39 protein-coding genes, 1 pseudogene and 1 riboswitch are annotated in these 49,198 nt (G+C 42.5%); of the genes and pseudogenes, 15 read left to right on the top strand and 25 right to left on the bottom strand.

Features of this window, described 5'->3' with window-relative positions; translation table 11 throughout:
• The first annotated feature begins 223 nt into the window (after nt 1–223).
• On the top strand, nt 224–706 hold the full coding sequence (locus WFH04_RS12275; protein WP_336824346.1) for a YusW family protein: 483 nt from the start codon (nt 224–226) through the stop codon (nt 704–706).
• A 63-nt stretch (nt 707–769) separates the two neighbouring features.
• Here the strand turns inward: WFH04_RS12275 and WFH04_RS12270 are convergent, their stop codons facing one another.
• The 3 genes from WFH04_RS12270 to WFH04_RS12260 form a co-directional block, all read right to left on the bottom strand.
• On the bottom strand, nt 770–2,599 hold the full coding sequence (locus WFH04_RS12270) for an ABC transporter ATP-binding protein (RefSeq protein ID WP_336824345.1): 1,830 nt from the start codon (nt 2,597–2,599) through the stop codon (nt 770–772).
• Nucleotides 2,580–4,322, bottom strand: a complete 1,743-nt coding sequence (locus tag WFH04_RS12265; RefSeq protein ID WP_336824344.1) for an ABC transporter ATP-binding protein — start codon at nt 4,320–4,322, stop codon at nt 2,580–2,582. The genes WFH04_RS12270 and WFH04_RS12265 overlap by 20 nt, the downstream gene beginning before the upstream one ends.
• Nucleotides 4,323–4,700: 378 nt before the next feature.
• Entirely contained in the window at nt 4,701–5,606 is a 906-nt protein-coding gene (locus tag WFH04_RS12260; protein WP_336824343.1) for a DMT family transporter, read from the bottom strand.
• A 131-nt stretch (nt 5,607–5,737) separates the two neighbouring features.
• Between WFH04_RS12260 and WFH04_RS12255 the strand changes: the two genes are divergently transcribed.
• Nucleotides 5,738–7,393, top strand: coding sequence for a sensor domain-containing protein (locus WFH04_RS12255; protein ID WP_336824342.1), 1,656 nt, complete (start codon nt 5,738–5,740; stop codon nt 7,391–7,393).
• Between the two features lie 89 nt (nt 7,394–7,482).
• Here the strand turns inward: WFH04_RS12255 and WFH04_RS12250 are convergent, their stop codons facing one another.
• From WFH04_RS12250 to WFH04_RS12235, 4 genes are all read right to left on the bottom strand, one after another.
• The gene (locus WFH04_RS12250) at nt 7,483–8,073 is read right to left on the bottom strand and encodes a hypothetical protein (RefSeq protein ID WP_336824341.1); all 591 of its coding nucleotides are present in this window, start codon (nt 8,071–8,073) and stop codon (nt 7,483–7,485) included.
• Between the two features lie 51 nt (nt 8,074–8,124).
• Nucleotides 8,125–8,571 carry a threonine/serine exporter family protein gene (locus WFH04_RS12245; protein WP_336824340.1) on the bottom strand — a complete coding sequence of 149 codons (447 nt, stop codon included), beginning with the start codon at nt 8,569–8,571 and terminating at the stop codon, nt 8,125–8,127.
• A 15-nt stretch (nt 8,572–8,586) separates the two neighbouring features.
• A complete protein-coding gene (locus WFH04_RS12240) occupies nt 8,587–9,333 on the bottom strand; it encodes a threonine/serine exporter family protein (protein ID WP_336824349.1) in 747 nt (248 codons plus the stop codon).
• A gap of 275 nt (nt 9,334–9,608) precedes the next feature.
• A complete protein-coding gene (locus WFH04_RS12235; RefSeq protein ID WP_336824339.1) occupies nt 9,609–11,741 on the bottom strand; it encodes a beta-propeller domain-containing protein in 2,133 nt (710 codons plus the stop codon).
• A 143-nt stretch (nt 11,742–11,884) separates the two neighbouring features.
• Between WFH04_RS12235 and WFH04_RS12230 the strand changes: the two genes are divergently transcribed.
• The 4 genes from WFH04_RS12230 (at nt 11,885) to WFH04_RS12215 (ending at nt 16,697) form a co-directional block, all read left to right on the top strand.
• On the top strand, nt 11,885–13,198 hold the full coding sequence (locus WFH04_RS12230) for a short-chain fatty acid transporter (protein ID WP_336824338.1): 1,314 nt from the start codon (nt 11,885–11,887) through the stop codon (nt 13,196–13,198).
• A 393-nt stretch (nt 13,199–13,591) separates the two neighbouring features.
• Entirely contained in the window at nt 13,592–13,933 is a 342-nt protein-coding gene (locus WFH04_RS12225; RefSeq protein WP_336824337.1) for a hypothetical protein, read from the top strand.
• Nucleotides 13,934–14,123: 190 nt separating this feature from the next.
• Nucleotides 14,124–15,608 carry a DASS family sodium-coupled anion symporter gene (locus tag WFH04_RS12220; protein WP_336824336.1) on the top strand — a complete coding sequence of 495 codons (1,485 nt, stop codon included), beginning with the start codon at nt 14,124–14,126 and terminating at the stop codon, nt 15,606–15,608.
• A gap of 189 nt (nt 15,609–15,797) precedes the next feature.
• Nucleotides 15,798–16,697, top strand: a complete 900-nt coding sequence (locus WFH04_RS12215; protein WP_381481448.1) for an SDR family oxidoreductase — start codon at nt 15,798–15,800, stop codon at nt 16,695–16,697.
• A 44-nt stretch (nt 16,698–16,741) separates the two neighbouring features.
• Here the strand turns inward: WFH04_RS12215 and WFH04_RS12210 are convergent, their stop codons facing one another.
• The 7 genes from WFH04_RS12210 to WFH04_RS12180 all read right to left on the bottom strand — a co-directional run bounded on the left by WFH04_RS12210 (nt 16,742) and on the right by WFH04_RS12180 (nt 25,933).
• On the bottom strand, nt 16,742–18,943 hold the full coding sequence (locus WFH04_RS12210) for a YhgE/Pip family protein (protein WP_336824334.1): 2,202 nt from the start codon (nt 18,941–18,943) through the stop codon (nt 16,742–16,744).
• A gap of 70 nt (nt 18,944–19,013) precedes the next feature.
• Nucleotides 19,014–19,583 carry a TetR/AcrR family transcriptional regulator gene (locus WFH04_RS12205; protein ID WP_336824348.1) on the bottom strand — a complete coding sequence of 190 codons (570 nt, stop codon included), beginning with the start codon at nt 19,581–19,583 and terminating at the stop codon, nt 19,014–19,016.
• Between the two features lie 949 nt (nt 19,584–20,532).
• Entirely contained in the window at nt 20,533–21,648 is a 1,116-nt protein-coding gene (gene dnaN / locus WFH04_RS12200) for a DNA polymerase III subunit beta (protein ID WP_336824333.1), read from the bottom strand.
• Between the two features lie 49 nt (nt 21,649–21,697).
• Nucleotides 21,698–23,347 (bottom strand): ribosomal protection-like ABC-F family protein, encoded by a 1,650-nt coding sequence (gene abc-f, locus WFH04_RS12195; RefSeq protein ID WP_336824332.1) that lies wholly within the window; start codon nt 23,345–23,347, stop codon nt 21,698–21,700.
• Nucleotides 23,348–23,756: 409 nt separating this feature from the next.
• Nucleotides 23,757–23,876 (bottom strand): RAxF-45 family protein, encoded by a 120-nt coding sequence (locus WFH04_RS12190; protein ID WP_336824331.1) that lies wholly within the window; start codon nt 23,874–23,876, stop codon nt 23,757–23,759.
• Between the two features lie 174 nt (nt 23,877–24,050).
• Complete coding sequence (locus tag WFH04_RS12185) at nt 24,051–25,295, bottom strand: serpin family protein (protein WP_336824330.1); 1,245 nt, start codon at nt 25,293–25,295, stop codon at nt 24,051–24,053.
• 74 nt (nt 25,296–25,369) lie between these two features.
• Entirely contained in the window at nt 25,370–25,933 is a 564-nt protein-coding gene (locus tag WFH04_RS12180; protein ID WP_336824329.1) for a lysophospholipid acyltransferase family protein, read from the bottom strand.
• 332 nt (nt 25,934–26,265) lie between these two features.
• Nucleotides 26,266–26,371, top strand: a riboswitch (SAM riboswitch).
• 107 nt (nt 26,372–26,478) lie between these two features.
• Here WFH04_RS12180 and WFH04_RS12175 point away from each other — a divergent pair.
• The 4 genes from WFH04_RS12175 (at nt 26,479) to WFH04_RS12160 (ending at nt 30,276) form a co-directional block, all read left to right on the top strand.
• Entirely contained in the window at nt 26,479–27,504 is a 1,026-nt protein-coding gene (locus WFH04_RS12175; RefSeq protein ID WP_336824328.1) for a methionine ABC transporter ATP-binding protein, read from the top strand.
• Entirely contained in the window at nt 27,494–28,156 is a 663-nt protein-coding gene (locus tag WFH04_RS12170; protein WP_336824327.1) for a methionine ABC transporter permease, read from the top strand. The genes WFH04_RS12175 and WFH04_RS12170 overlap by 11 nt, the downstream gene beginning before the upstream one ends.
• A gap of 61 nt (nt 28,157–28,217) precedes the next feature.
• Complete coding sequence (locus tag WFH04_RS12165; protein WP_336824326.1) at nt 28,218–29,078, top strand: MetQ/NlpA family ABC transporter substrate-binding protein; 861 nt, start codon at nt 28,218–28,220, stop codon at nt 29,076–29,078.
• 1 nt (nt 29,079) lies between these two features.
• Nucleotides 29,080–30,276 (top strand): M20 family metallopeptidase, encoded by a 1,197-nt coding sequence (locus tag WFH04_RS12160; protein ID WP_336824325.1) that lies wholly within the window; start codon nt 29,080–29,082, stop codon nt 30,274–30,276.
• Between the two features lie 91 nt (nt 30,277–30,367).
• Here the strand turns inward: WFH04_RS12160 and WFH04_RS12155 are convergent, their stop codons facing one another.
• The 4 genes from WFH04_RS12155 to WFH04_RS12140 form a co-directional block, all read right to left on the bottom strand.
• Nucleotides 30,368–31,558, bottom strand: a complete 1,191-nt coding sequence (locus WFH04_RS12155; RefSeq protein ID WP_336824324.1) for an acyl-CoA dehydrogenase family protein — start codon at nt 31,556–31,558, stop codon at nt 30,368–30,370.
• Between the two features lie 31 nt (nt 31,559–31,589).
• Nucleotides 31,590–32,756 (bottom strand): saccharopine dehydrogenase family protein, encoded by a 1,167-nt coding sequence (locus tag WFH04_RS12150; protein WP_336824323.1) that lies wholly within the window; start codon nt 32,754–32,756, stop codon nt 31,590–31,592.
• A gap of 65 nt (nt 32,757–32,821) precedes the next feature.
• A complete protein-coding gene (locus WFH04_RS12145) occupies nt 32,822–34,300 on the bottom strand; it encodes an aldehyde dehydrogenase family protein (RefSeq protein ID WP_336824322.1) in 1,479 nt (492 codons plus the stop codon).
• A gap of 166 nt (nt 34,301–34,466) precedes the next feature.
• Nucleotides 34,467–35,984 (bottom strand): DHA2 family efflux MFS transporter permease subunit, encoded by a 1,518-nt coding sequence (locus WFH04_RS12140; protein WP_336824347.1) that lies wholly within the window; start codon nt 35,982–35,984, stop codon nt 34,467–34,469.
• A 209-nt stretch (nt 35,985–36,193) separates the two neighbouring features.
• On the opposite strand from WFH04_RS12140, the gene WFH04_RS12135 reads away from it, so the two are divergent.
• Both WFH04_RS12135 and WFH04_RS12130 read left to right on the top strand, forming a co-directional pair.
• Entirely contained in the window at nt 36,194–37,081 is an 888-nt protein-coding gene (locus tag WFH04_RS12135) for a TetR/AcrR family transcriptional regulator (protein ID WP_336824321.1), read from the top strand.
• 66 nt (nt 37,082–37,147) lie between these two features.
• Nucleotides 37,148–37,942: a TIGR00266 family protein gene (locus WFH04_RS12130; RefSeq protein WP_336824320.1), complete on the top strand. Its 795-nt coding sequence runs from the start codon at nt 37,148–37,150 to the stop codon at nt 37,940–37,942.
• 337 nt (nt 37,943–38,279) lie between these two features.
• Here the strand turns inward: WFH04_RS12130 and WFH04_RS12125 are convergent, their stop codons facing one another.
• From WFH04_RS12125 to WFH04_RS12110, 4 genes are all read right to left on the bottom strand, one after another.
• On the bottom strand, nt 38,280–39,599 hold the full coding sequence (locus tag WFH04_RS12125; RefSeq protein WP_336824319.1) for a YjiH family protein: 1,320 nt from the start codon (nt 39,597–39,599) through the stop codon (nt 38,280–38,282).
• A 109-nt stretch (nt 39,600–39,708) separates the two neighbouring features.
• Complete coding sequence (hutI, locus tag WFH04_RS12120; RefSeq protein WP_336824318.1) at nt 39,709–40,962, bottom strand: imidazolonepropionase; 1,254 nt, start codon at nt 40,960–40,962, stop codon at nt 39,709–39,711.
• A complete protein-coding gene (hutU, locus tag WFH04_RS12115) occupies nt 40,959–42,632 on the bottom strand; it encodes a urocanate hydratase (protein ID WP_336824317.1) in 1,674 nt (557 codons plus the stop codon). The genes hutI and hutU overlap by 4 nt, the downstream gene beginning before the upstream one ends.
• 195 nt (nt 42,633–42,827) lie before the next feature.
• Complete coding sequence (locus WFH04_RS12110) at nt 42,828–44,270, bottom strand: helix-turn-helix domain-containing protein (protein WP_336824316.1); 1,443 nt, start codon at nt 44,268–44,270, stop codon at nt 42,828–42,830.
• Between the two features lie 83 nt (nt 44,271–44,353).
• On the opposite strand from WFH04_RS12110, the gene hutG reads away from it, so the two are divergent.
• Nucleotides 44,354–45,313 carry a formimidoylglutamase gene (hutG, locus tag WFH04_RS12105; RefSeq protein ID WP_336824315.1) on the top strand — a complete coding sequence of 320 codons (960 nt, stop codon included), beginning with the start codon at nt 44,354–44,356 and terminating at the stop codon, nt 45,311–45,313.
• 360 nt (nt 45,314–45,673) lie between these two features.
• Here the strand turns inward: hutG and WFH04_RS12100 are convergent, their stop codons facing one another.
• Both WFH04_RS12100 and WFH04_RS12095 read right to left on the bottom strand, forming a co-directional pair.
• The gene (locus WFH04_RS12100; RefSeq protein ID WP_336824314.1) at nt 45,674–46,351 is read right to left on the bottom strand and encodes an LrgB family protein; all 678 of its coding nucleotides are present in this window, start codon (nt 46,349–46,351) and stop codon (nt 45,674–45,676) included.
• Nucleotides 46,348–46,704 (bottom strand): CidA/LrgA family protein, encoded by a 357-nt coding sequence (locus tag WFH04_RS12095; RefSeq protein WP_336824313.1) that lies wholly within the window; start codon nt 46,702–46,704, stop codon nt 46,348–46,350. Before WFH04_RS12095 ends, WFH04_RS12100 begins: the two co-directional genes overlap by 4 nt.
• A gap of 355 nt (nt 46,705–47,059) precedes the next feature.
• Between WFH04_RS12095 and WFH04_RS12090 the strand changes: the two genes are divergently transcribed.
• Both WFH04_RS12090 and WFH04_RS12085 read left to right on the top strand, forming a co-directional pair.
• Nucleotides 47,060–47,443: a DUF485 domain-containing protein gene (locus WFH04_RS12090; protein WP_336824312.1), complete on the top strand. Its 384-nt coding sequence runs from the start codon at nt 47,060–47,062 to the stop codon at nt 47,441–47,443.
• Complete coding sequence (locus WFH04_RS12085) at nt 47,440–48,969, top strand: solute symporter family protein (protein WP_336824311.1); 1,530 nt, start codon at nt 47,440–47,442, stop codon at nt 48,967–48,969. Before WFH04_RS12090 ends, WFH04_RS12085 begins: the two co-directional genes overlap by 4 nt.
• 127 nt (nt 48,970–49,096) lie before the next feature.
• On the opposite strand, the pseudogene WFH04_RS18450 reads toward WFH04_RS12085, so the two are convergent.
• Nucleotides 49,097–49,198, bottom strand: a pseudogene (locus WFH04_RS18450) (transposase); the annotation flags it as partial.

The following is a 49,198-nucleotide window of genomic DNA, read 5'->3' as shown; positions in this document are numbered from 1 at the left end:
TACGAAAATTCACGGCCAACAGGAAAGGGGGACTTTAAAAAATGAAAAAAAGTGAAATTGAGCGAGCTCAATTTCACTTTTTTCTTATTTAAAGCTAGTTATGTCCCAGCCTCTTTTTCAAACATTTTCTTACTTCCTTTGACTCAAATTCAGATCTCTATGGTTTAAATTTTTCCTTTCGTGGAAAAATGAAAATAGAGAATATAGAGAGGTCGTGAATCTGTTGAAGAAATTCAGCCTGTTAGGAACTTTCCTATTGGCATCCATCCTAATGCTATCTGCATGCGGAAAATCTGACCAAAAGAATAACAACAACACTCAAGAAAATGATCAAAGTACGGATAGTGTTACAAATGTTTCCGATGAATCTGGCGGCACCATTAACCAAGGCGACGGGTATGGATTCGATAAGTTCGACTTGGAAATCGAAGTGGACGGCAAAGATGCGATTGACGTGGAATACGACGTAGATAAGGATGTAGATGCTTCGTATCAAGATCAATTGACGAATATCCATTTAAAAGACACGGAAGCGATCGATAAGTTAGATGAGTTTTTCATGAAGCTTAAATTGACGAAAGATACTTCCGGTGAAGATGCCCGAGATGCCATTTTGGAATGGTTCGGCTTGGATAACTACTCCAAATTTGAATTGGAAGTTGATTTTGATGATGGCAATGAATTGAATTTCCAAGAGACGAAATAACAAGAAGAGACATTCTGGGTTTTCCAGATCGTCTCTTCTTCTTCTTCTGCTTTCAACGATTGCTCACACTTTCGATTCCAAAAGCATGTTGTAATAAACTCCTTGCCGCTCAATCAATTCTTCCTGGCTGCCTGATTCAATGAGCTCTCCTTGCCCCATTACATATACTGTATCAGCCTTCCGTACAGTGTTCAGCCTATGGGCAATGACAAAACTCGTCCTTCCTTCCATAAGCCTATCGAGCGCTTCCTGAATCTCCAGCTCCGTCACCGTATCAATGCTGCTCGTCGCTTCATCCAACAATAGCAATACTGGATCGGCAACTAACGCCCTCGCAATTGACAGAAGCTGTTTCTGACCTTGTGAAATCTCTCCGCCATCGGCTGTCAGCACAGTGTCATATCCATTTTCCAATCGAGAAACGAAATTATGCGCATTTGCCTTTTTCGCAGCTTCTATTACTTCTTCATCCGTTGCATCCAAACGGCCATAACGAATATTTTCCATAACGGTCGCTTCAAAAAGGAATGGATCTTGCAAAACAAATGCCATTTGGTTGCGCAATGTCTTCCGAGGGAGCTCGCGAATTGAAATGCCATCGATGTAAATATCGCCTTTATCTACTTCATAGAAACGCGCCAACAATTGCATGATCGTCGTTTTCCCTGCTCCGGTTGCACCGACGAAGGCGGCTGTCTCGCCAGGCTTCACGTGGAATGAAACATTTTTGATCGTATAACCATCTGTATCGACAGAATATCCGAAAGAGACATCCTTGAACTTTACATCTCCCGTTAAAATTGTATCCTCGTGCTCTGTCGCATCATCTTCTTCAATTGGTTCATCCATAATTTTAAACACCCGCTCCGCGCCAGCAATCGCTGAAAGCACTGTATTGAACTGGTTGGAAAGATCATTCAGTGGCCTTGTGAATTGACGTGCATATTCTGAAAATATGACGATCGTTCCGATTGTAACGATGCCGTTCCCTTTTAAAGCTAACAGTCCCCCAACGCCCGCCACAATCGCAAAGCTTGCGTTGTTTAGCATGTTCATCACTTTTGGAATGAAACCTGCATACGTCAATGCCCAAAAACCTGTCCTGCGAAGATAGCTACTTTTTTCGGCAAATTCGTCCATCATTCGCTCTTCCTGCGAAAATGCTTTGACGATCCGCTGACCAGAAATCGTTTCTTCAATCATTCCGTTCAATTCACCAACCGCTCGTTGCTGTTCCTTATAAAGCAATCCTGTACGGCGTGTAATCCAGCGAACCGCGATAAACATGACGGGCACGATAACCATCGTCAGCAATGTCAAAATCGGGCTTAAATATAACATGACCGCCAACGTGCCGACTAACGTCAAGATACTTGAAAACACTTGCACGAAAGAAGAGTTTAATGTTTGGCTGACGTTTTCAATATCATTCGTCACCCGGCTCATCAATTCCCCATGCTGTCTTCGATCAAAAAATGACACCGGCAGCTTTTGCAAATGAGAAAACAAGTCTGTCCGCAGCCGTAATACTGTTTTTTGTGCAATACCTACCATCCAAAAACTTTGGAAATAAAGTGCGAATGAAAGACCAACATAGATAGCAATTAGCAATCCAATTTTTCCTGCCAAGCCATCGAACTGCATTGGAATAATATGTAGGTCAATGATTTTACCAATTAAGAAAGGTCCTAACAACGACAGGACGGAACTGACAAACACTAATGACAGAACCGTAATGAGCAGGGCTCGCTGTTCATCGACTAATTTCCAAATTCTCCAAAGCACCGATTTCCAATCGCTTGCCCGCTCTACTTTTTTGCGGGACGGACCTTTAATATCCTCTTTCCTTATGATCGGTTCGTATCCGAATGGTTTACGAATGGTTCGCAACATCGATCACCGCCTCCTCTTCTGATTGAGATTGTGCGATTTTACGGTAGAGCGCGGATTGCTCCATCAAATCGGCATGCGTACCGTAACCGACTACTTTCCCTTCATCCAACAGAAGGATATGATCTGCGCCTTTGGCAGTTTGGATTTTCTGGGTAACGACTAACATCGTTGCACGCTCCCCTTCCAAAGCATCCCACAATGCCGTTTCTGTTTTAACGTCCAGTGCGCTCGTACTGTCATCTAAAATAAGTATGGACGGCTTCCGGACAAGTGCTCTTGCAATGGAAAGACGCTGCTTTTGCCCGCCCGATAAGTTGACACCTTTTTGCCCTACGCGCGTTTCATACTTTTTAGGAAATAAATCAATCGACTCATGGATTTGCGCCTTTTTTGCTGCCTCTTCCAATTCGTCGACCGGAGCGTCTGTATCTCCCCAGGATAAATTCTCCATTATTGAACCTGTAAATAAAATCGATTGCTGCGGGACAAGACCAATGGCATCCCGAAGCTCCTTTAGTGGCCAGTCGCGAACTTCTTTGCCGCTAACATAGATCTCCCCGTCAGTCGGGTCAAAAATACGAGGTATTAAATTAAGCAAAGTCGACTTACCCGCTCCTGTCGATCCCATAATCGCCAATTTTTCTCCCGGTGACACATGGAAGGAAACTCGATCCAAAATAGGTTCTGCTTTACCCGGATAATAGAAGGACACGTCTTCAAAACGCAAATCCCCTTCCAAGTCGATCATTCCAGAGCTTTCCCCTTGATGGTCTTCTAAATCGTCATTCGCCAACAACACTTCTTCCATCCGCTCAGCTGAAGCTTTTGCACGGGATAGCGAAACGATAATGAAGGCGAACATTGAGAACGCTCCTGTCATTCGCAGTGCATAGTTAACAATCGCGACAAGTTCACCGACTTGGGCATCTCCGCTCTGGATTTCCCCCGCCCCAAACCAAAGCACGGCCATTAAGCTCGCATTCATAATGAACAGCAGCACTGGCAAAATAAGCTCCATCATCCGCATTGCAGTCACTGTATTTTTACGCAATAAATCCGCTACTTTCGAAAAACGGGTTGCTTCGTAAGCGCCGCGTAAATAGGCTTTAATAAGCCTAACAGCTTGTAAATTCTCTTGAATGACCCGATTGACCCGGTCCAGACGTTTCTGCACTTGGGCAAACAAACCGACTCCTTTACGTGCCATGACGATTAAAAAAATGAGCAGAACCGGTGCGCCAATCAATAAATAAAGCGCCAATTTCACATTGACGACAAATGCCATGACGAGGCTTCCTACGACTAACAATGGAGCTCGCAGCATAATGCGTAGCCCCATGAACAAGACGTTTTGCACCATCGTAATATCACTCGTCAATCTTGTAATTAAACCTGAAGTTGGAAACCTGAGAAATGTTGCCATCGTAAAAGACTGAACTTGGCGAAACAACGCCTGCCTCAAGTCAAATGCAAAGCTTTGTGAAGCATGAGCCGCAAAAAAGGAGTTGACTCCGCCTGCGAAGAAAGCGATAAATGATAAAGCCATCATGACACTTCCCCATGTCCAAATGACCTTTACATTTTCAGCTAAAATCCCATCATCAATTATTTTAGCAATCAGCAACGGCTGAATTAGTTCAACAGATAGCTCCATCAACATTAATAGTAGCGCGATTACAATTAGCCATTTGTAGGGCTTGGCGTAAGAAAATACGGTCTTCATGTTACAACCCCCAAAAATCTTTCGGTTTACGAATTATATTTGTCATCATTATGCCACAGTTTAGACAATCTGTATAGCGAATGAAAGAATTTTTATTCACTTACAACTGTTCCGATAATAAAAACAGAATTGCAAAAGGAAGAACACCATTATGCATCCTCCCTCAGACTGTAGACAAAGTATTATTTCACTTTGTCAATAATCTTTTGAAGGTTTTTGGTTTGGCTTGAAAACGCTTGCCACATGGAAGGCAGTCTAAGTGAGCGACTTCCGCAGCACTTTAATTTCCGCAAGTAACGCAGAAAAGCTGCAAATCGAACTCTTCATTGTTCAATTCGCAGTATGTGAACGTTTGTCAAGAAGCCGAGAAGGAAGCTGTTATGCATCCTCCTTCACTTTACTCCCTGCCACTGATAAACCTGTAACTCCAACGAGCATAATGAGAGCACCTATCATCTGGTATGCACCTAATACTTGACCGAACCATAAAACAGAAATCACCATTGCTGTTAACGGCTCGAAGCTCGATAGTATGCTCGTTTCAACTGGAGAAATATATTTCATACTGCCAAGGAACAATAAAAAGGCGGCTGTCCCAACTACAATAATAAGTAAAAGAACGGCTGAAATTTTACTATCCGTTAATACATTGAGCTCTTTTGGGAAATTCATCACATTGAAAATGAATAGCACTATACCTCCAACTAACATTCCCCACCCAACGACGATCAATACGCCCCATTCATCCATAAGTCGCACAGGGTAAAGTGTATAAAAAGCAAAAGCAAATCCGACTGCAACGCCCCACAAAAGTGCCTCACTGGAAAGTGCGATGCCCGAAAACGTCCCATTGGTCAATAAAAGAAAAAGACCTGTTAGCGTAACAGCCATCCCGATGATTTGCGCAATCGGCGGCTTCGATTTTTGACGCAATGAAACGAAAAGGATAATATATATTGGTGCTAAAAACTGAAATAACGTTGCAATGACAGCATTGCTTGACTCAATTGAACCTACAAAAGTGAGTTGCACACCTAACATGCCAAAAATACCAAAGATCATCAGTTGTCTTAACCATACTTTATGGCGCAATGGCTGCAAGATAGCAATTCCTTTGATTTTTAAGGCAAATAGAATTCCTGCCCCTGCTAAAATGAGACGAATAATTAACATAAAGGAGATGGACATATGGCTTGCTGCCAATAGCCATTCAATCATCGGGCCAGTTGCTCCCCAGAGCATAGCGCCAAAAATAATCATCATAATGCCTTTTACTCTTTTCATTAAAAACACCTGCCAATTTCACGATTTGTTTACAAATTACATAGGTATATAGTAATTTTCCATAGATAGGATGTTTAATTGGCAAACTTCCTATATAATAAATACCATAACATCCGAAAGGGGACAGATAGATGAATTCGGCAAATGAAAAAACCCCGACAGAATTGCCGCATATCATGAAAGGTCTCGAACAATTTTATATGGTAACCCGTACGGATGGTGAAGGCTTGATAACCTATTCTAATAACAACTTCTTAGCAACAAGCAAATGGACACCAAAACGTATAATGGGAAAGTCTTTTTGGCAGATGTTTCCCGATAATGAGGATAACCAATTGGAAGCGCACACGATTTGGAATCGAGTTCTAAACGGCAAAACATGGTTTGGATCCATCGAAAAAATGACACGCCATGGCGATCCATATTTCGTTAAAATGCTTGCTATTCCAATAATGAATTCCAATAAAAAATTAGAATCTGCCACCTTCATCGAATTGGATATAACCGATGATGTGAAGTTGAAGGAACAGCTTCAGCAAATTGCGTTCCTCGACTTTGAGACGGGACTTATGAGCCGCCATAAATTAGAGACGATGGTAAACGAATTTATTCGGGACGATCGACATTTTTCTTTTGTTTATATTACAATCGATCATTATTATACACTCAAAGATTTGCAATCATATGATTCTGAGTCGATTTTAATACAAGAGTTCACGAATCGGTTAAAAAGATTTTTCCAAGATGAGCCGATTGCGCGGGTCGGCGTAAGCCAATTCGTCGTATTGACGTCTTTCGGCGACTGGTTTGTACAAGGCTTTCTATCTTTCTTGAAAGAGCAGCCGATCTATATTGACAATAAAGCACTTCCGCTAACAGTGAGCGGTGGCATAGTCCGTTATCCAGAGGACCAGCAAACATTTACACATCTAATTAAAGCGGCTTTAACCGCAACGAAAAACATTACAGACCAAGGCGGCGGCAAAATCGCATGCCTTTCGACGGAATCCCATGTCATATTGAATCGCCGTTCGAAAATAGATAAAAAAATGCTCACTGCTTTGGACCATCGTAATTTACAAGTCGTCTACCAGCCGCAAATGGATATCGCTACAGGTGAGACGACTGTTTATGAGGCACTAGTTAGATGGCAAGATGAAGAATTAGGCTATATTATGCCAGATGAATTAATACCGATTGCCGAAGAAAACGGACATATTCATGCAATTGGCGCATTCGTCATTGAAGAAGCGGCAAAAATGGCGGTCACTCTATCGAACAAGAAGCATGATGCCATTATTTCCGTCAATACATCCGTAAGAGAATTCAATAATTCTCAAATGCATGAAAAATTAACGAATATATTAGAGAAAACAAAGTGCCCTTCCAATAAAATCCAACTGGAAATCACTGAAAAGTTTGCTTTGCAGGCAGAGCAAGAACATTCAATTGTTTTGCAGATGAAAAAGCTGCAAGAAGACGGCATCCAATTCACATTAGATGATTTCGGAACCGGCTACGCATCGTTCCGTTATATGCAAAGCTTGCCGATTTCTAAAGTGAAAATCGACAAAGTCTTTATCCAGTCTTTATTAACAATGCCTAAAAACAAGAAGCTGGTCGAAGGAATGATTCTTTTCAGCAAAACAATGGGCTTTTACGTTGTTGCTGAAGGCGTCGAATCCGAAGAACAGTTTGAACTGTTGAAGGAAATGGGCGTAGATGCGGTGCAAGGCTATTATATCGGGGCTCCTGTCACTGCGGAGGAGATCTTTCAAAACTTATAGGCTAAAGCTAAATGAATTCCACATGATATAAAAAATGGCGAAGGAATGAGATTCATTCCTTCGCCTTTCTTCATGTAACCGAACGCCAATTATTTGAATTTACATTTCAATAAGTATACAATATCAAATTTTCCTAACTCATCCATACGATTTTCCATATCGCCGTAAAAACCGGTAGATAGAGAGCTGACACTCTCCTGTTCGTTTCTTGCATAACCGATATAACCTAATACGATATCTTCCTCGATCGAAATGGCATCTGATGAATTGCTTCCCCAAATGGCGCTCATTTCCTCTTTATTGATCATTTCCGGATTCCATCCAGTACCTATGTTGCCATCGCTGCTTATACTGACAGTAAAAGTGGCTGGATCGCTTTCTTGAGACATTCTTGATGTCGTAAAAATCATTGTTCCGCTATTTTTGATTTCCATGGATAGATGATTGACCTCGCCAATGAATTTACCTGCCTCGTACTTATCTACCCACACTTCCGCTTCTTTATAATGATCATCGGTTGTAAAATCAAATACAAAAGATTGTTCTGCTGTACTTGTAAGTATAGCTTTTTCCCTTTCAGACAACTTCGCTTCGGAAATGGAGTTCATCTGCAAATTTCTCCCACAGCCCACCAACGAAAAAGAAAGTAGCAAAATCATAAAAAAAAATACTTTTTTCAATTTGGTTCCCCCAATACCAGTTTTGTCATCTTAAAACGTACGGCTGTGATTTCAAGATTTGCTTTTTCTCATGCGCGTCCGGAACATCAGTTGAATGAAAACTTCCGCGAATACTAATCCCATCGCAATGGCACCTGATACCATGAAAGCCCGTGAAGCGAATGAAATAGCAGTGAGATAATCGTTTTCCACAATATGGCGCATTGCATTATACGCCATCCCCCCTGGAACGAGCGGAATTATACCTGCCACACTAAAGACGATCATCGGTGTTTTAAATCGTCTTGCGTATATATGTGCAACGAGCGCGACTACGAACGCACCTAAGAACGAAGATCGAACAGGATCTTCTGTCATCGTATTGAAAAGACTATAGACGAGCCAACCAGCCATTCCAACTAAGCCGCTATAGAGCAGCATCTTCCTTGGAGCATTGAATATGATGCCGAAGCCCGTCGCCGCAAGAAAGCTTAGAACCGCTTGAATAATCCATTGCACAACTACCACCTACTTTCAGAAAGACAGCACTAAAGCGACGCCCGCCCCGATCGCGAAAGCCGTTAAAAATGCCTCCGCCCCTTTCGATAAACCAGACATGAAATGCCCCGCCATCAAGTCCCGGACAGCATTCGTAATTAGCAGTCCAGGAACTAACGGCATCACACCACCGATTATGATTTTATCCAGCTCTGAACCTAACTGGAACTGCACCGCTAGATAACCGATCAATGCGACAAATAGTGATGCAATAAATTCTGCAAAAAATTTCACTTTTGTTAATTCCTGTATAAGCATTACAAAAGTATAGCCGATTGCCCCTGAAAGGACTGCGGCTGGAAAATCGGTCCAAATACCTTCAAATAGTATTAAAAAACTGCCGCTTGCAATACCTGCCGCCAAAATTTGCAACCAAACCGGAAATGATACATTCGCCTTTTCAATTTTCCGCAAACGATCATACGCTTCCTCCAATGAGTAATCGCCGGTAGATAATTTTCTGGAAATATCGTTGACAAGCGCTATTTTCTCAAGATCGGTCGAGCGATTTTTAATGCGGCTTAATTTTGTATGATGCGGACTGCCTGGTGATAATATGATGCCAGTTGGCGTTACAAAACTTTCGATCGAATGAAGCTCCTGCGTTCGAGCCATTCGTTCCATCGTATCTTCCACCCGATACGTTTCCGCGCCCGCTTCCATCATAAGTCGGCCAGCCAATAGGCAACAATCAATCGCTAATTCTTTATCAGTAGACAAGATCAGCCCCCCTTGTCTGTTCTATTTAACCCGCCTAAACAGGCAGCGTTATCTCTATCCGTAATCGCATAGCTCTAATCGGCTCAACAATCAGTCAGTAAAAGGCATAAGACCTTGTAACGCTCCCATTTGAAGTTTCACTTTACCCCATCTTATCGAAGCATGTTTAAAAACACAATATCGAAAAAGGAGCTGTATCTTTCGCTTTTTTAACAGTGATTGTCTTATATGAGTTGAACTCATAATTCAAAGAAAAAACGGGACAATTCGTCCCGTTTTCATTGTATATTCAATTTGCCCGTTTCTTTGTAAGTATCTATTTCATAACTCGTTATTTCGGAATGGGAAAGTGTATACAGATGGTTTCCGCTATAAATAATGCGCTGAATTTGCTTTTCCCATTCTTCATATTGCTGCCCCTTCGCTTTCCGCTTGATCAAATCACCCTTTAGGACAATTCCTTTTTCAGGTGTGATTTCATAAATCAACGCTCCCGAACCGATGTAATTCACTTCGTGATTTTTCTCGCCTTCCTCATAAATACTTGCAGGGAAACCGTACAAGTTTTGCTTCGGCTGCTTGAACAATGCTTTATGATCATATTGCAAAGGCGAATGCGTTCCCGAGCCGCCGATAATTGTTTTATCTTTCTCTTTCGGATTCGAAAAATCGGTAACGTCAAACAAAGAGAGTTTCATCCCTTTCGTCCGGATAATCGGCTCGCCGCCAGAAGGATTTTTCTCTGCGACAGTGTCATATCCAAAACCAATGAGATGATTTTCATCGATTGGATGCAAATAATTGGAGAAGCCCTCTATCTTTAATTCTCCTAAGACGGTCGGTTTCGCAGGATTCGCTACGTCTATGACAAATAACGGGTCAGTTTCCCGAAAGGTGACGATATATGCTTTCTCTCCCATAAATCTTGCAGAGTAAATGCGCTCCCCTTTTGCCATTCCTTTTACCGAACCAGTCAATTTCATGTTTTCATCGAAAATATATAAATGATTTTGCGATGGCCTTTGGGTGTTCCACATATTTCCTTCTGTCATTGCGACACGGAAATGATCATTATACTCATCCATCGAAAATTGATTCAACACTGTTCCTTTCATTTCAGCTGAACGTTGAAATGTTACATTGACACCGTCCAATTTATATTTAAAAAACGCTGTCGACATATTCTCCGGATTCCAAATCATCTTCTCTTCCATACCATTATTTTTTTCAAATTGCGTAGCTGTTAAATATAGATGATCCTTCGTCATGTACACGATCTCGCTGCTCCCTAAAAATCCTTTCGTCTTTAAAGTGCTTTTTGCAGGAGTCGATAAGTCGATTGCTGTAATAATGGAATAAGTAGGCTCAACAGCCCCTGGTAAAATCGAAATGTCTTCATAAGCCATATAAGATTTTGCTTTTTTCTCAGATGAATCATAAAGCGCGGGACGTAATTTTTCTCCTTCTAAATCTTCCATAATCCAATACATCGGCTGCATATTCGTTATAACATATAACAAATCACCTGTTTTACGCGCCGTGTTCATGTATCCTTCTGCGCCAATTTCCCGAATAAGCTGCGGCTTTGCCTTATCCGTGATCGAATACAGTCGAACTGTCGTAAAATGATCAAAATTGTAATAGCGTCTATCGTTTCTATCATTTTGTTCCATTTTACTTCCTAAGACGATTAATAGATCATCATGCAAAAACAATTGCATTGGGTTATAGCCTTCTTCTCGCTTAATCTCTGATAAGACTTTCATTTTTTGCGGATTGCGGATATCCGTAATCGTGATTTTTTCTCCTTGGCTAATCGCATATACATATTGGCCGTCTGTTTTGACGAAGTCCGCCTCATCTACTCCCGCTACTTGAACGTTTGTCGTTGAATGGTCAGAGCCGCTGATTGCCGAATCTTCTTTGGCGCTCGATTCTACTGATACTGAATTAGAGGATTCTTCTTCATACTCAATTGCATCCGTTCCGTAAAAGCTTTTTGCTCTCGCAAAATACGCCTCTAAATCTTCTGCAGATTGAACGGAACTGACCGAATCATAAACAGTGAAATCAATCTTTTTCTGTTTTAACGTTTTAAAGAGCTTGCTATGAACAGCCTCATCCTCCAAATTCAGCATATATTCATCAGCCTTTAGTCCATTCACTTTCAACGTTTTCCTATCTTCTGAAAGCTTTAATTCTGCATCTACTTTCTTATTTGCTGAATTTGTAATGAAAATATGCCCTTCATCAATCGCTTTTTTATTTAAAGCTGAAGAAAAATGCACCTGCCAACCATGTTCTGCTACCGCCACATTAGCAGCACGCACCTCTACTTTTTGGGACGCAAATAGTAACACAATGACTGTTGCAAACAAAATCGTCCCCAACCAAAGAAATGATTTTCTCAATACATTTCACCCTTTCGAATTCTCCCTTTTCACTATTAGACTGCTAACAGCCAATTTAGTTACACTCTTTCGAAAATGAAATATTCATAGAATATAAGGAATATGCTATTCTTGATTGGGGAAAAACGAAAGGGGAAATGTTTATGAAAACTCTCACAAGATGGTCAAACACAATAATGGAACGTTTCTTGCCAGATCCGTACATATTTGTAGCGATTTTGACTTTAGTTGTTTTTGCGTTAGGCATAGTTTTTACTGATTCCAATCCACTTGACATGGCCGTTCACTGGGGAGATGGCTTTTGGGAATTACTATCTTTTACGATGCAAATGGTTATCGTATTACTTGCGGGGCATGTTTTAGCAAGCAGTCCAGTTTTTAAGAAGGTGCTAAGTTCACTATCAAGTTCAGCAAAGTCACCAGGATCTGCTATTTTGCTCGTCACTGTCATTTCTTTGATCGCTTGTTGGATCAACTGGGGATTTGGACTTGTTATTGGTGCTTTGTTTGCAAAAGAAATCGCGAAAAAGGTAACAACCGTCGATTACCGGCTGTTAATCGCCAGCGCTTATTCGGGATTTATCGTCTGGCATGGGGGCTTAGGAGGTTCTATTCCGTTATCTATCGCAACGGCAGGTCATCCTTATGCAAATCATATGGGTGTAGTTCCTACATCCGAAACGATTTTTTCTACATACAATCTACTTATTGTCGGTATTTTATTCGTTACGGTGCCACTATTGAACAGATTTATGATGCCAAAGCCGAATGATACAATTACAATTGATCCATCGCTATTAGAGGATGAAACTGAATTCCAAAAAGAAGAACAGCTTACTCCCGCTGAGCGGTTAGAAAACAGCACAGTACTTTCCATGCTAATCGGTGCTTTGGGAATTATTTATTTAATTCATCACTTTGCAACAAAAGGTTTCGATTTGAATTTAAATATCGTCAACTTAATGTTCTTCACGTTGGGGATTATTTTCCACGGCACCCCGAAACGATTCTTAGCTGCCGTTGCCAATGCTGTTAAAACGACGGGAGGAATTATTATCCAGTTCCCGTTTTATGCAGGCATTATGGGCATGATGACTGATTCTGGTCTTGCTGCTGTCATGTCGGGATGGTTCGTCAGTATATCGAATGAAGTGACGTTTCCGCTCTTTACTTTCTACGCAGCCGGTCTTGTAAATTTCTTCGTTCCATCAGGCGGCGGACAATGGGCAGTACAGGCACCGATCATGTTAGATGCTGCACAAACATTAGGCGTCAGCTATTCAAAAACCGCGATGGCCATTGCTTGGGGTGATGCTTGGACAAATATGATCCAGCCGTTTTGGGCATTGCCTGCACTTGCGATCGCGGGATTGCGAGCAAAGGACATTATGGGCTACTGTGTGTTCATCTTACTTCTGAGTGGGATCGTCATTAGTGCAGGATTGCTCTTCTTTTAGTCGTTCTTCTTTCAAGCTTTGAATAAGTGAAAAAGACTAGTTGTCACTTGTTAAATGAGCACGTAGGGGAGGCGGGATCTATTGATAAAAAATAAATCCGTACTGATTATCTCAGCAATCCTTTTTTGTATATGCATATGTTTATATTTCCCGTTTCCTAACAACAATTCAGGAAACTCCTTAGTAGCGTTCATGTTCCTTCCGATCAAAAATGCGGACGGTTATATTATGTATGGCATTATAGGAACCATTTTATTGATCATCGCCTTGATCTTACTCATCATCGGGATAAAGAAATACTATTTCCGCCAGTTCTTTCCGTCTTAATCATCTACACAGTATTACCGGGGCTTCTTATATCGGTTTATCAAAATAATTTCGCGAGTGACATCTATGCAATATCATACGATCGAAGCGGCAAATGTGACTTTGAAACTGTTATTGATGGTTTATTGCACGGAAAAATGTGAGCTGGAGCTATTTAACCATTCAAGCGACACGGTCACTTTTCAACTAAATTTCTTGGACTCTCCCTTTGTGGAAGTTGGCTCGCAAGTGGAATCCCTCATGAATTTGAATGGTCCATATACGATCACAATTGAGGGGAAGCGTACGAGAACTGTCAAATTACAGGAACTTATAGATGTATCAGATGTTTTTAGACCTATTAATAACGCCTATTCAAGAAATATCCATATCACAATAGCTGATGGAGCTAAAACCCGCATTTTATAATTACAGATCATCTATTATATATCCGCAGCGTCCTTTTCGGGCGTTGCGGTTTTTTTCTGAATCAAACAAGTGCCCCTATTCCCTCCCTGTTTTCAAATATCACCGAACGGGTAATCTATACGACAGATCATGCTTTGCCAATCACATTGTCACTTCAAACTCAATAAATAGAGAAAGGGATTGAAACTTCATGGTCAAAACTGCAGCTACCGAAAAGCCCAAAAGGAACTTGAAACCAATATGGATTGCTCTCGCATTTATTGTCATGATTATCATTGTCCTTTTGCCGACACCTCATGATTTACCGGTTATGGGACAGCGCGCATTGGCTATATTGGCTTTTGCAGTTATTTTATGGGTGACCGAAGCTGTCTCTTACCCTGTAAGCGCTGCGATGATTATCGGTCTCGTCGCCCTTCTAATTGGATTTTCCCCAGATATTGCGAACCCAGATACAATTGTCGGTACGAAAAACGCTCTAACAATGGCGTTGGGCGGCTTTTCAAACTCTGCCGTTGCATTAGTTGCAGCTGCACTTTTCTTAGCTGCTGCCATGCAGGCGACCAATTTGCATAAACGGCTCGCTTTGTACATTTTATCGAAAGTTGGCGTGAAAACGGGGGCTATCGTTTTCGGGGCCATTTTAGTTTCCATTATTTTGGCATTTTTCGTGCCAAGTGCAACCGCAAGAGCAGGTGCAGTTGTTCCAATTCTATTAGGCATGGTGGCCGCTTTCGGCTTGCCGCATAATAGCCGGCTCGGTGCATTACTCGTCATAACAGCGGCACAATCCGTTTCCATATGGAATATCGGAATCAAAACGGGGGCGGCTCAAAATATGGTTGCATTAGGGTTTATCGAGAAAGAATTTGGCGTATCGGTCGCTTGGAGTTCTTGGTTCTTATATGCAGCACCTTGGTCGATCATTATGTCCGTCGTTTTATATTTTGTCATGATAAAGCTCATAAAACCCGAAACACAAGTCGTTGAAGGTGGAAAAGAATTGATTGAGGGGCAATTAAAAGAGTTAGGTCCGATAAAACCAGCGGAAATTCGGCTCATCGTCATTTCGCTAGCACTTCTATTCCTTTGGGCGACCGAGGAAAAACTTCACCCGTTGGATACAACGACCGTTACATTAGTGGCGATTGCAATATTGCTTACACCAAAAATCGGGGTGTTCGATTGGAAAACGGTAGAGCGTCTCATCCCTTGGGGAACGATCATCGTCTTTGCGGTAGGAATTGCTTTAGGAACTCTCTTATTGGATACAACAGGTGCCCAATGGTTGTCAGACAAAGTGTTTGGAGCTATGGGACTCGATCATATGCCGCTGATTGCAACAATCGCTTTACTTTCGTTATTCAATATTTTAATTCACTTAGGATTTGCGAGTGCCACGAGCTTATCATCCGCTTTAATTCCAATTTTCATTGCATTGGCAACGACGATTGCAATCGATGTCAATGAAGTCGGATTCGTCCTCATCCAGCAATTCGTCATCAGTTTCGGCTTCTTGCTGCCAGTAAGTGCACCGCAAAACATGTTGGCATACGGAACCGGTTCATTTACCGTAAGAGACTTTTTGAAATCCGGTGTACCATTGACAATCATTGGCTATTTGCTCATATTGCTGTTCAGTGCGACGTACTGGAAATGGGTCGGATTGCTTTAATGAATAAAGGAACCAAGACAGTCAATCCTCTACTTGGTTCCTTTTTTGTTTATAAACAAGCATAACAGTATTTACCAACATTTCAGTTAAACCGCGCAGGTTTATCCCAACCGATCAGCCGCCTATTTTCTTTGTCTTATGCTATTTGTTTTTATGCTACGAAAAAGGGAATACCAAATTATAGCTTATATGATGAAGGAGGAAGCAGAATTGACAAACGACAAATTCGAGAAAAAAGACCAAGTGCCACCACAAACACAAAATCATCAGCCTGGTGTAGAAGCAAAAATGAATCCTGCCCCACTGTATGATGACGAAAATTATAAAGGTTCCGGGAAACTTTCTGGGAAAAACGCTTTAATTACCGGCGGAGATAGCGGCATCGGACGAGCAGTTGCAGTTGCATTTGCGAAAGAAGGAGCCAATGTTGCGATTGCCTATTTGGATGAAGTGGAAGACGTCGATGCGGATCATACAGTAGAACTTATAAAAAAATACGGCGGTAAAGCGAAAAAGATTAGAATCGATATTAGCGAAGAAGAAAACTGCGAAAAACTAATCGATGAAGTCATCACTGAATTCGGCAGTTTGAACATTTTGGTTAATAACGCCGGCAAACAATTCCCGCAAGACGATATTGCTACTATTTCAGGAGATCAGCTGAGAGAAACTTTCGAGACGAATTTCTTTGGGCTGTTCTTTTTATCCAAAGCGGCTTTATCACATATGAAAGAAGGAGATTGCATTATCAACACTTCTTCCGTAACCGCTTATAACGGATCCCCGGGGTTGATCGATTATTCAGCGACGAAAGGAGCAATTACTACTTTCACTCGTTCCTTAGCATTGAATTTGGCAGATAAAGGGATACGCGTAAATGCAGTTGCACCCGGACCGATTTGGACGCCGCTCATCCCAGCGTCTTTCGATGCCAAAAAGGTTGAGCAACACGGCTCCGATACACCTGTCAAACGACGCGGCCAACCAGCTGAAAATGCGCCAGCCTATGTGTTCCTTGCTTCAAATGACTCAAGCTACATGACAGGACAAACAATCCATGTTGACGGCGGAGACTATGTAGGCTCATAAAAAAGCGATCCGATGGACATTTTCCGTCCACGGATCGCTTTTCATTATGCTTCTACTGTTTCTTTTGAATATCTTCTTTTGAAAAGTAAAGCGAAATAACCGAAAGTAATTAATAAACATGCTACTGTAAAACCGATCAGTACACCATTATTCGCCCACAGATGTGCCATATCCCCAGTAGAGATCGACGCTTTAAATGCTTGGACCGAATACGTCATCGGCAATAATGTATTGAAAACTTGAAGCGGTTCAGGAATTAATTCCAATGGGAATGTTCCTGCACTCGTCGTCAATTGAAGAATCAACACAAGGATTGCCATAAACCGTCCTGCATCGCTGAACATCGATACAAGCATTTGAACGATTGCAATGAATGTAAAGCTTGTTAAGATTGCCGTCACAATGACCATCGGCATATTTACCGTTTCCATATGAAGCGCAAACTTAATAATGAGTACTGCGACAAGCGCTTGGATAATGCCTACAATCGTTAAAACAGATACCTTACTTGTAAACCATCTAAATGGACCAGTCGGAGGCATTGCCGGTTCAACCATCGGGAAGACGATCGATAGGAGCAATGCGCCTACAAATAGCCCTAAAGAGATGAAATAAGGTGCAAAACCTGTACCATAATTCGGCACTTCATAAATGCCTTCCTTGTCGACTTTAACCGGTGCTGATGCCATTTCATAGGTCTTTTCGTTAGGGTTTACTTCGCTTGCTGTTTCATTTGCTTCAGATAATTTTTCTTGCAATGTAAGAGTACCATCATTTAATTCTTTCATGCCATCCGTCAATTTCGAAGAACCATCCGCAAGCTCTCTTGATTTAGAGGCTAGCGTGCCTGTTCCTTCCTGCAACGTTCCTGTACCAGCATTCAATTCGTTCAAGCCAGCTGATAGATCGGAAGAACCTTTTTGCGCTGCAGCTACACCTTCTGCAAGGCTGTTTAAGCCCGCTGCCAACGCGTTGTTTCCTTCTGCAAGCGACGCTGCACCACTCGTTAATTGAGCAGATGAACCGTCCAATTTTTCAAGCCCCGCAAGTGCTTGCGCATGTCCGTCACGCAATTGTCCAGCAGCCCCATTCACTTGGGACGCGCCTTCTTGAAGCGCTGCCGTTCCAGAAGATAATTCCGTCATGCCGCCGGACAATTCTGCACTGCCTTGCTGCAATTGCTGCAGAGCTGCTTTCAAGCCCGCTTGCTGCTCTTCAGGTAAGGTAGCTATGATTGGAGATAATTGCTCGGATAAATTATTAATGCCTGCATTGACGCTTTTTGCACCGTCAGTCAGTTTATTCGCAGCACCATGTAATGCGCCTGCCTTCTCACTTAACGTACCGACTGCCTGGCCGAACTCTTTTTCTTTTTGGCCTACTTGAGCATATGCCGCTTTCAACTGCGCTACGCTCTCCGTATATTGCGTAAGGCCTTGCTGTAAATTCGTTGCCCCGCCTGCCGCTTGCTTCGCTCCTTTTTGAAGCTCCACTGCACCTGCTGACAATGTACCGATTCCTTTATTCAATTCATTGGCGCCTTTAGCTGCTTCATTCGTACCTTTTGCAAGCTCAGCGGATCCATCTTTCAACGTAATCGTGCTTGCGGCCAATGTTTCAAGATATCCTTTCAGATCCTCTGTTCCATCAGCTAACTCCGAAGCACCATCGAGCAACTTCTGTGTACCGTCCGCTGCTTCGCCAAAGCCATCGCCCATTTCTTTTATGGAATCAAACAATTGCTCTGCATACGTCGCAGTCACTTCCTCATTCACTTTCATCCGTATCCGATCCATCGCCGTTTCACCAATTTGAGCGGAGAGGAAGTTAAATCCTTCGTTCGGTTTATAAATAATCGTCATTTTTTCCGGATTATCGTCTAAAAGTGTTGTTGCATGTTGTGAAAAATTCTCCGGAATTTCAATTGCAATATAATATTTCTGCTGTCTTAAGCCTTCCTCTGCATCCTCTCTGGACAGCACATGGAAATTAAAATCGCTACTATCCTCTAACTTACTAATTAATTCATCGCCGAGCGCCAACTGTTCTCCGTCCATCTCGGCCCCTTCATCCATATTAACAATTGCAACAGGCAAAGCATCCATATTTGCGTATGGATCCCAGAAAGCCCATAAGAACATGCCTGCATACAAAACTGGAATGAAGAGAATCGCGATCATCGGAACGAGCATTTTACGGGAACGCAAAAGCTGTTTCCACTCGGCTCCTGTCATTGTTTTCTTCATTGTCATTCCTCCAATTAAAACTAAGTGACCGTAATAGTTTTATGGTCATTATGCGATAAAAAAGAAAGTCTCAGGCTAAGAGACCTTTAAAAATAGTAGCGCTCAACAATCCTGCGATCCGTTCTTCGGACAATTCCTCATCATGTGTTTTGCCCCAATCTACAACAAATGCAAGATACGCCTTAAAGATAAGATACGCCACTAACTCCGTATCACAAGGTTTGAGCTCACCCTTCTCGATGGCGCGCTCGATTTTCGCCCGCACATAAGAAACGATTTCCTGCTCAATGGTAGATAGCACTTCGATGACAGCTGGCGTGCGAAGTTCTTTTTCTTCGTCGATTAATTTTGCATACAGTAGATGCGTTTTCCTAAATTTAAGCATTTGCATCAATCTCGCATGCGCGTTTTGCTCAAATGAAGCTCCTTCTACTGCAACAGCGTCCGACACAGCTCGCATTTCTTCAATCATTTGAAGTACAATGGCATTAAAGAGTTCTTCTTTATTCGCGAAAAACGTGTAAATCGTCCCTTTGCCAACATTTGCTATTTTCGCCACTTGATCCATTGTCGTCGCTTTATAGCCGAACAAAGAAAAAGATTTAGCTGCCGCTTCCAATATTTCTTGTCTGCGATCCAATTCTTCACCTCCAGAGTCATCATCGACTACAACTGACCAAAATACTATTTCGGTCATCTGGTCAATACTATACACAGCTTGAAAATAAATTGCAAGGCTTTTTCTTGTATTTTGGAATAAAATTCTACTATCCATCTCTTTTATATCCGCTCCGGCGCTGGCGGATGCCTCCTGCATCACAGAAACGCATAACCTGCGATCCAACACGCATAAATTGCTTTTAAAACGCATAATGCTCTCACAGCTCGCGTAAAACAGTACAGAAACTCATAATTCATATCTGCCACGCATAAAACTGGTTTGCCACGCATAACAGCATCCTACATACTCATAAAGTCTGCTATTTTCCATCCCTTTTATAATCCGCTCCGGCGCTGGCGTAGCTTCTCACCATAAGTCTCGTTAGCGTTCGTACACAAACAGTCTTATGCTCCGCTGCCGCTTGGAAGGTGCCTACGCTACTGTCACTCCTGCATCACAGAAACGCATAACCTACGATCCAACACGCATAAATTGCTTCTGAAACGCATAATGCTCTCACAGCTCGCATAAAACGGTACAGAGAAACATAATTCATATCTGCCGCGCATAAAACTGCTTAGCCACGCATAACAGCATCCCACATACTCATAAAGTCAGCTATTTTCCATCTCTTTTATAATCCGCTCCGGCGCTGGCGTAGCTTCTCACCATAAGTCTCGTTAGCGTCCGTACACAAACAGTCTTATGCTCCGCTGCCACTTGGAAGGCGCCTACGCTACTAAATTTATAATGTCCCACGATTCGATACGCATAAAACTGGTTTGATCTAGTAACGCTATCCCACTGTTCTTAAACCTTTAATTTGTCAAAATCATTGATCACGCCATTACAACTCTCCCATCCGCGAACAATAACTAAAACCCCCTAACTAAAAAGTTAAGGGGCAATTATTCGTTTATAAAAAAAATCAATGTGCTCTCCGCGGTGAGATAAGCTGCAAATACGATGGATTATTTTCCGATTTCAATACAATTGGTTTCATATTTCCATTGAATTGCATTGTAATCTCCTCTTCTTTTATTCCTTTTAACGCTTCTATAAGATATCTTCCATCCAATGTAATCGAAAAGTTGGTTTCTCCTTCGGTATGCACCTTTTGGTATTCTTCAATCATGCCGATTTCTGTAGAAATGGAAGTAATTTTGATGGAGTCACCATCGCATAGTCTTAAATTGACGTCGTTGTGCTTCGATGATCCTGAGAATATACATGCTCGTTCTACTCCTGCAAGCAATTTTTTCCTGTTTACTTTCACCCTTGAGATAAATTCGTTTGGAATCAATGCCCTAATGTCTGGGTAATGTCCTTCAATCAGCACCGATAGAAGTGTTGTATTATTAACTTTTATGGCAATCAGGTTACGATCGTGAGCGATTTCAATGACTGACGCGTCAGCTTCCTTTATATTCAATATCTCATTTAGGCAGTAGTCTGGCACAACTATGCTTTCCATATGTTCTGAGTGAACTTGCAGCATTTTTCGGGAAAGGCGGTTTGAATCGGTCGCTGTGAGAATAAGTTTCCCTTTTTGGAACACAAACTGTACACCTGTTAGCACTGGTTTGCTGTCACTTTTAGAAACAGCGAATAACGTTTGCTTAATCGCCTCTTTTAAATCTCCTAATGTCATTTTCACGTTATACGATGACTGAAAAGCTGGGAGTTTGGGATATTGTTCAACATGTAAACGATTGAGCTTCGTTGTAATGTCTCCAGATTTAATGATGACAGTGCTTTTCTCGCTCGCATTTAATTGAATTTTTCCCGGAAATTTTTTAAGCAGTTCATTTAAGTACTTAGCCACTACTACGATGCTGCCTTCTTCAATGATTTCCCCATTCCCCTCAATCGGAATCATCTTTTCCATAAACATTTCTGAGTTGCCGCCAGTTAGCTTGATTGCGCCTTTTTCCGCCTCAATCTTAATTCCTGAGAGGATTGGGATAACGCTTTTTGTTGCGCAAACCTTTTGAAGGTCAGAAACTGCAGTTGATACTATCGAATGATCTACGATGAGATTCATGTATTGGCTCCCCCTTATTCACTTACAATTTTCTATAACTCAAAATAACTCATTGCCCATTCCCGCTATCAACAACACGCAGTTCTTCCCACTTCGCTCGCGCCCAATCAAACGGTCCTTCAAACAGCGTCAAGTCCCCTTCTTCAAGCCACGCTGTTCGGGTGAATAATTTATTTAAAAAGTAACGGTCATGAGATACTGCCAAAATCGTCCCTGTAAAATCTTCCAATGCATCTTCAAGTACCTCACGGGATTCAATATCGAGGTGGTTCGTCGGTTCGTCCAATAAAAGAAAGTTCACGTCTTGATGCATAAGCTGTGCTAGACGTAGCCTCATCCTTTCCCCGCCGCTCAAATCGCCCATCCGCTTGAATACATCGGGCCCATAGAACATAAATTTTGCTAAAATATGTCTCGCTTCGCCCTCTTCCACACTAACCTCTTCCCGAAATACATCGATTAGGCGAGCCTTCGGATTTTTCACTTCAAAATGTTGCGAAAGATAACCTGTTTTTACATTGCTCCCTAATTTACATGTTCCTTCATCTGCATGCAGTTGACTTGTAAGCAATTTCAAGATCGTTGATTTGCCGCTGCCGTTTTGACCGACAATCGCCGCCCGATCCTTCCAATAAATATGCAAATCCGCATCAAACAAAATTTGTTGCTCGCCGAACGATTTGCATACTCCTTCCATGACGACGACCTCTTTCCCGCTGCGATCCGATGCTTCAAAAGAGAGTGCCATTTTCTTAGGATCAATGAGCGGCTTCCTAATTTTCTCCATCCGTTCAAGCGCCCGCTCCATATTGCGAGCTTGCCTATGCAGCCCCGCATTCGGTGGATTTGCCTCATTTGCCCATATTTTTAACCGTTTGATCGCTTCTTTCATTTTCTTGATTTTCTTTTGTTGTTCTTCATAGTCCTGGAATTCCCGCAGCAGCCGCTCCTCTTTTTGTTGAGCAAACGAGCTGTAGTTGCCATGATACAACTGCAGTTCTCCTTCTTCCAAATCTGCTATTTTACCTACAACGCAATCTAAGAAGGCTCGGTCATGCGACACGATGACAACTGTGCCATCATATTCCGACAAATACTGTTCAAGCCATTCCACTGCGAATAAATCCAAATGATTTGTCGGCTCATCTAACAATAATAAGTCAGGATTCGACAAAAGCAGTCTGCCTAACATCGTCTTCGTCTGTTCTCCGCCGCTCATATCCGCAAAGTCTCGATCGACAAACTTCCTTAATTGAAGTCCGTTAATGACTTTTTCAATTTCCGAATTCATTGCATAGCCGTTTCGTTGGATGAATGTTTCCTGCAACTCGCCATATTGCGATAGCAGCCGCTCCATTTGCTCTATCTCCGCACTTGCCAATTTCACTTCCAGTTGTTGAAGCTTCTTCTCTATTTCAATCAACTCTGTAAATGCACTTTTTAACACGTCATGGCCCGTCACTGGATGATCGAAGGTCGGGATTTGCGATAAATACCCGATTTTCGTTCCTTTTTTAAAATGAATTGAACCGGAATCTACTTGTTCTATCCCCGCAATCAATTTAAATAAAGTCGTTTTTCCGCTGCCATTCCGTCCGACGACTCCCACTCGATCGCCAGTCTGAATTTCTAAGGATAAATTTTCAAAAATTATATTGCCGCCTAACATCTTGCTAACCTTCTGTATTGTACAAATCATTATTTCCGCTTCCTCTCATTCTATTTTCACAGCTGAGAGAGCACAAAAAAAGACTGCGTTTAAGCAGTCTTTCACTGTTGACAAGTGCTCGCATTCTTCGTTGCTTGGATTCGTTGTAAGCTCATGAAATAGAGTTCGATTCGCTTCCCGCGGGCTCGCAGGAAGTGAGTCATGCAACCGTTGCCAATCGAACAGCGAAGGGTTCGATTTGCCTTAATTTCTGCGTTCTTTGCAGAAATAAAGGCACCTATAGGATGTGGAGCTTTTAGGTTGCCTTCCCCGACAAGCGCTTTCAATCAGTCTGAGGAACGCACCAAAGAAAACTGAGATTGTCTACAATATTTGACTGCCACTGAGCAATCCCTTCCTACTTCAATAGTAAGGAATGATGTGCTAAACAGCTGTGTGATTACTGAAATTGTCTAAAAAAGGGCATACGTATCCCGTTGACGGCAATTTCATGAGTAATCGCACATGAAGTGGCTAAATATTCCAATAGACTTTCACGTGCATACACAGTGTCCAACATCATTCCTCACCTCCGTTCAGTAATAGTAAAAATAGTGTATCATGGGATAAACACAATTACAATTAAATTTTTCTACATTTCTAAATTTACTACATCTCCCATGAATAACGTTATTTTTAATTCTTATGAAAGTACAAAGAAAACCTATTGGAGGAGTTACAATGAATTGAGTTTCTACATTTCAGGATTTGCGACAAATCCTATGAATAGCACAACTCCCGTTTCATCATCCGTAATCGTAAAGAAAAACGGTCGGTTTACTTCCATGACGAATGGATCGTCTGCCGGCGCGGATGCCGTATCGACCGATATACCCGTCACTGCAGCCGCTTCCGTACCTTCTTCATTCACATCAATATATGTTTTTTGCTTCACTTTGCTAATGAATAACGAGGAATCGCCTTCAACCATCTTGCTGAAATTAGCCTTGTCCGTAAATGCACTTGTCATGCCAAGTGCTTCCAATGCGTCATTAAGCTCTGCTTCATATACCATCTTAAATTTCGGAAGTAACAAAGTTCCTTTCAAGCTATTGAAATCAGACTGGAGCGCTGTCCACTTTTCAGCCGACAACGTATCTTTAAATTCCTTGAAGCTTTTTTGCTCATTCGGAAGGACGATTGTCATGCTCATTTCACCTTCTCCATATGGAAGTTTGACTGCTTGGAATTCGTCGTTGGCGGTATAAGACAGCTTTTCTTCAAGCTTCATGAAAGGCACCTCTTTTTCAGTTCCGTCCGTCAAACTGAAGTTTCGATTTTCTGTATCTTTCTTATCAAACGGGTACTTCCAATCCCCTTTGAAATAAATCGCGTTCAGCAGCATTGCAACAAGATTTTCGTCTAATGTTCCATCAACTATCTTGTCGATTTTGCCATTCGTCGCTCTTTCAACCCAGTCATTGATTCGTTTAGGTGAGTCGTTGCTCTTAATGTCGATTTCTTCAATTTTTGCATTGAAATAATCTTTAGTCCGTTGAGAAAACGGTTCTTGGAATTTAAATTCTTCATTTAGCCATATCGAATTGGCAATTTGTAGCTGGATATTCTTCAAATCCTTATTTAACAACGTCATAAGGGATGCGTTCGATCTATTCACGTCCATCGGCTCCAGACCATTCACTTGCAACGTTTTCGCGACTTCTTCCTTTGTCGCGTCGTCTGCCCCGTTATAGACGAGCGCCAAAGCCATCCATAGACTCGTAGGAGAAATAAACAGATTTCCTTTGTCATCGATATCGATTTGATCCATCAGTTTAAATCCTAATTCATTGGAAGGATCCACTATTTTTTCATAGTCCTTTTCGCCAAATTCAACACCTTCCGAAATTTGAAGATTTCCTTCATTCGAAGTTCCACATCCCGTCATAGGCAGCAGAAGGCTCATTCCAACAAGAGAAGCGGTAATTTTCTTTTTCAAATGAATCACTCTCCTTGGAAACGTAGACTTGTTTCAGATGGAAAAGGTTACAAGTTTTTTATGAAAATATGCATTCAAACCAAGGTGATTTCCCTTTCTAATTTCTCCGTATATGCTCCTATTTCTTCTTTACCCGTTTTCTCAATAATGAATGGGTCGCCAATTGTAATCGTTGCTTTTCGGCACTTCCAAATGTCTTTCAGATTTGCCGGACCTTCATATGTAACCGGAACGATCGGTACTCTTGCCAAACCAGCAATGGTGACGGCTCCACGTTTTATCGGAGCATTCTCAGCCGCCCTTGTTCCGCTTGGAAATATCCCAACAATTTCACCGGACTTCAGTAGTTTTACAGGTGTTTTAATACTGCTTGGTGATGGATTTTCACGGTCAATTGGAAAGGCATTTATGCTCGTTAAGAACGCAGCTACTATTTTTCTGCTAAAGAGCTCCTTCTTTGCCATGAAGTGAATCGGGCGCGGCAATGAAATACCGAGCGCGATTATTTCCAACCAGCCTCGGTGTGCGCAAGTAATTACATATCCCCCATTCTCAGGCAGTTTGTATGTATTCTTCAATTCAATTTTGGCGATGAAGAAAAAGATGATTTTCGCCAAAGTGGCTGTTAATTTATACATGTCACCCTCCCGTTATCATCAACGTATAATACCTGGTACTAATTATAGACAAACTACATTCTTTTACAACTAATCAGGCACTTAATCCGACTGCCTAATTGTAAAAATTTGTCGCATATCTTTATAATTGAAAGATGCTTTTTATTTTTAAATGCAACAAATATAACTGTATATAACCATCATCTTGCTATGAAAAGCGGAACTTCATCATTTCTTTCACCCTATATAATCAGACTTGTTTTTATATTTAATCTTCAAAAATATTAACAAACTTAGTTGACATTATTTTCAACCGTGGTAAAGTTGTAAGCAATTCAAATTTTATACAAAATTTCTTATCAAGAGAGATTGAGGGACAGGCCCAATGACATCTCGGCAACGGTTTTTTAAAACTACGTGCCAATTCCTGCAAACAGTTTTCTGTTTGAAAGATAAGAAGAGAGAAGCTTTTTTCGTATTCTACAATTTTAGTAGAGACGCCTTCTTTTTTCATATCTTCTTACAGATATGAAAAAAGAAGGCGTTTTTTATTTGGAGGGGATTTTATGATCACATTCGAAAATGTAACTAAAACATTTGTTGTCGGAAACAAGAAAGTCGAAGCAGTAAAAAAGGTGACATTTGACATTGAGGAAGGCGATATTTTTGGCATTATCGGATTCAGCGGCGCTGGAAAGAGCACATTGATCCGACTTGTCAACGGCCTTGAACGTCCGACGGAAGGGAAAATTCTTATCAAAAAAACTCCCTTGCACGAACTAAAGCCGAAACAGCTACGGGAAGTGCGCAGAAAGATTGGGATGGTATTTCAAAACTTCAATCTCTTTTCTTCCCGCACAGTCGAACAAAATGTCGAGTACCCTTTGAAGTTATCGAAGGTACCTAAGGCAGAACGAAATGCCAAAGTAAAACAACTTCTTCAATTCGTAGGACTTGCGGATAAAGCGAAAAGTTATCCCGAACAATTATCAGGAGGGCAAAAACAGCGTGTCGGCATTGCACGCGCACTTGCGACTGACCCAGAAATTCTGCTTTGCGATGAAGCGACGTCCGCACTTGACCCGAACACGACGCGCGATATTTTGAATCTATTGCAAAAGGTGAATCGGGAAATGGGGATTACAATCTTGCTCATTACACATGAAATGCAGGTTATCCAATCGATTTGCAACCGTGTCGCAGTAATGGAGACGGGAGAAGTGATTGAACAAGGCGAAGTGTTCGAAACGTTTACGAATCCGCAGCACGCAACAACAAAAGAATTCATCTCCGCCACCGATCAAAGCTTGCCTTCCCCACAACTGCTTGATGTATGGCGGGCAAAAGGAGGAACCACTTTGTACCGCATCCTTTTCAAAGGAGAGCGGGCAAGCGACCCGATCTTATCAACGGTTGCTCGAAAGCATCAAATAGATTTCAATATTGTTTACGGTTCTATCCGGGAATTACAGCAACAGTTTTTTGGCAATCTTGTCGTTTCATTCGAAGGCAAACATGATGCAGTGATCGCTTGCATCCAAGAATTGAAAAGCATCGTGGACATTGAGGAGGTGAATACGAATGAAAGTTAATTGGGAGACGTTTTGGATTCGTATTGTGGAGGCAACCGGTGAAACGATTACGATGGTTTTAGGGACTTTGGTTTTTAGTTCGATTGTCGGTATGGCATTAGGTATCCTTCTGTTTACCACTAGAGAAGGAAATATACTTGAAAATCGGTTCATTTCTGCTTTACTAAATTTCTTTATTAATATTATTCGCCCGATCCCTTTCATTATTTTGCTTTTCGTGCTTTCGCCTGTTACACGCGAAGTGATTGGAACGACGATTGGGACCGCAGCTGCCATTTTCCCAATGACAATTGCTGCATCGTTTGTCGTCGCAAGGGTCGTCGAAAACAATTTGATCAGTATCGATCCGGGTGTCATTGAAGCAGCAGAAGCAATGGGAGCAAGTCCGCGCCAAATCATTTTTACCGTATTGATCCCTGAAGCGCTTGGACCACTCATCCTTGGACTAACTTTCGTCACAGTCGGTTTAATCGATTTTTCAGCTGTTGCAGGGACAGTTGGCGGAGGAGGATTAGGGCACGTCGCGATGACGCATGGCTACCAACGATTCGACAGTTCCGTCATGTTCGTTACAGTCATTATCTTAATTGTACTTGTACAATTGGCGCAGTGGATTGGCAATTTCTTATCGAAAAAAGTGATGCGTCGATAACTTGTACATTCGCAATGAAGTGTTTTTAAAATACAAAATATATAAAATTGGAGGATTTCTCATGAAAAAAACCATTAAATTACTTGGAGCAATTTTACTGCTATCCATTCTTGCCGCTTGCGGAAAAAGTGGATCTGCTAACGAAGATATTGTTGTAATCGGTGTTACCGGAGCGGATGGTGAGCAATGGAACGTATTGAAAGAGTTAGCGAAAGAAGAAGGCATTACAATCGAACTGAAAGAATTCGCGGACTATACATTACCGAACAATGCACTCGCCAATGGCGACATCGATTTAAATTCTTTTCAGCATATTGCATTTTTAAGTCAGTTTGCCGAAGAGAACAATGTTGACATCGTACCGATTGGTTCAACTGTTATCGCTCCGCTCGGCATTTATTCCGATAAGCTTGACGATATTTCAGGCATTAAAGAAGGAGATAAAATTGCCGTTCCTGATGACCCATCGAATTTAGGGCGCGCTTTACGCTTATTGGAAACTGCAGGTCTTATCAAATTAAAAGAAGGCACTGGACTTTTTGGAGATACAACATCCATAGAAGAGAATCCTAAAAACTTGGAAATCATCCCTATGGTTGCTCAGCAAACGCCACGTGTCTTGCAAGATGTCGCAGCATCCCTTATCAACAACGGGATTGCGGGTCAAGCCGGGTTCAACCCTACTGAAGACCCAATCTTTTTGGAAGATGGCGACAATGAAAATGCCTTGCCTTATGTGAATGTCTTTGCAGCACGTGCAGAGGATGCACAAAACGAAACCTATTTAAAAATCGTCGAGCTTTACCAGTCCGAACAAGTAAAGAAAGCCATTGAAGAAGAAACAAAAGGCGGATCGATATTGTTGAACATACCACAAGATCAGCTAATTGATACATTCGAACAATTGAAGGGAGAAAAGTAAAATGACAACGATAACGAATCAAATCCATTCATTTATAACGGAAAACCGTGCACGCTTTATTGAAACGAGTCTATCAATCCATGCAAAACCTGAAATCGGTAATGAAGAATATTTTGCCTGCGAACAATTAACGACATTGCTCCGTGACGAAGGGTTCGAAGTAGAGACAAATGTTGCGGGACATGAAACTGCGTTTTACGCACAGTTTTCAAGTTCGAAACCCGGCCCGACGATTGCTTATTTGGCAGAATACGATGCACTGCCAGGAATCGGCCATGCTTGCGGTCATAATATTATTGGAACGACAAGTGTTGCTGCTGCAATCGCACTTTCCAAAGAACTTGAATCGATTGGCGGAAAAGTGGTCGTCTTAGGAACACCTGCGGAAGAAGGCGGTCCAAACGGTAGTGCAAAAGGAAGTTTCGTCCGCCACGGCTACTTAAAAGACGTAGATGTTGCATTGATGGCCCATCCTTCCGGAAAAACAGGTGTAACGTCCAACTCGTTAGCTGTCGATCCATTGGATTTCCATTTTTACGGCAAGCCAGCCCACGCTTCAGGTGCACCCGAGCACGGCATTAACGCACTTGACGCGGTCATATTACTATTCAACGGCATTAATGCACTGCGTCAACAATTGCCGCAAGATGTCCGAGTACACGGCATCATTACACATGGTGGCGAAGCGCCGAACATTATTCCTGAATATGCCTCAGCGCGGTTTTTCATTCGTGCGTCCACTTGGAAACGAACAGAAGAAATCGCTACGAAAATACGAAATATTGCAGAAGGTGCCGCACTTTCCACTGGAGCCACTGTCAAAATCGAACGTTTTCAAAATGAAGTGAAAGATTTCGTCATTACAGACGCACTTGACGATGCAGTGAAACGTCACCTCGAATCTCTTGGGGAAACCGTCCATACCGAAAAAAGAAAAGGACTTGGATCGACAGACGCAGGAAATATCAGTTATGAAGTCCCTACTGCACATCCTTATATTAAAATTGGCGATGATGATTTGATTGGACATACCGTTCCATTCCGCGAAGCAGCCAAATCTGATCGTGGTATGGAAGCACTCCTGATCGGCGCAATAGCTCTTGCAAAAACAGGGCTTGACTTACTGACAGATACAGCGCTTTTAAATAAAGTGAAAGAAAGTCACGCGCAAGCGTTGGAAGCAAAATCTCAGCAATAAACAGAAACCGGACAATCCCGTTTATTCGGGTACTGTCCGGTTTGGCTTGTTATAATTTATCATTGCTGATACTATGGCGTATTCTTTCCCCTCAATCAAACGGCCACTCGGGCAGCATATTACTCAACTTCTTATCTTCCCTATAGCCAAGCACGTATTCCGCCTGCATGATCGTATGGATTTCGCGCGTCCCCTCGTAAATGACAGGCGCTTTTGAATTGCGCAGGAAGCGGGCAACTGGATATTCATCCGAGTAACCGTAAGCGCCATGAATTTGGAATGCGTCATCTGCCGCTTGATTGGCAAAGTCACATGCTTGCCATTTCGCAAGCGATGTTTCTCTCGTATTGCGTAACCCTTTGTTTTTCATTTCTCCTGCGCGATAGACTAATAGCCGGCTCATTTGATAGCCCGCTTCCATCTTGGCAATCATTTGCTGCACTAATTGGTGCTTACCGATCGGCTTGCCAAACGTTTCTCGCTCATGGCAATACTTCACACTTTCCTCCAAGCACCCCATAATAAGTCCAACAGCACCTGCAGCTACCGTGAAGCGTCCGTTATCGAGCGCAGACATTGCAATTTTGAACCCTTCCCCTTCTTCTCCTAACAGATTCTCTGCAGGGATTCGCATCTCTTCGAAAAACAGCTCACCCGTATTACCTGCCCGAATGCCGTATTTTCCTTTAATCGCTTTCGATGAAAAGCCTGGCGTCGTCCTCTCAACGATAAACGCACTAATGCCATGATGCTTTTTTGATTTATCCGTATAAGCGAACACTAGGAAATGATCCGCAACGTCACAGAGCGAAATCCATGTTTTTTGGCCATTAATGACATAATAATCTCCGTCACGTACAGCCGTTGTTGCCATCGCAGCAACATCTGATCCAGCTCCTGGCTCCGTCAAACCGAACGCGCCAATCTTCTCCCCTTTCGCTTGAGGAATTAAATACTTCTGCTTTTGCGCTTCGGTTCCCCATTGCATAAGCGTCATGGAATTCAAGCCGATATGGACAGAAACCGCTGTCCGAAACGCAGTATCTCCTCGTTCCAACTCCTCGCATAAAATAGCAAGCGAATTGTAATCCATGCCGCTGCCGCCATACTTCTCGGGTACACAAACACCCATAAAACCTAAGTCGGCTAACTTCTTCCATATTGCCGGATCAAAACCGCCTTCCGCATCCCAACGCTGGATATTTGGCATGATTTCATCGTCTACAAATTGACGGGCCGTTTTGCGAAGCATCTTCTGTTCTTCTGTAAATTCAAAATCCAACTCCCTATCCCCCTTCAGTCATAATGTCCTATCAAATATGCGCTTCGTGTGTTTTAACCGTTTCTTGAATGACTACGCCGCGTTTCTTCATTTCCTCTATATAAAACTCACCTGGGACGATCATTTCAGGTGGATGAACTCCACGCTTCGTAATTTGACCGTTGCCGATCATCTGAGCTACAACTGAAATCGTATTTGCTGTTGCACGGGCCATCGCGGTTTCATTCACAGAAAGGTCCTTTTCCGTTACCAAATTGTATTCGTAAGTCGTCGGCATTCCTTGCGCCTCGCCGCTTACGATGACACGGAGTAGAACCGCATCGGATTTATCGCCAAGACGAAGCTGCGGAGAAAGCTGTTCGCGCATGACATCGCGCACTTTGACAGACCTGCCGTCAACCGTCACTTCATTGTTGCGGGACAATAGGCCAAGATCGACTAATAGCTGGAACTTTTCAGCATGGCCTTTATAGCGCACTGTCTTGTATTCTAAGGTTTTGACATGCGGGAACGTCTTCGTCAATGTCGATGTGCCGCCAGAAGTATGAAATGCCTCCATATCGCCATAGCCATCGAAATGGATCGTCTCAATTTCGGACAATGAAGGAATTTCGATCAGCTTGCCGTTGCGGATGACGTGTGAAGGATCCGTGTAATGATCAAACACCCCTTCAAGAGAAAAAACGACATTATAATCAAGCGGCGGCTCGGGATTGACTGGCACACCTCCGACATACAGCTTAATGCTATCCACTTGGTCTAACTTTCCCGCACCATAGCCAGATAAGATGTTGATCATACCTGGCGCAACCCCTAAATCCGGAATAATTGTCACGCCTTTGTCAGCCGCTTTATCAGCCAATTCCAATACCGCATCCGTTGCGCCTCCGATATGTCCCCCTAAATCTACGGAATGCACACCGATTTCAATCGCCGTCCGCGCAACCTTTTCATTAAATGTGTAAAACAATGCGTTAATGACGATATCCCCAAGCGCCATCACTTCTTGCAGCTGCACGTCATTCGTCGCATCCAATGACAGAAGATCCAATTTTTCCGACATCAACTGCTCTGCAAAATTTTCCGCCTGCCTTATGTTCAAGTCTGCCAAATAGACTTTTTCAACCTCATTGCTTTTTACAAGATCCCGCACTGCTTCTTTCCCCATTAATCCAGCACCCAAGACGACTACTTTCATATAAACATCCCCTTTTTCAACGTAATCCTTTACCCTATTCCAACTTGCAACTTTTTCAACCCCTATTATTCTGTGTCGATTTGCGCCCGTTGCAGCTTACCGCTGAAATCAACATAGATGCTCTTCCATTCCGTGAAGACATCCAATGCTGCTACGCCCGAATCACGATGCCCATTCCCTGTTCCCTTCGTTCCCCCGAAAGGTAAATGGATTTCCGCGCCTGTCGTTCCTGCATTGACGTAAACGATTCCTGTATCCAAGTCCCGCTGTGCCCGGAAAACTTTATTGACATCACGTGAAAAGATCGAGCTCGACAAGCCATACATGACACTGTTGTTCACTTCAATCGCTTCCTCTAAATTTGCCACTTCAATCAATGAGACGACTGGACCAAAAATTTCCTCTTGTGCAAGCCGGCTATCCCATTTCACGTCTGAAAATAGTGTCGGTTCAAAGTAATGGCCATTCGAAAAGTCCCCATCAGTCAAACGATTGCCGCCCGATAGAAGAGTTGCGCCCTCTTCCTTCCCTATTTCAATATATGATTGAATTTTCTCAAGCGCCTTTCCGTTAATGACTGGCCCGATTTTAACAGACTCGTCCAATCCGTTGCCGATCGTTAGCCCTTTCATGGCCCCTACAAGCTTCTGTTCAAGCTCTTCCTTTACATCTTTATGCACAATGACCCTGCTGCATGCCGTGCAACGCTGCCCCGCTGTTCCGAAAGCACTCCAAAGGATCCCTTCAACAGCTAAATCGATATCTGCATCGTCCATGACGATGACCGCATTTTTTCCTCCCATTTCAAGCGATACTTTCTTTAAATGCTTACCGCCCGTTTCCGCTACATGCCGACCTGTGTCAGACGATCCAGTGAAGGAAATGACACGGATATCCGGATGCTCAATCATCGCCGTTCCGACTTCAGAGCCAGAACCAAACACGATATTGGCAACACCTTCCGGAAGTCCTGCCTCTTCAAAGATGAGCGCCATTTCATATGCCATCATCGGTGTTTCCGTTGCAGGCTTCCAAACGAATGTATTGCCCGCCACAATTGCAGGGAATGACTTCCAAGTTGCAATCGCAATCGGAAAGTTCCACGGAGTAATCAGTCCGACAACTCCGATCGGTGCCCTGACACTCATTGCAAATTTATCTTGCAGCTCAGATGGGACTGTTTCCCCAAACAGTCTTCGCCCTTCTCCTGCCATGTAAAATGCCATATCAATGCCTTCCTGTACTTCTCCGCGCGCCTCTTCAATCACTTTTCCCATTTCTTTCGTTAAGACTTGTGAAAGATGCTCCTTTTTCTCCTTCATGATATTGCCGATCGTATATAAATAATCCGCCCGTTTCGGGGCAGGGACCAAAGCCCATTTCTTCTGAGCTGCTTTTGCTGCTTTGACAGCCATGTCTACGTCTTCCTTCGTCGACAGCCTCACTTTCGCCAATTCTTCCCCTGTCGCCGGATTCAGTACGGCTGTATATCGTGCACCTTCGCCCTCTTGCCATGAACCACCAAAATAATTATTCAATTGCATGACTCACTTCCCCTTTCAAATTCGAATCTTTTGTAACCGCTTTCAAATTATCTATTTCGACATCTTATAGTAAATCCCTGCTTATTTTCTACAATAAATCATATGCTTGTCTATGAAGAAGTAGCACCTTCGCCTCTTTTAACACAATTAAAAAACTGCCCGGAAATTAATCCTGGGCAGTCCCTTTGTTTTGTTCCATATTTTCTTCCGTAGCATTATTTTCAGTTTTGAATTTCGGTGGCATGACCCGCTTAACGAAAAATGTCATGATCAACGCTACGATTGCAATTATCGTTGCAACAAAGAATGAAAAATTAATGCCGTCCAACATCGCCTGTTTACCTAATTCTTCTTGCATAGTAGCGATTGCAGCTGGATCTGTCGGTAGTTGACCAGCTGCTGCAGCAGATTGTGCAAGTTCAGCTCCTGATTTCTCCATGCGCTTCGTCATAACAGTAAGCAATAAAGCTGAACCGATTGCGCCTGACACTTGCTGTAACGTGTTATTCATTGCAGTTCCGTGTGGATTGGAGTGCATTGGAAGCTGGTTCAAACCATTTGTCATAATCGGCATTGTTACCATAGACATCCCGAACATTCGAACCGTATAGATCATCATTAAATAGTAATAACCTGAATCTACGGAAAGACGACTTAAATAGAATGTCGTAACAACCGTAATTGCAAGACCAGTTATAGCTAATGTACGCGCTCCATATTTATCAAACAGCCGTCCTGTAATTGGTGACATAATTCCCATAACAATTGCACCAGGAAGCATTAAGATTCCCGAGTGGAAAGGAGAAATACCACGAACTTCTTGCACGTAAAGAGGTGTCAAAATCATACCAGAGAACATCGCAATCGATAGTACAATCGAAATTGCGGAAGCTAATGCGAACATTGGGTGCTTATAAATTCTAAAGTCGAGCATAGGATCTTTCATTTTCAACTGGCGGACAATAAATGCTATCAAAGAAATAGCACCGATTATAATCGTGCCGTATACGATCGGCGCATCCCATCCTTGATCACCCGCTGAACTGAAACCGTACAACAATCCACCGAACCCAATGCTTGATAGGACAAGAGAGAAGAAGTCTAAAGAAACTTCCCGATTCGGTGTGATATTGCGGAATTTGAACAACGCAAAAATGATCGTAATGATAGCAAAAGGCAAAATAATGACAAACAGTGTCCGCCATGAATAATGTTCAACTATCCAGCCCGATAAAGTCGGCCCAATTGCAGGTGCTGTGAACATGACAAGCCCGAAAACACCCATTGCCGTCCCCCGTTTTTCAATCGGGAAAGCAGCAAGCATAACATTCATTAGCAACGGCATCATAAGTGCAGAACCTGATGCCTGAAGCATGCGGGCAGCGACAAGTAGGCCGAAATTAGGTGCAAAGATTGCAGCAGCTGTTCCAAGTGTGAACAAAATCATCGCTGTTATGAAGAGTTTGCGGTTTGTGAACTTTTGGATGAAGAACGCACTCGCAGGTATCATAATCCCATTTACCAACATATATCCAGTCGTCAGCCATTGAGCCTGCGAAGGTTTCACAGAGAACTCTGTCATGATCGACGGCAAAGCGATATTCAATAAAGTATTATTTAAAAGTGCTACGAATGCTCCGAAAAACAGAATGGAAATCATCCCGTAAGGAGGCTTTTCGTGCATTTTCTGTATATTATTTTCCAATTTAATTCCCCCATTCATGAGCTGTAGCCCTCATTTTCACAGCATGTTTAATAGTTTATACCCTCAGTCCAAAACAATCAACATTGGTAACCGCTTTCAAATAAAAAAATGTAAATATCGTTGGTGTTAGTGCTTTCCTTTTGATAAAGTAAGATTGAACCAACAGTACATTTATAAGGATGATATAAGTGAATGACCGTAAAACGCATGTATTATTAACCGCTCAAAGGCTCTTTACGAATAAAGGTTTTTTTACAACATCCGTGCAAGATATTATTGACGAATCCAAGATTTCAAAAGGAACTTTCTATAATTATTTCTCTTCGAAGAACGAATGTTTAATCGCCATTATAGAAAATGCCCATGAAGCATTCGTAGCTCAGCGGAGAGAAATTTTAGTCGGTAATCGGAAAGACGATAAAAGTATATTAGCCGAGCAAATTCTGATTCGCTTACGGCTCAATCGAGAAATGAAATTGCTTCCTATTTATGAGGCAGTATTTCATTCGAGCGATGATGAGCTTCGAAATTTTGTAAAGCAATTACATTACGATGAGCTTCGATGGTTTACAACACGTCTCATTGATGTTTACGGAAAGGATTCTGAGAAATATGTCGTCGATTGTGCCATCATGATTTACGGTGCGATTCATCAGCTTATCCATTTTTGGTCGGCAACATCTCCTAAATCCATTAATTTAAATGATTTAGTTCATTTCACGATTAGACGGCTGGATGCCATTATGTTTGATCTGATGAAAAACAAAGACTCACTTTTAGGTAAACATTTTTTGGATAATCTTTTCACAAATGAAACATCATCAACCATTATGAAAGAGCAACTCATTGCTAAATTGCAAAGTCTCCTAAACGGTCAACAAAAAGATGGACATGATAATCGACTGCAATATATCGAATTTCTTATAGAGGAACTTTCAGCAATGGAGCCACGGCTTTTCATTATAGAATCGGTCAACCGCTCCTTAAGGGAAGTATACGCCGATTCCAACGAAGCAAACCGTATAAATGAAGTTGTTTCTTTAACGTGGAAATATATAGATAAAATGCAATCATAATGATGAAACCTTTCCGTCCAATCACTCGTAGAACGGTTACTACAATGATTTAGGAGGAGTTCAGGGATGAATAATCATGAAATTGATTACAAGTTGTACGGCGATGACATGCAATTCGTAGAAGTAGAGTTAGATCCGAGAGAAACAGTTGTTGCTGAAGCTGGATCTTTAATGATGATGGAAGATGGCATTGAAATGGAAACCATTTTCGGTGACGGATCGAATAACTCAGGCGGCGGATTCATGGGCAAGTTAATGGGTGCGGGAAAAAGGATTATTACAGGTGAAAGTTTATTCATGACAACTTTCACGAATATAGGATCGGGCAAAAAACACGTTTCCTTTGCAGCTCCTTATCCCGGCAAAATCATCCCTGTAGACCTCAGCCAACATGACGGTAAAATTATTTGTCAAAAAGATGCTTTCTTAGCTGCAGCGAAAGGCGTGACAGTCGGCGTTGAATTTCAAAGACGGCTTGGCGTTGGGTTCTTCGGAGGCGAAGGCTTTATCATGCAAAAACTTGAAGGCGACGGCATGGCTTTTGTTCACGCCGGAGGAACCATTATTGAGAAAACTTTGAACCCGGGAGAAACGTTGCGCGTAGATACGGGGTGCCTCGTTGCGATGACACGGGATGTCGATTATGACATCGAAATGGTAAAAGGCATTAAAACAGCATTATTTGGTGGTGAAGGGCTATTTTTCGCTACCCTAAAAGGTCCAGGGAAAGTTTGGATACAATCATTGCCTTTCTCCAGACTTGCAAGCCGCGTATTTGCAGCAGCTCCTCAAACTCCTGGAGGCTCCAAGGATGAAGGAAGCATCGCAGGCGGACTGTTCAATATGTTAGGCGGTAAATAATTTTAGAAAATCCGATGGCACACAACGATGCGCCATCGGATTTTCTATTGAACAATTCGGACCTTACAAAAGAAGCCGTATGTGTCGCTTTTCCGAAGATTATCGATCGTTTGCGTTATGTCAAAAAAATGCGTGACATAGCGCTGCCGATGACATTCCTTTCGAAGCTTCATGCGCCATTTTCCAGTCCATAAGACTCTGTCTACTGCCCTTTCTCATTACGGACCATTATTTCAAGCGGATCCCCTTTTTCATCCATCATGGCAAAGATTCAGCAAGCGCTCTTTCGAACAAAATAATAAATCCGGACGGCTAATCCACCATCCGGATCGGATATCTATAGCAATACATACGCGATTGGTGTGACAATCAATATTGTTAATATAACGCGTTGCAGCCAAATAACGACTAATTTAGGAATTGAAATTGGAATTTCAGTCGACACGATGCATGGCACGACAGCCGAAAAGAAGATGATCGACGAAACCGATACGACTGCAATGACAAATTTGACAATCAACGCAGATTCAACGACTAACGCCGCTGGCAAAAACATTTCAGCAATTCCTAATGCACTCGCCTTCGCAATTAACATCGGTTCAGGTAACTGCACTAAAGCAGTAAACGGATAAAATAGATAACCTATCCAGTCAAATACCGGCGTATACTCTGCTAACACAAGTCCTAAAAGTCCAATCGACAAGATAGACGGCAAAATCGCCATTGCCATTACGAGTCCATCACGTAAATTCGTAGAAATGTTTTGTAAAAACGAAGGTGATTTTGAAACAACTGTCACAGCTTCCTGCCATGCCGCTGAAAATCTCTTACCATCCGGCTTCACTTCGGGCTGTGGCACAGCCCCTTCGTAATACTCATCTTTAATGAATTTCAATGGCCACAGATGAACGGTAATCGCTGTTACAATAAACGTGACGACTAATGTGACCCAAAAATACAAATTCCAAATACTCATCAAGTCAAGCGTTTTTGCAACAACGACCATGAAAGTAGCTGAGACTGTCGAAAATCCAGTTGCGATAATGGCCGCTTCCTTAGCTGTATACTTTCCTTCTTTATATACCCGGTTCGTTATTAAGAGCCCTAATGAATAAGAACCGACAAATGAAGCAACCGCATCAATCGCAGAACGGCCCGGTGTTTTCCATATCGGGCGCATAATCGGCTGCAATAAAACCCCGATAAATTCTAACAAACCATAGCTCACTAACAATGCCAAAAAGATGGCGCCAATCGGCACTAACAATCCGACTGGTATCACTAACTTATTTAGCAAAAACGGCCCCATGTCAGGATCGAACAGCCAAGCGGGACCAAAATTAAATACCAACATAATCCCTACAATTAATCCAATTACCTTAAATATCGAAAATACGATATCGACCGCTGATTTTTTCCATGTACCTGTTACAAACGGATAGATTGCCCCTGATAGTATGACAATTAGCGCGTAATAAGGAAGTGCACCAGCGATATTGTTTTGCAACCATGTAACGATATGGTCGAGCATAATGGAACTTTTTCCGTCAATGACAACCGGCACAAAAAACATAAACGCGCCAATTGCACTGAAAACAAAAAACTTCCAAATTCCTTGATTCGTTCTCGACTTCTCTTTCACCCCAATTTGAGCCATGAAACTTCCCTCCCCATATATAGGCTGTCCTTTATGAAAAAATAGCGTATGGCAAACTCTTTTGAAAAGCCGGGAATGAAGCCAAATGCTTTTCATTCCCGGCAATCACTTACCCTACAACCCGTTTCCCTTTTTTCAAAACTTGACCAACGTGATTCACACCAAACAAATATTGAAGCTCTTGATAGTTTGCTACATTCCAAATGACAGCATCGCCCAACTTACCGACTTCCAATGAGCCGACTTCGTCTTGCTTGCCGATAGCGCATGCTGCATTGATTGTCGCCGCAACAATTGCTTCTGCCGGTGTCATCCGCATGGAAATGCACGCTAGATTCATAACTAACGGCATCGATGTTGTCGGAGATGAACCCGGATTGCAATCTGTGGAAATTGCGACAGCTACGCCTGCATCGATCATCTTCCGGCCCTTTGCAGCTTCTTCACGCAAGTACAATGCAGTCGCCGGCAATAAACAAGCGATGACACCCGCTTCTGCCATCTTTTCGATTCCTTTATCTGATGCTTTCAATAAATGTTCAGCTGAAATCGCACCAACCTTCGCGGCAAGTTCCGCGCCCCCATAAGATTCGATTTCATCCGCATGAATTTTAGGGATTAAACCATGTTCTTTTCCCGCTTCTAAAATACGCTTTGACTGATCGGGCGTAAACACTCCAACTTCACAAAACACATCATTGAAAACGGCAAGCTTCTCTTCTGCAACGACTGGAAGCATTTCATCAATGATACGATCAATATATTCTTCTTCCTTGCCTTTATATTCTTGCGGCACCGCATGAGCCGCCATGAAAGTCGGCACTAAGTCGATCGGATGCGATTCATTCAGACGCTTCATGGCGCGCAGCTGCTTCAATTCCGTTTCCAAATCAAGTCCGTATCCGCTTTTCCCTTCAACAGTCGTTACGCCATGCTTCAAAAACGAGTCCAATCTTCGCGTAGTTTGCTCAATCAATTCCTCTTCCGTCGCCTCACGAGTCATCCTTGTTGTCGCATGGATGCCTCCGCCCGCATTCATAATATCCATATACGTTGCACCTTCAAGGCGCATTTCAAATTCTCGCTCACGGCTTCCTCCATAGACGACATGTGTATGAGGGTCAACGAGACCTGGCGTAACAAGCTTTCCCGTCGCATCGACAACTTCTGCTTCTCCCGCACGTTCCCGATAAATGCGCTCTAATTCTGCAGTTGTACCTACTGCCGCAATTTTGCCATCTTCTATCCAGACGCTGCCATCCTCAATTATGCCTAACTCCGACATTCCCTCACGCTTCCGCGGCGCATTATCACCGGCAATTGTTACAAGTTGTGCTGCATGTTTAATCCATACGTTATTCAAGAATTTCCACCTTCCATCATCGGGATGCGAACCCCTTTTTCTTTCGCCGTTTGAATGGCCAAGTCATAGCCTGCATCGACGTGGCGCGCAATGCCCATCCCCGGGTCTGTCGTTAACACTCGTTCAAGCCGCTCTTCCGCTTCTTTCGTTCCATCTGCAACAATTACCATTCCAGCGTGTTGGGAGTAACCCATGCCAACACCGCCGCCATGATGCACGGACACCCATGTTGCACCGCCTACCGCGTTAATCATCGCGTTCAATATTGGCCAATCGGATACGACATCAGAACCATCCTTCATCGCTTCCGTTTCGCGGTTCGGCGAAGCGACGGATCCAGAATCCAGATGGTCGCGGCCGATAACGATTGGTGCGCTTAACTCGCCGCTTGCGACCATATCATTAATGATTTTCCCGAAACGTGCGCGTTCTCCATACCCTAACCAACAAATGCGGGATGGCAAGCCTTGGAATTGAATTTTTTCCTGAGCCATTTTAATCCAATTACAAAGATGTGTATTATCGCTAAATTCACGTAAAATGACTTCATCTGTTTTCCGTATGTCTTCTGGGTCCCCCGATAAAGCAACCCAGCGGAACGGTCCTTTTCCTTCGCAAAATTGCGGCCGGATATAGGCTGGCACAAATCCCGGGAAGTCAAATGCGCGTGCCACGCCTTCATCCTTCGCTACTTGCCGTATATTATTGCCGTAGTCAAAAGTGACCGCCCCTTTATCCATCATGTCAATCATCGCTTGCACATGTTTTGCCATCGCTGCTTTTGAACGTTTCACATATTCATCCGGATCTGCTTTACGCAATTCTTCAGCTTCCGTCAAAGACATGCCCGATGGTATATATCCGTTCAACGGGTCATGCGCCGATGTTTGGTCAGTCAAGACATCCGGATTGAATCCTCGAACGATCATCTCCGGTAAAATATCGGATGCATTGCCCAATAAACCAATCGACAATGCTTTCCCTTCTGCTTTCGCTTCTTCAGCAAGCCGAATCGCTTCATCCAATGAATCCGTTTTAATATCTGTATAGCGGGTTTCAATTCTGCGGTCGATTCTCGTCTCGTCAACTTCAATTCCAATGCAAACGCCGCCCGCCATCGTCACGGCTAACGGTTGAGCGCCTCCCATACCGCCAAGGCCCGCGGTTACTGTAATTGTCCCTTGCAACGAACCGCCAAAATGCTGTTTTGCAAGCTCTGCAAACGTTTCATAAGTTCCTTGCACAATTCCTTGCGAACCAATGTAAATCCAACTACCCGCTGTCATTTGCCCGTACATCATTAAGCCTCTCTTATCCAGCTCATGAAATGTATCCCAATTGGCATATGCCGGAACAATATTCGAATTGGCAATCAAAACCCGCGGTGCATTGGCATGCGTCTTGAAAATGACAACTGGCTTTCCGGATTGCACTAACAATGTTTCATCATTCTCTAATTCTTTCAACGAGCGAACAATTGCATCGAAGCTTTCCCAATTCCGAGCAGCTTTCCCAATTCCCCCATAGACGACTAATTTTTCAGGATGCTCCGCCACATCTGGATGCAAATTATTCATTAACATCCTTAATGCAGCTTCCTGCTGCCAGCCTTTCGTATGCAATTCAGTACCTCTGTATTGAACAACCTTCTCCATTGTATCCGCTTTCATTTCAACTACCTCCCTTTCCTTACTTTCATTCTATAGGAAAGATTCAGAGAACATTTTATACATTTTTCTCTATTTTATATTTTTGCAACTCTTTTTTCATTCTTTCCATCTATGAATTATACTTTTCTTCAATATATTTAACGTTCCAAACAAAAAAGCATAACAGACGAATGATCGCCGTTACGCTTAAATTCGTTATTTTTTTCTGCTGCCTTGCAATTTTCGATAACGATAAGGAGTCATGCCATTTTCCTCTTTGAAGCATTTGCTGAAGTAGGTTGCATAAGTGAAACCTGCCGCCCGGGAGACTTCCTCGATGGACAGATCCGTTTTTTTCAAAAGTCTTTCCGCTTCATTTAATTTTATTTTCAATAACGACTTGCTAAATGATTCACCTGCTTCTGTCGAATACTTTCGGCTCAATGTGTTTTTATGAATATCCAATTCTTCAGCACAAGCTTCCATCCCCCATGAAGCATTCCGAAAATTCTCCTTCATAAGCTCCCGTACTTTATCAACGATTCGGTTTTCATTGGCAGCCTGTTGTTCCGACTGTTCTAAAAGCTTATTTACAAACGATAGGAACAGCTGGATAATTTGGTACATAACCCTCTCCCGAATAATCGTTTCAAAAAGGGAATGATATGCAGCTTCCAATGAAGGCGTCTGATAAGCATGAGCAATCATATACCTCCTGATTTGCGCTAAAATGCTCGTCAATCGCACACGTATCATTTCAGGATCCGGGAAGGGCGGTGATAGTGCTAAAAAATCCTTCTCCATCCATTCACGTATTTGAACAGCCTGTCTCTTTTCTAACATTTCCACCCATCGTTCTTGTTCTGAAGGAGATAAAAACGGATCCATTTCACGCCATTTAAGCTCTTCTTTCACAATTGACAAAATATCGTATCCGTCATAGAAAATTCCTTCTTGCACCTTGCGCAACTTTTGATAAAGGTCACGATAATTACTCTGACCGTTATCTGTATGCAAATAAATCGTCAATAAAGCATCCGACTGACGTTTATAATTTGAAAAAAATATGCTGTAAGCTTCCCGCAATGGCTCCTCTTCCTGCGAATAATGAATCGTAAACAAAAAATCGGAAAACGGAAAAACGCGGTAACGATCCGGGAAATCGAAATTCTTCATTTCACGGACGAGATTAGAAATTTCATCAATTTGTGACGGTGCAATCAAACTGACTGTCACCGGCCTATCCGGAACAGCATTTCCTACAAGCAAATCTTCATAAGAAACCATCTCTTCATTTGACGATGCTTGGCCTCTTAATTGCTCTGACTCATTTCTCCATCGAAACCTCATTTGCTGCACTTGTTTCAATAAACGCTCCGGTTGAAACGGCCGAAACAGCACATCCTCCGCCTTGCATGAAAGCGCCTTATAGACTGTTTGAAAAGTCCGATCAGACGATATGCCGATCCAATGAATATGTTCCGGTGGCTCCACTTCTCCCGACATCACATAATGCATATCAATAATGCACAAATAGGCGTCTTTTAAAATGTCTATTGGTTCCACAATTTCTACAGTCACATCGTTCCATTGCGATGTAAGAAGCCATTTCAACCCTTGTGCTTCAAGCGGATCTTGGATGAGCAAAGCTACATGCATGGACTGCCACCCCTTTTCTATCGTTCTATTGTAATTTTTCGAATCCAAACTATATACTGAAATATAGGAGTCTTGCAGAAAGGATGATTGAATTGGAATTTAACCAATCCGTTTGGACAGGCAGAATCGATGATGCAGATAACCGGGCAAGCTTCCGCTACCATCAAATTGTCGAACTCGCACCGCTTGATCAGCTAAAACATTGCAATGAAACTTGTGCAATTATAGGGTTCTCCTGTGAAGAAGGTGTCCGTCGCAATAAAGGAAGATTAGGCGCAGCGAAAGCCCCCGACGCTTTGAGAACTGAATTGGCAAAGCTTCCTTGGAAATTTCCCGAATCAAAAAAACTGCTCGATACAGGTACCATTTCCTGCACGGACGGCGACATGGAAACAGCCCAGCAAAACTTAGGACATGCCGTTAGTACGATCTTATCCTCCGGTGCAACGCCGATTATATTAGGCGGAGGGCATGAAACTGCTTATGGCCATTATTTAGGCATCCGCGATGCATTTGGACAAAATGCTTCGATTGGAATCGTCAATATTGATGCCCATTTTGACTTGCGGCCGTATGACGAGCAGCCTTCATCCGGGACAATGTTCAGGCAAATATTGGAGCATGACGAACATGCGAACTATTTCGTCGCCGGCATTCAACGATTTGGCAATACGCAAGAACTATTCGATCGAGCAGATAAATTAGGAGTGCTCTATGAGTACGAAGATCGTATGACTGACAGCAATCTAGATAACGTCCTTACTACATTGGAAGAATTCATCGAACAACAAGATGCAGTATTGCTCACATTATGCACAGACGTAGTAAATGCCGCATTCGCACCTGGCGTCAGTGCCCCGTCACCGTTCGGTCTATCCCCTTTAATAGTCCGTACGCTCATACGAAAAGTTGCCGGACACCCAAAGACGGTTTCATTCGACATAAGCGAAGTGAATCCTGCCGTCGATGAAAATGGCCGCACACAAAAATTAGGCGCCTATTTCGTCAACGAGGCAATTGCCTCCTTCATGGAAAAACAATAACACGAAGCCATCCAATCAGCAGGATGGCTTCCCTTCATTGAAGGCATCATTTATTCTACAAACGCCAGAACCCAAGTCCAAGCTCATAAATCCCCCAATAAAGGAATAAACTACAATCACAAACTCATACCCCCCGCAAAACGTTTAAACCCTTATTCCCCACGCATAAAGCCCTTCCATCCTCACATACATCATATGATCGAATGCACTTAACTCGCCTCATCGTGCGAATAAAAAGAGAGATAAATCCTACACTACTAAAATAGTATCACAATTCTGTCATCCAGCAATTAATTTATGGAAGAGATACACGACTTATAAAAATGCCTCGCATCAAAAAACAGATGCAAAGCACTTCCTTTAAAAAAGTAACGGGCATAAAAACGTTATGAAAATTGCGGTTAATATATACGCGACTGTACTTATCGAACCTTCTTCGTTACTCATTTCAAACATTTTCGCTGTACCGATTCCGTGGGAGGCAATACCGATTGACAATCCCCTTGCAACCGGATGGAAAACCTTCAAAAAATTCAATATCGGTACACCAAACACTGCTCCAAAAATACCTGTCACCATCACATACACGACAGTCAACGACGGGATTCCCCCGATTGACTTGGATATTTCAATCGCAATTGGCGTAGTTGCATTTTTCGGTATGATGGAACGCGCAACTTCCGGGTCGACTTGAAAAAGTAAACTTAAATAATATCCGCTGAATAAGCCAAACGCCGCTCCTCCAATGACACCAAATAAAATAGGCCATAAAAACTTTTTCACAGTCGGCAAATTAAAATACAGCGGATATGCCAGTGCAACAACAGCAGGACCTAATAAAAAATTCCATACTTCAGCTCCTTTCATATATTGGTCATACGGAATGTTAAAAAGTAAAAGAAAAAGAATAATTACGATCGTCGAAGGAATCAATGGCATCATAAATGGCTTATGGTACACGGCATAAAGCTTAAGCGCTCCCCAATAAGTTCCCGCTGTAATCAACAATCCGAATAGCCATATCCAAACGGAACTCATCGGCTCTCCCTCCTTCGGATGAACCATTGTACACTAAATGCAGTCACTGCAATCGTCAGAAAACTGCTCATCATTGTTGTTAGCACTGAAACCGCATTCCACGTTTTAAATAAATTCAAATACAAAATAATCCCAACGGTTGCAGGGATAAAAAATAATGTAAAATGCCGAACTAAAATTTGCGCTCCTTCAGTATGAGTGCTTACACTGGCATCCTTGAATACTATTAAAAAAATCAACAACAGTAATAAACCGATCATACTGCCTGGAATGGGCAATCCAGTCCATCGTTGTATTCCTTCACCAAGAAAATAGAATAGGAAGATGAAGATGAGTTGAATGATCCTTTTCATTCATATCGCCTACTTTCTCTAACTTATCGGCAAAACGGACAGATCTCATCCACAGAACTTGTTTTGTCGCTCTTTCCGAACTAGCATACAGCTCATTTTTAAAAACGTCAATGCGGAGGGAAATGGTCGGATTTTTTATTTAAAGAGCAAAACTGTTTACGTAAACTATTTTATGAAATAAATCTATCGCCTGTTCCTCCTCTACTCTAATAGACTAAATACAGACTATGAAATTGAGAGACTAAAGAACCATTCTAGATATAAGGAGAAAAAAACTTTTGAATATTTCGTTTAAAAGAGGTAGACTATACACATCTTTTTGAACATTTCGTCATTAAAAGGAGGCGTATTATTCTTGAAAGTTGAAAGCGTTTACAAAGAGAATGAGTCAATTGCTCAACAAACAGACTCGAACATTACAACGTCACAAAGTGGGGTCAATTTTGAAAAAGTCGCGGCAAGTCAAAAATTTAAGGCGTTAACCTCTAAAAAAGCCAAGTTCATCGTTCCAATGAGTATCTTTTTTCTTATTTTTTACTTCATGCTACCCATTTTAACTTCTTACACAAACATCCTTGAAAAGACAGCAATCGGTGACATTTCTTGGGCGTGGATTTATGCTACTGCACAATTTATTATGGCATGGGTGCTTTGCATCGTTTACGTGAAAAAATTTCAATCATTCGATAAAGATGCAAATGACATCATCGAATCGGAAATCAAGGAGGAAAGCCGATGAGCCCCACAGTGATCATTCTATTTCTATCAATCGTTATACTAACTTTGTTCATTACTTACTATGCAGCAAAAAGAACAAAAACTGCCGGAGAATTTTACACAGCGGGCGGCGGATTAACCGGATGGCAAAATGGTTTAGCAATCGCAGGGGACTATTTATCGGCAGCCTCTTTCCTTGGGATTGCAGGAATGATTGCATTATTCGGTTTTGATGGTTTCTTCTACAGCATCGGTTTTCTAATTGCCTACTTGGTCGTTATGTTCTTAGTAGCAGAACCGTTGCGGAATCTTGGCAAGTATACGCTGGCGGATATGATCAACTCCCGTTTCGATGCAAAAAAAGTCCGCGCCGCGGCCGCACTTAGCACCATTACAATTGTTGTCTTTTATATGATTGCTCAACTTGTTGGAGCAGGCGCACTCATTCAATTATTATTCGGCATCGATTATTGGATTGCCGTTCTAATTGTCGGTGTCATGATGACTATCTATGTATTATTTGGCGGAATGACAGCGACAAGCTGGGTTCAAATTGTCAAAGCTGTATTGCTTATGCTCGGAACTGTCATTATCGCAGTTCTTGTATTCGCACGTTTTGATTTCAATATTGCACATATGTTTACAGAAATGAAAACCGCTACCGAGCACGGTGAGGCATTCCTTCAACCAGGATTGAAGTACACAGTTCCGCTTGATACGATTTCGCTCATGATTGCGTTAGTGTTAGGAACTGCAGGCCTTCCGCATATTCTTATGCGCTTCTTTACCGTAAAAGATGCGAAAACAGCACGCAGCTCGGTTGTCACTGCCACTTGGATCGTTGGTATTTTCTACATTTTAACGATCTTCTTAGGCTTCGGCGCTGCTGCTTTCGTTGGACATGATGTCATCGTCGGAGCAAATGCTGCAGGAAACATGGCTGCACCACTATTGGCAGAAGCATTAGGTGGGGACTTGCTCATGTCATTCGTTTCTGCGGTTGCTTTCGCCACCATTTTAGCTGTCGTTGCAGGACTTGTTTTAACAGGAGCTTCTGCATTTGCGCATGATATTTACGGTCAAATTATTAAAAAAGGAAATATTACTGAGAAACAACAGATTAAAGCTGCTCGCCAGGCATCACTTTGGGTATCCGTCTTCTCCATCTTGTTAGCACTATTTGCACAATCAATGAATGTTGCATTCCTTGTTTCCCTTGCATTCTGTGTTGCGGCAAGCGCAAACTTGCCAGTCATTCTTTATACGATTTATTGGAAACGCTTCAACACAGCAGGTGCAATGACAGCAATGATCTCTGGTCTTGTCTCGTCTTTGATTCTCGTTGCTTTGAGCCCCAATGTCTTATCTCCGGTTGAAGGGGCTGCAATTTTCGTAGGAGACCCAATTTTCCCACTAACAAATCCGGCAATTATTTCTGTTCCGCTTGGATTTATAGGTGGGATTGTAGGAACGCTGCTATCAAAAAGCACCGACGAGAAGAAATATGCCGAAGTTACTGTTCGGGCGAACGTCGGGTATCGCGATTAAAAACAAAAATGGGGCTGTCCAATAAGTCCCTAAAATAGAACAGGTGGCGAAAAACGAATCGTTTTTCGCCACCTGTTCTTGTATTTTTCTCATTCAATACTGAAAGTAGCACGCGGACGCCGGCCACTTTCAGTAGATTGTGTGCCAATGCCACAATTCCGAATTCCGTATGCACCTTTTCGATGCCCCGCAGTGAGAATTTGCGGAACGACCGATTGCCCTTGATGTG

This window comes from Sporosarcina sp. USHLN248 (assembly GCF_037144575.1).
In the GTDB taxonomy this organism is placed as follows: domain Bacteria; phylum Bacillota; class Bacilli; order Bacillales_A; family Planococcaceae; genus Sporosarcina; species Sporosarcina contaminans.
Note: the sequence above shows the minus strand (reverse complement) of the source record. Positions and strands in the feature narration are given on the sequence as shown.

What these genes read in the sequence shown, in the direction of transcription:
- WFH04_RS12270 (WP_336824345.1), bottom strand. Translation starts at nt 2,599, where the DNA reads ATGTTGCGAACCATTCGTAAACCATTCGGATACGAACCGATCATAAGG.
- WFH04_RS12265 (WP_336824344.1), bottom strand. Translation starts at nt 4,322, where the DNA reads ATGAAGACCGTATTTTCTTACGCCAAGCCCTACAAATGGCTAATTGTA.
- WFH04_RS12260 (WP_336824343.1), bottom strand. Translation starts at nt 5,606, where the DNA reads ATGAAAAGAGTAAAAGGCATTATGATGATTATTTTTGGCGCTATGCTC.
- WFH04_RS12255 (WP_336824342.1), top strand. Translation starts at nt 5,738, where the DNA reads ATGAATTCGGCAAATGAAAAAACCCCGACAGAATTGCCGCATATCATG.
- WFH04_RS12230 (WP_336824338.1), top strand. Translation starts at nt 11,885, where the DNA reads ATGAAAACTCTCACAAGATGGTCAAACACAATAATGGAACGTTTCTTG.
- WFH04_RS12225 (WP_336824337.1), top strand. Translation starts at nt 13,592, where the DNA reads ATGCAATATCATACGATCGAAGCGGCAAATGTGACTTTGAAACTGTTA.
- WFH04_RS12220 (WP_336824336.1), top strand. Translation starts at nt 14,124, where the DNA reads ATGGTCAAAACTGCAGCTACCGAAAAGCCCAAAAGGAACTTGAAACCA.
- WFH04_RS12215 (WP_381481448.1), top strand. Translation starts at nt 15,798, where the DNA reads ATGATGAAGGAGGAAGCAGAATTGACAAACGACAAATTCGAGAAAAAA.
- WFH04_RS12210 (WP_336824334.1), bottom strand. Translation starts at nt 18,943, where the DNA reads ATGAAGAAAACAATGACAGGAGCCGAGTGGAAACAGCTTTTGCGTTCC.
- dnaN (WP_336824333.1), bottom strand. Translation starts at nt 21,648, where the DNA reads ATGAATCTCATCGTAGATCATTCGATAGTATCAACTGCAGTTTCTGAC.
- abc-f (WP_336824332.1), bottom strand. Translation starts at nt 23,347, where the DNA reads ATGATTTGTACAATACAGAAGGTTAGCAAGATGTTAGGCGGCAATATA.
- WFH04_RS12190 (WP_336824331.1), bottom strand. Translation starts at nt 23,876, where the DNA reads ATGTTGGACACTGTGTATGCACGTGAAAGTCTATTGGAATATTTAGCC.
- WFH04_RS12180 (WP_336824329.1), bottom strand. Translation starts at nt 25,933, where the DNA reads ATGTATAAATTAACAGCCACTTTGGCGAAAATCATCTTTTTCTTCATC.
- WFH04_RS12175 (WP_336824328.1), top strand. Translation starts at nt 26,479, where the DNA reads ATGATCACATTCGAAAATGTAACTAAAACATTTGTTGTCGGAAACAAG.
- WFH04_RS12170 (WP_336824327.1), top strand. Translation starts at nt 27,494, where the DNA reads ATGAAAGTTAATTGGGAGACGTTTTGGATTCGTATTGTGGAGGCAACC.
- WFH04_RS12165 (WP_336824326.1), top strand. Translation starts at nt 28,218, where the DNA reads ATGAAAAAAACCATTAAATTACTTGGAGCAATTTTACTGCTATCCATT.
- WFH04_RS12160 (WP_336824325.1), top strand. Translation starts at nt 29,080, where the DNA reads ATGACAACGATAACGAATCAAATCCATTCATTTATAACGGAAAACCGT.
- WFH04_RS12150 (WP_336824323.1), bottom strand. Translation starts at nt 32,756, where the DNA reads ATGAAAGTAGTCGTCTTGGGTGCTGGATTAATGGGGAAAGAAGCAGTG.
- WFH04_RS12145 (WP_336824322.1), bottom strand. Translation starts at nt 34,300, where the DNA reads ATGCAATTGAATAATTATTTTGGTGGTTCATGGCAAGAGGGCGAAGGT.
- WFH04_RS12140 (WP_336824347.1), bottom strand. Translation starts at nt 35,984, where the DNA reads ATGCACGAAAAGCCTCCTTACGGGATGATTTCCATTCTGTTTTTCGGA.
- WFH04_RS12130 (WP_336824320.1), top strand. Translation starts at nt 37,148, where the DNA reads ATGAATAATCATGAAATTGATTACAAGTTGTACGGCGATGACATGCAA.
- WFH04_RS12125 (WP_336824319.1), bottom strand. Translation starts at nt 39,599, where the DNA reads ATGGCTCAAATTGGGGTGAAAGAGAAGTCGAGAACGAATCAAGGAATT.
- hutU (WP_336824317.1), bottom strand. Translation starts at nt 42,632, where the DNA reads ATGAAAGCGGATACAATGGAGAAGGTTGTTCAATACAGAGGTACTGAA.
- WFH04_RS12110 (WP_336824316.1), bottom strand. Translation starts at nt 44,270, where the DNA reads ATGCATGTAGCTTTGCTCATCCAAGATCCGCTTGAAGCACAAGGGTTG.
- hutG (WP_336824315.1), top strand. Translation starts at nt 44,354, where the DNA reads ATGATTGAATTGGAATTTAACCAATCCGTTTGGACAGGCAGAATCGAT.
- WFH04_RS12100 (WP_336824314.1), bottom strand. Translation starts at nt 46,351, where the DNA reads ATGAGTTCCGTTTGGATATGGCTATTCGGATTGTTGATTACAGCGGGA.
- WFH04_RS12095 (WP_336824313.1), bottom strand. Translation starts at nt 46,704, where the DNA reads ATGAAAAGGATCATTCAACTCATCTTCATCTTCCTATTCTATTTTCTT.
- WFH04_RS12085 (WP_336824311.1), top strand. Translation starts at nt 47,440, where the DNA reads ATGAGCCCCACAGTGATCATTCTATTTCTATCAATCGTTATACTAACT.